The sequence below is a fragment of the Serratia sp. Ser99 genome, from assembly GCF_024519545.1.
Taxonomy (GTDB): Bacteria; Pseudomonadota; Gammaproteobacteria; order Enterobacterales; family Enterobacteriaceae; genus Serratia; species Serratia liquefaciens.
In genome coordinates, this window is record NZ_JALJRT010000004.1 from 283,945 (window position 1) to 340,337 (window position 56,393).

At 55.8% G+C, this 56,393-nt stretch carries 57 protein-coding genes and 1 pseudogene (2 of these 58 only partly in view); 30 read left to right on the plus strand and 28 right to left on the minus strand.

All coding sequences use genetic code 11. The features are described 5' to 3' along the window. Positions 1 to 380: the 3' portion of a LysR family transcriptional regulator gene (locus NR114_RS11110; RefSeq protein ID WP_234530383.1), read on the plus strand. Its footprint begins 550 nt before the window's first position; 380 of the gene's 930 nt are visible here — the last part of the coding sequence; the start codon falls outside the window, past its left edge; its stop codon occupies positions 378 to 380. A gap of 34 nt (positions 381 to 414) precedes the next feature. Here NR114_RS11110 and kynA read toward each other — a convergent pair whose 3' ends face one another. From kynA to NR114_RS11155, 9 genes are all read right to left on the minus strand, one after another. Then, positions 415 to 1,257, minus strand: coding sequence for a tryptophan 2,3-dioxygenase (gene kynA, locus NR114_RS11115; protein ID WP_020827548.1), 843 nt, complete (start codon positions 1,255 to 1,257; stop codon positions 415 to 417). A 253-nt stretch (positions 1,258 to 1,510) separates the two neighbouring features. Next, positions 1,511 to 2,005, minus strand: coding sequence for a MaoC family dehydratase (locus NR114_RS11120; RefSeq protein ID WP_020827549.1), 495 nt, complete (start codon positions 2,003 to 2,005; stop codon positions 1,511 to 1,513). After that, the gene (locus tag NR114_RS11125; RefSeq protein WP_234530410.1) at positions 1,999 to 2,949 is read right to left on the minus strand and encodes an ornithine cyclodeaminase family protein; all 951 of its coding nucleotides are present in this window, start codon (positions 2,947 to 2,949) and stop codon (positions 1,999 to 2,001) included. Before NR114_RS11125 ends, NR114_RS11120 begins: the two co-directional genes overlap by 7 nt. A gap of 2 nt (positions 2,950 to 2,951) precedes the next feature. Beyond that, positions 2,952 to 3,953 carry a 4-hydroxy-2-oxovalerate aldolase gene (dmpG, locus tag NR114_RS11130; RefSeq protein WP_234530384.1) on the minus strand — a complete coding sequence of 334 codons (1,002 nt, stop codon included), beginning with the start codon at positions 3,951 to 3,953 and terminating at the stop codon, positions 2,952 to 2,954. After that, on the minus strand, positions 3,937 to 4,824 hold the full coding sequence (locus tag NR114_RS11135; protein WP_256813543.1) for an acetaldehyde dehydrogenase (acetylating): 888 nt from the start codon (positions 4,822 to 4,824) through the stop codon (positions 3,937 to 3,939). Before NR114_RS11135 ends, dmpG begins: the two co-directional genes overlap by 17 nt. Continuing rightward, the gene (locus NR114_RS11140) at positions 4,821 to 5,684 is read right to left on the minus strand and encodes a CoA ester lyase (protein WP_234530386.1); all 864 of its coding nucleotides are present in this window, start codon (positions 5,682 to 5,684) and stop codon (positions 4,821 to 4,823) included. The genes NR114_RS11135 and NR114_RS11140 overlap by 4 nt, the downstream gene beginning before the upstream one ends. After that, the gene (locus tag NR114_RS11145) at positions 5,681 to 6,904 is read right to left on the minus strand and encodes an aminotransferase class I/II-fold pyridoxal phosphate-dependent enzyme (protein ID WP_234530387.1); all 1,224 of its coding nucleotides are present in this window, start codon (positions 6,902 to 6,904) and stop codon (positions 5,681 to 5,683) included. The genes NR114_RS11140 and NR114_RS11145 overlap by 4 nt, the downstream gene beginning before the upstream one ends. After that, positions 6,891 to 7,757 carry a cupin-like domain-containing protein gene (locus tag NR114_RS11150; RefSeq protein WP_197022773.1) on the minus strand — a complete coding sequence of 289 codons (867 nt, stop codon included), beginning with the start codon at positions 7,755 to 7,757 and terminating at the stop codon, positions 6,891 to 6,893. The genes NR114_RS11145 and NR114_RS11150 overlap by 14 nt, the downstream gene beginning before the upstream one ends. A 62-nt stretch (positions 7,758 to 7,819) precedes the next feature. Next, the gene (locus tag NR114_RS11155; RefSeq protein WP_041414717.1) at positions 7,820 to 9,028 is read right to left on the minus strand and encodes an MFS transporter; all 1,209 of its coding nucleotides are present in this window, start codon (positions 9,026 to 9,028) and stop codon (positions 7,820 to 7,822) included. Positions 9,029 to 9,628: 600 nt separating this feature from the next. On the opposite strand from NR114_RS11155, the gene NR114_RS11160 reads away from it, so the two are divergent. The 4 genes and pseudogenes from NR114_RS11160 to NR114_RS11175 form a co-directional block, all read left to right on the plus strand. Then, a complete protein-coding gene (locus NR114_RS11160; RefSeq protein ID WP_234530388.1) occupies positions 9,629 to 10,855 on the plus strand; it encodes a Xaa-Pro peptidase family protein in 1,227 nt (408 codons plus the stop codon). A 245-nt stretch (positions 10,856 to 11,100) separates the two neighbouring features. Further along, positions 11,101 to 11,451 carry a hypothetical protein gene (locus tag NR114_RS11165; RefSeq protein ID WP_020827558.1) on the plus strand — a complete coding sequence of 117 codons (351 nt, stop codon included), beginning with the start codon at positions 11,101 to 11,103 and terminating at the stop codon, positions 11,449 to 11,451. 633 nt (positions 11,452 to 12,084) lie between these two features. Next, the gene (locus NR114_RS11170) at positions 12,085 to 13,041 is read left to right on the plus strand and encodes a Dyp-type peroxidase (protein ID WP_234530389.1); all 957 of its coding nucleotides are present in this window, start codon (positions 12,085 to 12,087) and stop codon (positions 13,039 to 13,041) included. 75 nt (positions 13,042 to 13,116) lie between these two features. Beyond that, positions 13,117 to 13,380: pseudogene (locus tag NR114_RS11175) on the plus strand (NADPH-dependent FMN reductase); the annotation flags it as partial. 38 nt (positions 13,381 to 13,418) lie between these two features. On the opposite strand, the gene arsC reads toward NR114_RS11175, so the two are convergent. The 3 genes from arsC to NR114_RS11190 all read right to left on the minus strand — a co-directional run bounded on the left by arsC (position 13,419) and on the right by NR114_RS11190 (position 15,550). After that, positions 13,419 to 13,850: a glutaredoxin-dependent arsenate reductase gene (arsC, locus tag NR114_RS11180; protein WP_234530390.1), complete on the minus strand. Its 432-nt coding sequence runs from the start codon at positions 13,848 to 13,850 to the stop codon at positions 13,419 to 13,421. A 21-nt stretch (positions 13,851 to 13,871) separates the two neighbouring features. Next, positions 13,872 to 15,155 (minus strand): arsenic transporter, encoded by a 1,284-nt coding sequence (locus NR114_RS11185; protein ID WP_234530392.1) that lies wholly within the window; start codon positions 15,153 to 15,155, stop codon positions 13,872 to 13,874. A 65-nt stretch (positions 15,156 to 15,220) separates the two neighbouring features. Then, positions 15,221 to 15,550, minus strand: a complete 330-nt coding sequence (locus NR114_RS11190; RefSeq protein ID WP_234530394.1) for a metalloregulator ArsR/SmtB family transcription factor — start codon at positions 15,548 to 15,550, stop codon at positions 15,221 to 15,223. 252 nt (positions 15,551 to 15,802) lie between these two features. Here NR114_RS11190 and NR114_RS11195 point away from each other — a divergent pair, with 252 nt between their 5' ends. Next, positions 15,803 to 15,982 (plus strand): hypothetical protein, encoded by a 180-nt coding sequence (locus NR114_RS11195; RefSeq protein ID WP_020827564.1) that lies wholly within the window; start codon positions 15,803 to 15,805, stop codon positions 15,980 to 15,982. A gap of 80 nt (positions 15,983 to 16,062) precedes the next feature. Here NR114_RS11195 and NR114_RS11200 read toward each other — a convergent pair whose 3' ends face one another. Then, the gene (locus NR114_RS11200) at positions 16,063 to 16,980 is read right to left on the minus strand and encodes a LysR family transcriptional regulator (protein ID WP_020827565.1); all 918 of its coding nucleotides are present in this window, start codon (positions 16,978 to 16,980) and stop codon (positions 16,063 to 16,065) included. A 106-nt stretch (positions 16,981 to 17,086) separates the two neighbouring features. On the opposite strand from NR114_RS11200, the gene NR114_RS11205 reads away from it, so the two are divergent. From NR114_RS11205 to NR114_RS11220, 4 genes are all read left to right on the plus strand, one after another. Further along, positions 17,087 to 17,542 (plus strand): DMT family transporter, encoded by a 456-nt coding sequence (locus tag NR114_RS11205; protein WP_130016354.1) that lies wholly within the window; start codon positions 17,087 to 17,089, stop codon positions 17,540 to 17,542. Positions 17,543 to 17,547: 5 nt separating this feature from the next. Continuing rightward, a complete protein-coding gene (locus tag NR114_RS11210; RefSeq protein ID WP_234530398.1) occupies positions 17,548 to 18,012 on the plus strand; it encodes a DMT family transporter in 465 nt (154 codons plus the stop codon). Between the two features lie 114 nt (positions 18,013 to 18,126). Beyond that, on the plus strand, positions 18,127 to 18,723 hold the full coding sequence (locus NR114_RS11215; protein ID WP_116690243.1) for a SatD family protein: 597 nt from the start codon (positions 18,127 to 18,129) through the stop codon (positions 18,721 to 18,723). Between the two features lie 2 nt (positions 18,724 to 18,725). After that, a complete protein-coding gene (locus NR114_RS11220) occupies positions 18,726 to 19,499 on the plus strand; it encodes a DUF3307 domain-containing protein (protein ID WP_234530400.1) in 774 nt (257 codons plus the stop codon). A gap of 36 nt (positions 19,500 to 19,535) precedes the next feature. On the opposite strand, the gene mgtA is transcribed toward NR114_RS11220, so the two are convergent. Then, positions 19,536 to 22,235, minus strand: a complete 2,700-nt coding sequence (gene mgtA / locus NR114_RS11225; protein WP_234530402.1) for a magnesium-translocating P-type ATPase — start codon at positions 22,233 to 22,235, stop codon at positions 19,536 to 19,538. A 199-nt stretch (positions 22,236 to 22,434) separates the two neighbouring features. Beyond that, positions 22,435 to 23,133 (minus strand): MgtC family protein, encoded by a 699-nt coding sequence (locus NR114_RS11230; protein WP_044552178.1) that lies wholly within the window; start codon positions 23,131 to 23,133, stop codon positions 22,435 to 22,437. Between the two features lie 513 nt (positions 23,134 to 23,646). Here NR114_RS11230 and NR114_RS11235 point away from each other — a divergent pair. Further along, complete coding sequence (locus NR114_RS11235; protein ID WP_234530404.1) at positions 23,647 to 25,830, plus strand: glycoside hydrolase; 2,184 nt, start codon at positions 23,647 to 23,649, stop codon at positions 25,828 to 25,830. Between the two features lie 63 nt (positions 25,831 to 25,893). Then, positions 25,894 to 27,279 (plus strand): CoA transferase, encoded by a 1,386-nt coding sequence (locus tag NR114_RS11240; protein WP_256813534.1) that lies wholly within the window; start codon positions 25,894 to 25,896, stop codon positions 27,277 to 27,279. Positions 27,280 to 27,281: 2 nt separating this feature from the next. Here the strand turns inward: NR114_RS11240 and NR114_RS11245 are convergent, their stop codons facing one another. Continuing rightward, positions 27,282 to 28,154, minus strand: a complete 873-nt coding sequence (locus NR114_RS11245) for a LysR substrate-binding domain-containing protein (protein WP_234530408.1) — start codon at positions 28,152 to 28,154, stop codon at positions 27,282 to 27,284. A gap of 100 nt (positions 28,155 to 28,254) precedes the next feature. Here NR114_RS11245 and NR114_RS11250 point away from each other — a divergent pair, with 100 nt between their 5' ends. Beyond that, the gene (locus NR114_RS11250; RefSeq protein ID WP_234530409.1) at positions 28,255 to 29,670 is read left to right on the plus strand and encodes a pyridoxal-dependent decarboxylase; all 1,416 of its coding nucleotides are present in this window, start codon (positions 28,255 to 28,257) and stop codon (positions 29,668 to 29,670) included. Between the two features lie 747 nt (positions 29,671 to 30,417). Continuing rightward, a complete protein-coding gene (gene rcsA / locus NR114_RS11255; protein WP_044552189.1) occupies positions 30,418 to 31,047 on the plus strand; it encodes a transcriptional regulator RcsA in 630 nt (209 codons plus the stop codon). Positions 31,048 to 31,280: 233 nt separating this feature from the next. Here rcsA and dsrB read toward each other — a convergent pair whose 3' ends face one another. The 3 genes from dsrB to NR114_RS11270 all read right to left on the minus strand — a co-directional run bounded on the left by dsrB (position 31,281) and on the right by NR114_RS11270 (position 33,179). Continuing rightward, positions 31,281 to 31,481, minus strand: a complete 201-nt coding sequence (gene dsrB, locus NR114_RS11260; protein ID WP_020827577.1) for a protein DsrB — start codon at positions 31,479 to 31,481, stop codon at positions 31,281 to 31,283. A 334-nt stretch (positions 31,482 to 31,815) separates the two neighbouring features. After that, a complete protein-coding gene (gene cspE / locus NR114_RS11265) occupies positions 31,816 to 32,028 on the minus strand; it encodes a transcription antiterminator/RNA stability regulator CspE (RefSeq protein ID WP_004946278.1) in 213 nt (70 codons plus the stop codon). 284 nt (positions 32,029 to 32,312) lie between these two features. Then, entirely contained in the window at positions 32,313 to 33,179 is an 867-nt protein-coding gene (locus NR114_RS11270; RefSeq protein WP_234530351.1) for an ion transporter, read from the minus strand. 153 nt (positions 33,180 to 33,332) lie between these two features. On the opposite strand from NR114_RS11270, the gene NR114_RS11275 reads away from it, so the two are divergent. From NR114_RS11275 to NR114_RS11285, 3 genes are all read left to right on the plus strand, one after another. Next, the gene (locus tag NR114_RS11275) at positions 33,333 to 33,701 is read left to right on the plus strand and encodes a hypothetical protein (protein WP_234530350.1); all 369 of its coding nucleotides are present in this window, start codon (positions 33,333 to 33,335) and stop codon (positions 33,699 to 33,701) included. Between the two features lie 512 nt (positions 33,702 to 34,213). Then, a complete protein-coding gene (locus NR114_RS11280; protein ID WP_041415483.1) occupies positions 34,214 to 34,426 on the plus strand; it encodes a hypothetical protein in 213 nt (70 codons plus the stop codon). A gap of 157 nt (positions 34,427 to 34,583) precedes the next feature. After that, on the plus strand, positions 34,584 to 35,591 hold the full coding sequence (locus tag NR114_RS11285) for an NAD(P)H-quinone oxidoreductase (RefSeq protein WP_048760352.1): 1,008 nt from the start codon (positions 34,584 to 34,586) through the stop codon (positions 35,589 to 35,591). Positions 35,592 to 35,625: 34 nt separating this feature from the next. Here NR114_RS11285 and NR114_RS11290 read toward each other — a convergent pair whose 3' ends face one another. Beyond that, positions 35,626 to 36,705, minus strand: a complete 1,080-nt coding sequence (locus NR114_RS11290) for an endonuclease/exonuclease/phosphatase family protein (RefSeq protein WP_128865353.1) — start codon at positions 36,703 to 36,705, stop codon at positions 35,626 to 35,628. Between the two features lie 112 nt (positions 36,706 to 36,817). Beyond that, positions 36,818 to 37,870, minus strand: coding sequence for an SDR family oxidoreductase (locus tag NR114_RS11295; RefSeq protein WP_234530348.1), 1,053 nt, complete (start codon positions 37,868 to 37,870; stop codon positions 36,818 to 36,820). A gap of 113 nt (positions 37,871 to 37,983) precedes the next feature. Between NR114_RS11295 and NR114_RS11300 the strand changes: the two genes are divergently transcribed. Continuing rightward, positions 37,984 to 38,916: a LysR family transcriptional regulator gene (locus NR114_RS11300; protein ID WP_234530347.1), complete on the plus strand. Its 933-nt coding sequence runs from the start codon at positions 37,984 to 37,986 to the stop codon at positions 38,914 to 38,916. 3 nt (positions 38,917 to 38,919) lie between these two features. Here NR114_RS11300 and NR114_RS11305 read toward each other — a convergent pair whose 3' ends face one another. From NR114_RS11305 to NR114_RS11320, 4 genes are all read right to left on the minus strand, one after another. Then, complete coding sequence (locus NR114_RS11305) at positions 38,920 to 39,306, minus strand: YidB family protein (RefSeq protein WP_020827585.1); 387 nt, start codon at positions 39,304 to 39,306, stop codon at positions 38,920 to 38,922. Between the two features lie 92 nt (positions 39,307 to 39,398). Then, on the minus strand, positions 39,399 to 39,647 hold the full coding sequence (locus NR114_RS11310; RefSeq protein WP_012145782.1) for a GlsB/YeaQ/YmgE family stress response membrane protein: 249 nt from the start codon (positions 39,645 to 39,647) through the stop codon (positions 39,399 to 39,401). Positions 39,648 to 40,170: 523 nt separating this feature from the next. After that, positions 40,171 to 41,073 carry a LysR family transcriptional regulator gene (locus NR114_RS11315; protein WP_116690233.1) on the minus strand — a complete coding sequence of 301 codons (903 nt, stop codon included), beginning with the start codon at positions 41,071 to 41,073 and terminating at the stop codon, positions 40,171 to 40,173. Positions 41,074 to 41,126: 53 nt separating this feature from the next. After that, positions 41,127 to 41,900 (minus strand): SDR family oxidoreductase, encoded by a 774-nt coding sequence (locus tag NR114_RS11320; RefSeq protein WP_116690232.1) that lies wholly within the window; start codon positions 41,898 to 41,900, stop codon positions 41,127 to 41,129. Between the two features lie 267 nt (positions 41,901 to 42,167). Here NR114_RS11320 and yjdN point away from each other — a divergent pair, with 267 nt between their 5' ends. Continuing rightward, positions 42,168 to 42,584, plus strand: a complete 417-nt coding sequence (gene yjdN, locus NR114_RS11325; protein ID WP_020827589.1) for a VOC family metalloprotein YjdN — start codon at positions 42,168 to 42,170, stop codon at positions 42,582 to 42,584. Positions 42,585 to 42,638: 54 nt separating this feature from the next. On the opposite strand, the gene NR114_RS11330 is transcribed toward yjdN, so the two are convergent. Further along, complete coding sequence (locus NR114_RS11330; protein ID WP_020827590.1) at positions 42,639 to 42,833, minus strand: hypothetical protein; 195 nt, start codon at positions 42,831 to 42,833, stop codon at positions 42,639 to 42,641. Positions 42,834 to 42,998: 165 nt separating this feature from the next. On the opposite strand from NR114_RS11330, the gene NR114_RS11335 reads away from it, so the two are divergent. Then, on the plus strand, positions 42,999 to 44,549 hold the full coding sequence (locus NR114_RS11335; protein WP_020827591.1) for a GGDEF domain-containing protein: 1,551 nt from the start codon (positions 42,999 to 43,001) through the stop codon (positions 44,547 to 44,549). Positions 44,550 to 44,889: 340 nt separating this feature from the next. After that, positions 44,890 to 45,792, plus strand: a complete 903-nt coding sequence (locus tag NR114_RS11340) for a Kdo hydroxylase family protein (RefSeq protein ID WP_130016368.1) — start codon at positions 44,890 to 44,892, stop codon at positions 45,790 to 45,792. Here NR114_RS11340 and NR114_RS11345 read toward each other — a convergent pair. Both NR114_RS11345 and paaZ read right to left on the minus strand, forming a co-directional pair. Continuing rightward, positions 45,789 to 46,883, minus strand: coding sequence for an AAA family ATPase (locus tag NR114_RS11345; RefSeq protein WP_046373209.1), 1,095 nt, complete (start codon positions 46,881 to 46,883; stop codon positions 45,789 to 45,791). The two genes, NR114_RS11340 and NR114_RS11345, sit on opposite strands and share 4 nt — an antisense overlap. 62 nt (positions 46,884 to 46,945) lie before the next feature. Then, positions 46,946 to 49,018, minus strand: coding sequence for a phenylacetic acid degradation bifunctional protein PaaZ (gene paaZ / locus NR114_RS11350; RefSeq protein WP_234530346.1), 2,073 nt, complete (start codon positions 49,016 to 49,018; stop codon positions 46,946 to 46,948). 318 nt (positions 49,019 to 49,336) lie between these two features. Here paaZ and paaA point away from each other — a divergent pair, with 318 nt between their 5' ends. The 9 genes in view from paaA to paaI are tightly spaced (at most 14 nt apart) and all read left to right on the plus strand, a layout consistent with a single transcriptional unit that may run on beyond the window. Further along, positions 49,337 to 50,275: a 1,2-phenylacetyl-CoA epoxidase subunit PaaA gene (gene paaA / locus NR114_RS11355; RefSeq protein ID WP_020827595.1), complete on the plus strand. Its 939-nt coding sequence runs from the start codon at positions 49,337 to 49,339 to the stop codon at positions 50,273 to 50,275. Positions 50,276 to 50,285: 10 nt separating this feature from the next. Then, positions 50,286 to 50,573, plus strand: coding sequence for a 1,2-phenylacetyl-CoA epoxidase subunit PaaB (gene paaB / locus NR114_RS11360; protein WP_020827596.1), 288 nt, complete (start codon positions 50,286 to 50,288; stop codon positions 50,571 to 50,573). An 8-nt stretch (positions 50,574 to 50,581) separates the two neighbouring features. Then, complete coding sequence (paaC, locus tag NR114_RS11365; protein WP_020827597.1) at positions 50,582 to 51,343, plus strand: 1,2-phenylacetyl-CoA epoxidase subunit PaaC; 762 nt, start codon at positions 50,582 to 50,584, stop codon at positions 51,341 to 51,343. 9 nt (positions 51,344 to 51,352) lie between these two features. Continuing rightward, complete coding sequence (paaD, locus tag NR114_RS11370; RefSeq protein ID WP_020827598.1) at positions 51,353 to 51,850, plus strand: 1,2-phenylacetyl-CoA epoxidase subunit PaaD; 498 nt, start codon at positions 51,353 to 51,355, stop codon at positions 51,848 to 51,850. Positions 51,851 to 51,864: 14 nt separating this feature from the next. Beyond that, on the plus strand, positions 51,865 to 52,923 hold the full coding sequence (paaE, locus tag NR114_RS11375; RefSeq protein ID WP_116690227.1) for a 1,2-phenylacetyl-CoA epoxidase subunit PaaE: 1,059 nt from the start codon (positions 51,865 to 51,867) through the stop codon (positions 52,921 to 52,923). A 9-nt stretch (positions 52,924 to 52,932) separates the two neighbouring features. Then, positions 52,933 to 53,706 carry a 2,3-dehydroadipyl-CoA hydratase PaaF gene (gene paaF, locus NR114_RS11380; protein WP_020827600.1) on the plus strand — a complete coding sequence of 258 codons (774 nt, stop codon included), beginning with the start codon at positions 52,933 to 52,935 and terminating at the stop codon, positions 53,704 to 53,706. A gap of 3 nt (positions 53,707 to 53,709) precedes the next feature. After that, complete coding sequence (paaG, locus tag NR114_RS11385) at positions 53,710 to 54,501, plus strand: 2-(1,2-epoxy-1,2-dihydrophenyl)acetyl-CoA isomerase PaaG (protein WP_020827601.1); 792 nt, start codon at positions 53,710 to 53,712, stop codon at positions 54,499 to 54,501. A 2-nt stretch (positions 54,502 to 54,503) separates the two neighbouring features. Then, entirely contained in the window at positions 54,504 to 56,024 is a 1,521-nt protein-coding gene (locus NR114_RS11390; protein ID WP_234530345.1) for a 3-hydroxyacyl-CoA dehydrogenase, read from the plus strand. Beyond that, positions 56,024 to 56,393 carry the 5' portion of a hydroxyphenylacetyl-CoA thioesterase PaaI gene (gene paaI / locus NR114_RS11395; protein WP_020827603.1) on the plus strand. The gene runs 71 nt beyond the window's last position, so only the first 370 of its 441 coding nucleotides appear in the window; it begins with the start codon at positions 56,024 to 56,026; its stop codon lies beyond the right edge, outside the window. Before NR114_RS11390 ends, paaI begins: the two co-directional genes overlap by 1 nt.

Consider the following 56,393-nt stretch of genomic DNA (forward strand, 5'->3'; position numbering starts at 1 on the left):
CTGCCGAAAGTTGGGGCTTGGCGCAATACGTCGGCCTGCCCCATGCCCTTTACGCGCCCTCGGACGACGGCTCCGCCCGCGGGATTATCGATCGTCGACTGGCGGAACTGGGGCTGGAGCGACGCGTGGCCGCAACATTTTCGCATATCGTGGCGCTGCCTGCGGTCGTCGCCGGCAGCGATCTGATTGCAACCCTGGCACTCAGCGTCGCCAGCCAGTTTGCCGATCCGGCGAAGGTACGCTTTCTGCCGCTACCGGCAGAACTGGCGGTGAGTACGTTTTCTATCGATCTGGTTGCCGGTCGCCAGGCCCGGCGCGATCCGGCGCTGACCTGGCTGTGCGACACCCTTACCCAACTGAACTGGGGGAAGAGTGAATGAGAAGCGCCCCTCCTGCTACGATTAAGGCCCTAAGCTAGGCGCCGATTTCGGTGCGCACATCCAACAGTTCAGGGAAGAAAGTCAGCTCCAGCGCCTTTTTCAGGAAGCTGACGCCGCTCGAACCGCCGGTGCCCGTTTTAAAGCCGATAATCCGCTCTACCGTTTTCATATGCCGGAAACGCCACAGGTGGAAACTTTCCTCTATATCCACCAGCTTTTCGGCCATTTCATAGGCTTCCCAATACTTTTGTGGATGGTCATAGATCTCTTTAAAGGCCGGCAGCAGGTTTGGATTACGTTGGTAAGGTTGCGTCCAGTCACGTTCGATACACTCCTGCGGGATCGGCAGACCGTGGCGGGACAGGTAAAGCAGGTATTCATCGTACAGGCTGGGCGCTTCAAGAATGGCCTTCAGCGCCGCGTGTTTTTCCGCATCGTTGCTGAACACCGCCAGCATGGCCGCATTCTTGTTGCCGAGCAAAAACTCAATCGAGCGATATTGATGGGACTGGAAGCCCGACGAACTGCCCAGCACGTCGCGAAACTCGACGTATTCCGACGGCGTCAGGGTTTCCAGCACCGCCCATTGCTCGAACAGCAGCCGCTGGATCTGTTTGACCCGCGCCAGGATCTTGAAGCAATGACTGAGCTTATCTTGTTGCACCAGCATCCGCGCCGCCTGCAGTTCATGCAGCATCAACTTCATCCACAGCTCCGACGTCTGGTGCTGCACCACAAACAGCATTTCATCATGGTGTTGCGGGTTGGACAGCGGGTGCTGGCAGTCCAGCAGTTGATCCAGGCACAGATAGTCGCCATAGCTCATGCGTTTGGAAAAATCGGTGACAATCGCGCTTTCTAATTCCCGTTTGTTCATCTGTTATCTCCGCTGCGCCCACGACCGGAAGCGGTGTGTAGCGTGCTGCAAACAGAAAACAATAGTTCATATCGCCCCAACCCGAAGGACTATAAACGAGAGTTGCCTCGCAGATTTCAGGGTTGGTCATGTCAGGTTGATTCCCTCCTTATGTCTGCCTGGATTGAACATCCCCGCAGTGATTATCCGCGGGGATGGGATCAGCGACTCCTGAGCATCAACATTGCTCTGCCGATCCCCGAACCGCTGAAAATCAAGGCTCTCTGTAATCTCGTCGTCGAACCATAAAGGATCGTTCGAAGGTGATCACCGTTTCGCCCGTGGATTTGATGCCCCGCGTTTCCACCGTAATGATGCCGTTGTTCGGTTGGGATTTTGACGGCCGTTTAGCCAGGATCTTACTGATGGCGTAAAGCGTATCACCGACAAAAAGCGGCTCTTTCAGGCGCACCGTTTCCCAGCCCAGATTGGCCACCGCCCTGGCAGACAATGCCTGCACGGTCATCCCGCTGACCAACGCCAGCGTGATGCTGCTGTTGACCAAAACGCGGCCATATTCCGCTTGGGCGCCATAGGCCTTGTCGAAATGCAAAGGGTGCTGATTCATCGTCAACAGGGTGAGCCAGGTGTTGTCGGCTTCGGAAAGCGTGCGCCCCGGCCAATGTTTGATCGTCATGCCGGTTTCGAAGTCTTCATAGTCCCCGCCGTGCTCTTCCTGATACTCATTTTCGCCGACTTTTCTTAACATGGTTTTTTCTCCCTGAATGGGTATAGCGCCAGCGCGGCAGCGGTGTCTTCGATGGCCAGCCCCACGCTGCGAAATACCGTGGTCTGCCCCGCCGTTGCAGCGGACTCACCCAACACGAGAGCGCCCAGCTCATTCAGTCCTTCAGGCTGAATGTATCCTTCCGCCATAGCGCTTCGAATCTCCCCCGCATCCTCCCTGGCAGCCGCGCCGGTTTCCACCACGACAAAGGCGGTTTTCAATAACGCGGGGTCGACCTCAATGGCGTCCTCGTGGGTGCCGCCGATAATGTTCAGGTGGGCCCCTGGCGCTACCCAATCGGCATACACCAAAGGTTCACGGGCACGGGTTGAGGTAGTGGTGCAAATAAGATCCGCCCCCTGCACGGCCTCGAATGCGCTACTGCAAACGCTGACCGGTGCGGTAGTCAGCGTACGAGCCCAGCGCGCAAACTCTTGCGTTCTGAGCGCCGAACGGGAAAAAATGCGCACCCTGCGGATCTGTCGCACCGCCAGCATCGCCAACAGCGTGGCCCGTGCCTGAACCCCTGCCCCGAGGATAGCAAGATCGCCAGCCTGCTCCGGAGCACACAGCTGGGTCGCCAGTCCGGCCACCGCACCGGTTCGCAACGCGGTCAGACTAGCGCCATCGAACAAGGCCAGCATCTGGCCCGTATCGATGTCGGTGAGCAGCACCACCCCATGGATCAATGGCAACCCTCTCTCAGCATTGCCGGGCGTGAGCGTAGTGATTTTAACGCTGGCGACACCGCGTCTGTTCCAGGCCGCCGGGCTGATCAACGTCTCTGAAGGACCATGCTGGAGTAAGGTCCTCGTCGGTGATTGTTCGTCACCGCGACGTAAATCCCCGAACGCCTCACTCAGCATCGCCATGACCTGCCGCAGTCGGATCTCTCCGGACATTTCAGCTGCATTGATGATTTGCATCGTCACAGGGCGATCCTCTTCAACTGCGCGGCCACTTCTACGATAAGGTCTTCTTGCCCGGCCACGGCCTGACGTTTTCCCAATTCGAAGAAGACGTCACGCGGATCGACCCCCGCAGAAGCAGAATGGCTTAACACCGGATTTTTAAAGCCGGAAAAAACGCCAGCCAGGCCACTGACAATGCCCACGGAGTCGATCATCGGTGGAGTGACCATCAGTTCCCGGGCGGCGAGCTCGGCGGCGTCGAGAAAATGATAAAGGTCGATGCCGGTGTTGAACCCCAAACGTTCCAGTACCGGTACCAGAACTTCAAGTTGGGTGTTCCCTGCCCCAGCCCCGAATCCGCGGGCGCAGCCATCAATCACGCTAGCGCCGGCCTGAGCGGCGGCAACCGAGTTGGCCACCGCCATGCCCAAATTATTGTGGGCGTGGAAAATAAGCGGCACATCCACCTGCCACCGCATCGCGGTGATGCGTTCGGTCACATCCTGCGGCAACAGGTTGCCGGCAGAATCCATGATGCCGACGGCCTGCGCACCGTACTCCACCAGCAGTTGAGCCTGATCGGCTAACTGTTGGGGAGTGGCCATATGGCTCATCATCAGTACCGCATGCGCTTCTGCCCCGTGATCTCGCAGCCATCCCAGATGACGTTCAGCCAAGGTTGCCTCAGTGCAATGGGTACCGATGCGCACCACATCCGCACCGCAGGATAACGCCTTCGACAGATCGACGATGGTTCCCCAACCGGGCAGCATAAACACGCCCATCTTGCTGTTTTGCAAACACTCGCGCACGGTGTTCAACATGGTTTCATCACTCAACGCCGCGCGCCCGACCTGATACGAGGAGGCGCCAAGCCCGTTGCCATGGCCAACCTCGACAATCGCCACCCCCGTTTTATCTACCGCCGTCGCGTAGTCTCGTAACTGAGCCACCGTGAGCTGATGCTTCACGGCGTGTTGACCATCACGCAGGGTTGAGTCGTTAATCAGAATGGCCATTAGCCCCCTCCGTTTTATTTCGATAGCTCGCATACTGTTCGGCAACCAGGATGGCGGCAGAATTAATCAGATCCAGATTCCCGGCGTATTCAGGCATCACCTTGCTGCTGGCAACCACCTCCAGCGAGATCGAAACGCGTCCTTCGCTGACGTTAAGAGCCGTAAGCGAATAGCCCGCCGAGAATCCCCGCACCGCCTCAACGGCCCCAGCAAGCACCGGAGTGATCTGTTCCTTTGTGACCCCTGGAATACCGGCGAAAATGGTGACCCTGAACATGGCGGGTGGCGCGGCCGGGCTGATATTAAGGATCGCCTTGGTGTTGGCTACGCCGGTAAAAGCGCTGAGCGCTCGCTGCGTGGTGTCCACATATTCGTCGATGTTGATCCGGGTGGCCCGCCCCAGAATATTGCTGGCGACGGTCGCCACCACCTCGATATCGTTGATGCGAAAATGTCGGCTCAGGGCATGCAAAATGGGTATCGACGCCTGTCCACCGCAGCTGATCAGGCTGACATTGCGCTCGGCCAGCGCATCGGTTCCCGTCACCGTAGGCACGATCATTTTGCCCAGGTGGCTGGGGGTTAAGTCGATCAGTAAGGTGCCCAGCGGACGCAGCAGCGCCCAATGCCTGACATGCGACATCGCGTTGGTGGCGTCGAAAACCACATCAAAAGGCGTTGGCGACGCCAACACAGCGTCAATGCCACCGGCGCTGGTCGGGCAACCCAAGCGGGCTGCGACCTCAAGACCGGCGGAGTCCTTGTTGCGCCCCGCCAGCAACCCGCAATGCAGCAGCGGGGAACGCTGGATCTTATTGACCAGATCCATGCCGATGGCGCCGGTTCCAATGACAGCGACGGAGAGCGTCATGAGTTGCTCCTGCCGAAACGGTCGGCCCAGGCCTTGCCGGATTGCAAGGTATTACGTGCCATGCGGGCAAAAGGCGGCCCCACCATGTGCCCGTCCAACAAGGCAATTCCCCCCTGCGCCGCTTTCACAGCATCGGTAATGCGGCTTGCCGCCAAGAGTGCGCTCTCGCAGGGCCGTAACGTCGAGTTGATCAGTTCGAGCTCGCTGGGATGAACGGTGGCTTTGCCATGGAAACCCAGATCTTTGACGCACTGAATTTCATTGGCCAACACGTCGGGTTCGGAAAGCCGATAATTGGCGGTATCGATACAGCCAATACCGTGTCTGGCACTCGCCAACACCATCGCCTGACGAGCGGCCAGCATCCCGGACCAGGTGATCGGCACCCCCAACGTGGCCGCCAAATCTGCAGAACCAAAAATCAGCCCATCCGCCACCGCCGCGACATTGTCCAGATCGGTAATGGCCTCGACGGTCTCTATCGTCAGGTAAATTTCTGGGAACCTTCCGGCAGAGGCAAAGGTTTCGCGCAGGAAAACCACCTCGGCAGGGGTTCGAACCATCGACATTACGATAAAGCCAGGCGTGGTTTGGCCGGAGCACAACATCACCAGATCATGCACCGCATCAAGAGTGCCCAACGCGTTGATCCGAACAGCAATATTGGCGGACAGCGGCGCATTTTCGAGAGCCGTACGGCAGATGTTTCTGGCCTCTGCCTTGGCCGGGCCAGGAACAGAGTCCTCCAGATCCATCAAATGCACATCAGCGTCATAAGACAGAGCCTTGACCACACGGTTTAGTGACAAGGCCGGCGTGTACAGAATGCTGCGGGGCACAGCCCGGGCGATATCCGTCATTGCGGCCCCCTGACAGCAGAGATCACCTGGCACAGGCCGCGGATCTGCTCTTGCGTTTGTCCGGCTCGCATCATGACTCGCAGGCCGGCGGTGCCTTTGGCGACGATAGGGAAAAACACCGGCGAGACATAGAAGCCAGCCTCGATCACCTGGCGCCCCGCCTCGATCACCCGGTCATCGCTCATCGGCACCAGGCGGATCGGATAGGTATTGCCGCTTTGCTCCGTCGGGATCAGGGAATCGAACAGCGCGATGTTGTCGTACAGTTTCTTTTGTAACCGGGGCAATTCGGCCGTTCGGTGAATTTCCGCCGACGCAAGGCTGGCGCCGATGGCCGCCGTATTCAGGTTTTGCGAGTAGTTGAGCCCGCCGCCAAAGCGTTCGACCAGGCGTAGCATCTGCTGCGAATAACCGTTGAGCAATATCGCCGCCCCGCTGGTGCCGAAAGCTTTGTTGAGCGTGACCACCATAATGGTGTTTTCATCCAACGCCGGACTATGGGAACGAACATAGCCAATACCGCGTTCGCCATAAGCGGAGATCGAATGCGAATCGTCGTAAAATACCATCAGGCCGTATTTGTCCTGCAGTTCAGCCAGGGCTTTGACCGGGGCATAGCCCCCCAGGCTATCGCTGCCGTCGACCACGTAACAGACCCGTTGATATTGATTGCAGCAGTCTTCAATGAAATTCAAATCATGATAATTGCAGGTGACGACTTCGGTTTCATCGGCACAGGCGGGTTTGGCAGCTGCCAGCGATACGTGGGCGTGCTTATCGAAAATCATCAAAGGCCGCACACCGTTGCCTAAATGGCCCGAAGCTATAAGAGGAAGCAAGCCGCCGCTGACGCTGCTCGCTGACACGCCGCTGAGTACATCAGCCTGGAACAGCTCACCCAGCGACGCTTCCAACTCCTTCATGGCAGGGAGCTGGACCCGACTGCGGGCGATGCAGTGATCCAACACGCCGTAGCGGCGCACCGCGTCGATAGCACCTTCGACCACCTTGCTGTGGGAGTCCAGGTTCAGGTACGAGCAGCAGCTGAAATTGACAAACTGATGGCCACTTTGGGTGGACAACAGGTCGTTATCGAGCCCGGCAACGATACCCGCAAGGCCGTTTTGCTCTGACATATCCCAGAAAGGATTGCCTATGCCGATGGCCTTATCGTTGTTGCGGAATGTGTTCGTGGGAATGATCTGCTTACGGCTGCTCATCAAGTGCCTTCCTCTTGGTGGGTTCTGGTTGATAGTTGTAGATGCCTTTAAACTTGCGGTAAGCCGCCGTGTAGAGCGCGGAGTAGAAAACATAAGGGCGGCGCAGGATTTTCAGATCCCACAGCCAAAAATTAACGTTGATATTCAGGTCGTCTAAAGATTCGGCCTGGTGCCACCACCCCAGTGGCAAATACAGCATTTCGCCGGGTTCTAAAATAAAGTCGCGGCGCTGCGGTATTTTTGCCGCCAAGCGGGGAAAACGCTGCGGGTCGATATTGTCAAAATCAAAGGCCTGCGATTTATCGCCGAAACCCTGCAGGATAGATCGCGGATAGTAATCTCTGCGGCCCGGAGGAAAAAGAATGAACCGTTTTCTGCCCTGCAAAGAAATATTAAAGTTTTCCAACTCATCGAAATGGCTTTGGGTAAATACCCCGTGGTAGCTGACCCATAAATTGGCGGCGTTCAACCCACGACGTGAGGCCAACAGGGAAAAAGCATCAAAGCCAAGGATATTATTGACGTCCTCAGGGCGGTGCATAATATTGGACACCACGCGATACCAGGTATTGTTGTCGCTTTGGTACTCTTTATTTTCCAAAAAACCACGCAGCTGAATTTTCATGGTTTGCCAGCGTTCGGTATTTTCTTTATTACTGGCCTCTCGGAACAAGGTGACATTGTCATCGCCCAAGCGTTGTGAGATCAGATCACTCGCCCCTATGCTGGTATCAATGGGTAAATCGGTAATAATGACCGGAACGTCGGCTCGGAAAATAGCTTCAACACCAAAGGCGACGAACTCTTTAAAGGTCATGCGCGGAACGGGAACCCCCGTCGTTAACTGTTTCACGATTGCCGTTTTCCTGTTTCGAAAATAATAATGTGAGGCCCCGATATTCTGGGGCGTAGTTTTTATTTATTGCTGAGTAATTTCTGGCTAAACAGGCTGGATAATAAAGCGAGTGTTCCGGCGGCCATGGCTACCCAGGCCACCTGACCCGCTCCGCTTTGATCAGAAAGCTGTCCACCCACCGAGACGCCCAGTGAAAAGCCCAGCCAGCCGGCGCTGGACAACCAGGAGAAGCCTTCGGATAAACACCCTTTCGGCGTCAAGGACTCCAGCAGGTTGCTGCAGGTGATCAATAACGGCGCCACCGACAGCCCGGCGACGAAAGCGGAAATGCCCATGACAACGGGAACGCTGGTGAAAATCAGCGGAAGCGTGCCGGCACACAGGGTGGCGGAGGTGATCAGCAGCAGGCGGGGTTGCGATAAGGACCAGTTCATGGCGCCGTAGCAGGTGCCACCCACCAGGCTGCCCGCGGCGCAAATGGATAACAGCACACCGGCGAGGGTTGGATTGCCTACTTCTTTGGCGTAGGCGATCATCATGACGTCGATTGAGCCAAGAAACAGGCCTACCGCCGCATAGGAGATCATTAACGCCCGTACCCAGACCATGCTGATTGCCCGACGGTCGCTTTCTGCGCTCTTGTGCACAATAACCGGCTCAGAACGCCGATGTAACACCAGGGCCAGAGAACCACTGAAGGTGAGCGCGGCGCATAACGCCAGCCCCGCTGCGGGGTGCCATGCCGTGGCCAAAACAATGGCGATTAACGGCCCCAATAAGAAAATGATCTCATCAAGCACGGTTTCTAACGCGTACGCGGTTCGTAGCGCTTCATCGGTCACCATGGAGGCCCAGCGAGTACGAATAAATCCATCCACCGGCACCGACGAACAACCGGTAGCAATGGCCGCCGCCATAATTGCCCATAAGTGCATATTCAGCAGCACCAAGCCAATTAACGAAAGGATCGCAATGACGTGGCAGCAGCAGGTAATAATAAGCACCTTTCGCTGGCTGAATTTATCGGCAAATCGGCCTAAAACCGGGCTGGCTATCGCCTGCGTAATCATTAATGTTCCCGCCACGGTTCCGGCAATCCATAACGAGTCCATAGTGGCGGAAATCAACATTATGCAACTGATGGACCGCATCGCCACCGGGAACCTGACCAGCAGGCCAAACAATGAAAGCGTCGCATGTCCGGGATCAGACAATAATCGGGTATAAGAACCAAAACTGAACTTGGACTCAACGGCCTCTGTTTCCATAAGGTGCTCTCAATAGATATTCGCTAAAAGAACGAATGAATATATCAATCGAACATACCCACTCATTTATTTGATCGGGCACACTCAATGAAATAAATAACTTAACTATTTATTTATGCGCAACAATAAAACGAAGGTAACGCGCTCAGGCATTAATCCCTCCCGAATGGAATTCAGGTCATAGAATATTGTTCGCGTTGAAATCATCTTGGTTAATAATTATTAATTCGCCATCTTAAAAAGTCCCCGAAATTTATCATAAACAATTTTAATGCATGGGCATTAAGAATTAGCAACGCTAATCATTATTTACAAGAGCGTTTTTGCATCACATTGATGCGTTATTGCATTCATATTTAATTACAGTGAGTTAAGTGTTAATTATGGTGAAAATAATAATTTTCAGTCTGCGAATGACGCCCTTTGAACCAAACTCTCAGGGCCCTCTGGCGCTATAGCGGCTCAGAAAACAGAAACTGTGCCGTAATCGTCATTTTTACTCCCTATTGGAGCCAAGTATTCCTGCCGCGCTTTATTTATGATGAAGGTTTGACGCGCGGGGACATTGGCCCTGACATTAACATCACGCGAGGAGAACACATGGCTACAGGCATTGGCGGTAGTACGCCACAACAGGCCCTGGAACAGCTGCAACCGCTCACGGACAACCCGCCTGAAATCGCCGCGGTGGAATACCGGCAACGCATTCAGCACGCGCAGCGCCTGATGCGCGACAACGGCATTGACGCCTGCTATCTCAATGCCGGCAGCAACCTGCTCTATTTTACCGGTACCGCCTGGTCGCCCAGCGAACGTATGGTGGGCGCGGTGATCCCGGCCGAGGGGGAAATCGCCTATATTGCGCCCTGGTTTGAGATCGGCACGTTCAAGGACGCGCAGGTGATTGAGGGGGAGATATTTAGCTGGCATGAGGAAGAAGATCCCTACCGGTTGTTCTTCACCGTACTGGCCGCGCGTGGGCTGACAGGTTCGGGCCGCCAACTCAAAGTGGCCATTTGCGAAACCGCGTCGGTCACGCTGTTCCTCGGCCTGCAACAGCATGCCGGTGAAATAAAGTTGGTCAGCGCCCTGCCGATCACCGGGTACTGCCGCAGCCGCAAATCGGCGGCCGAAATTGCGCTGATGCAAACCGCGAATAACATTACCCTGCGGGTCCAACAGGCGGCGGCAAGCATATTGCGCCCAGGGATCACCGCCAGAGAGCTGGTCGAGTTTGTCGATCAGGCCCATCGCAAAATGGGCACCACCGGTTCTTACTTCTGCATTGCACTGTTCGGATCCGATAGCGCGTTTCCTCATGGCGTAAAAGCCCCCAACCCGCTGCAACATAACGATGTCGTGCTGCTGGATACCGGCTGTCGCTACAAGGGCTACCTGTCCGATATCACCCGAACTTATGTCTACGGCGAAGCCAACCCGCGCCAACGCTTTGCCTGGCAGGCTGAACATGATGCGCAGGCTGCGGCATTTGCTGTAATCGCGCCCGGCGTGCCCTGCCATAAAGTGGATGATGCCGCGCGCGAAGCGCTGGTTTCTCATGGTTTTGGGCCGGATTATCAGCTGCCGGGGCTGCCGCACCGTACCGGTCACGGTATCGGGCTGGACATTCATGAAGCGCCGTATCTGATCCGCAAGCAGCAGGAGCCGCTCGACGTGGGCATGTGCGCCAGCATCGAACCCATGCTATGCCTGCCAGGCGAGTTCGGCATTCGTCTTGAGGATCATTTCTACGTCACCGAAGACGGAGCGCGCTGGTTTACCGCGCCGGCGAAATCTATTGATGACCCTTTCAATTTGATGTCCTGATCCCCTGCCGGGCGGCGTCGCCGCTCGGATTTAAAAACAACTCTCCCCATAATAATAAGAAACATTAATATCGATTATATTTACTCACCTCATTTAACACTTCATATTAATGTAATCATTAATTAATTCCATTTTATACATTCCGGATAAAATAGTTGTTGATATGCAAAATGACTTAGGTTAATAATCAATCCACCATCAAGGTGAGGTATAATAAAAAATCATAAACTCAAAAGGAGTTGGTTATGAAAACGATTGATCATTCTTTATTAGACTCTATCGCCGGCGGCCGTGGTAATAATGGCGGAGACCGTGCGGACAATAGTCGTAAGAATAAAGGAAAAAACAATGGCGGTAACAAAAGCGGCTCAAGTGACTACTATACTAAAAATACGTCGGAAGACTGTATCAATGGCATGGTGGCAGGTACAGCTTTAGGTGCGTTTGGTGGGCTACCTGGCGCCGCTATGGGATTGGTTGGCGGCGCAGTTACCGGCGGTTGTTTCAAGGATGGCAACAAGGGTGGCGGTAACGTAGGCATGGGCAAAGGCGGGAATAAATGCGGGTCAAGTTCCGGTGGCAAATGTTCTTGGTAGACGGTAACGTTAAAGAAAATAACTACGGGCAGGATACTCGCCGTTTTTAGGTGATTACATGAATGATAAAGTTATAAAAATAATATCAGTTATTCTGGGTATATTTCTTTCTTCATCCTTGCTAAGCGGGGCTGGGGTAGGCTTTTCAACATGGTATCCCGCACCGAGAGGCATTTCCGTTCTGTTGGTTTCAATTAGCTGCGGTATTGTCTTAGTAAGACTTATATACTTAATAATTAAATTCTCTTTAGGCAAGCCGCAGAAAGGGAGCTAAATTCCCTAGTTTTAACGACCATGCTTTCGTTCATAAATTTGTTAATTAAAGGCGTCAGTAAATCGCTGTCGCCTTGCTCTCCCCCACGTTTCCTGTGCGGCATTACTGACTACTTTACATTCAAGCGTTAACCAACCGATACCGGTTGCTGCCATCCAGCTTCAATTTACGTGCTGCGACGACCCAGTTCATGCCTGTGTCATCCTGACGATACCCTATGCCAGTGCATCTTCGCTGATAGAGATGTTTTTATTCACGCTCCGCGTTGAGCTTTCCACACGCCAACTGGGGTTAATCAGTTGGCGTAACCGCTAAAATAGATTAGTTTTAAGCTCTGACTTTCCTCGGCACTGGATGCTATGACTACCCAAAATCAACAACCTCAGGCTGTCTTCAGCCCCATTACACGTCATGCCATATTTTTGGTCGCCACCTTGTCGCCCAACCCCGCTCAGCTTGCTGCGGTGCGTGGCTGGTGTGCGGATATCAGCGGCGTAATCCGTTCCGTCGGCAAAAGATCTCCGGCGGGCAATCTGTCCTGCGTCTGCGGATTTGGCTCTACGGCCTGGGATCGGCTGTTCGGCCAGCCCCGTCCGGCGCTGCTTCATCCTTTTCGTGAGATAGGCACCGGCGACCGCGTTGCCGTTTCGACCCCTGGCGATATCCTGCTGCACATTCGCGCCGACGAGATGGATTTGTGCTTCGAACTCGCCACACAGTTGATGAACAAGCTTGGCGATGCCGTGACGGTAATAGAGGAAGTGCACGGTTTCCGCTACTTCGATCAGCGGGCAATGATTGGTTTTGTCGATGGTACAGAAAACCCCGAAGGGCACGAAGCCTTCGACTATACGGTGATTGGCGAGGAAGACGCTGAGTTTTCAGGCGGCAGCTACGTGCTGGTACAAAAATACCTGCATGACATGAAAGGCTGGAATTCACTGAGCGTTGAAACGCAAGAACGCATTATTGGTCGCCACAAGCAATCCAATATTGAACTGGATGAAGACGTCAAACCCTCATCATCTCACAGCTCCCTGACGACGCTGACCGATGAAAAAGGCAATGAAGTCAAAATATTGCGTGACAATATGCCGTTCGGCAAACCCGGCATGGGGGAGTTCGGCACTTACTTCATCGGCTACGCGCGTTCCCCTCAGCCCATCGAGCAAATGCTGGAGAACATGTTTGTTGGTCGGCCAGCCGGCAATTATGATCGCCTGTTGGATTTCAGCCGCGCGGTCACCGGCAGCCTGTTCTTTACGCCATCGGCAACCCTGCTGGAAGCCTTGGTTGAGCGTGACGCCCCACAATAATCCCCGATGAGCAATGACTGCCCCGGTCGGTTGGGGGGCAGTTCTGCCAACGGCAACATCGGCTGTCGACGCCCGCATCAGATACGTATTTTAGGGCGCTGGATACGAATGCTCACTATCCCCAACCCCTCTTCTATTGCCAAGACGTGGCAAGAGTTTGAAGAAGATGGCCGCATGAAACCTTCCGCCTACGATGATCGAATCGTTGACGTGATGGAAGAACTGATGAAGTTTACCCTTCTGACGCGAGGCAATGCCAGGTATCTGGTCGACCGTTACAGCAAGAGAAAAGAGCGCGCGGCTGAACTGTCTGCACGAGTCAATCAACGCAGCATCTAAAAAGTCAGGCCCGCAATCCAATCGCGGGCCTTTAATGCTCATTTCACCGAAATTCGCCGCCCTTGCGCATCGATCACAGGCTCGCCGTCTTCCTTGGTGAAAGGGCCTTGCTGCGGATCCGGCAGGATATCCAGCACGGCTTCCGACGGTCGACACAGACGGGTGCCCAAGGGTGTCACCACAATAGGTCGATTAATCAATATCGGTTGTTGCAACATAAAGTCGATCAATTGTTTGTCACTCCAGCCTGCATCTGCCAGCCCCAACGATTCATAAGGCTCGACGTTTTTACGCAGTAAGGCTCGCGCAGATATTCCCATATCGGCGATCAGCCTGATCAATTGCTCGCGGTCGGGCGGTGTCTCCAGATACAAAATCACCGTCGGTTCCACACCACTGTTGCGGATCAGTGCCAACGTATTGCGCGATGTGCCGCAAGCCGGGTTGTGGTAAATCTTGATGTTACTCATGGCGTTCTCTCTGAGTTATGGCTAAAGCGACAGGCGCAGGGCCAGGGCGGTCAGCGCAACCAACAGCACCGGCAGGGTCATTACTACCCCGACCCGGAAATAGTATCCCCAGCTTATGACGATGCTTTTCTTCGACAATACGTGCAGCCACAACAGCGTGGCCAGGCTACCGATCGGCGTAATTTTCGGCCCAAGATCGCTGCCTATGACATTGGCATAAATCATTGCCTGTTTAATTACGCCTTCGGCATTGCTGCCGTCAATCGACAAGGCCCCCACCAACACCGTCGGCATGTTGTTCATCACCGAGGACAAAAATGCCGTCAGGAAACCGGTGCCCAGCGTAGCTGCCCAAATTCCGCGCTCGGACAGAAAATCCAGCACACCGGCCAGGGTATCGGTCAGCCCTGCATTACGCAGCCCGTAGACCACCAGATACATCCCGAGAGAGAAGACCACGATCTGCCAGGGGGCGCCCCGCAACACTTTAGCAGTGTCGATGGCCTGCCCCTTTTTCGCCACCAGCAGCAGGATCAACGCCCCAACGGCGGCGACCAGGCTAACCGGCACGCCCAGCGGCTCAAGCCCAAAAAACCCCACCAGCAGCAGCACCAATACACCCCAACCGGCTCTAAACGTCGGCAAATCGCGAATGGCCTCACGCGGTGGCCGCAGCAACCTCAGGTCATAGCTGCGCGGAATGTCCTTGCGGAAGAACAGGTGCAACATCACCAGCGTGGCGACAATGGCGGCAAGGTTCACCGGCACCATCACCGCCGCATACTGCGTGAAACCCAGTTGAAAGAAATCAGCGGAGACGATATTCACCAAATTGGACACCACCAGCGGCAGGCTGGCGGTATCGGCGATAAATCCCGCCGCCATCACGAAGGCCAGCGTTGCCCCTGAACTGAACCCCAACGCCAGCAGCATCGCAATCACTATCGGCGTCAGGATCAGCGCCGCCCCGTCATTGGCAAACAACGCCGCCACCGCGGCGCCCAGCAGTACAATATAGGTGAACAACCAGCGCCCTTTGCCCTTGCCCCAGCGCGCAACATGCAGCGCTGCCCATTCAAAGAAGCCGGACTCGTCCAGCAGCAGGCTGATAATGATCACCGCGATAAAGGTCGCGGTGGCGTTCCAGACAATCTGCCAGACCAGCGGAATATCTCCGACATGTACCACACCGGTCAGCAATGCCAAGAGCGCGCCGAAACAGGCACTCCAGCCTATGCCCAAACCTTTCGGCTGCCAGATCACCAAAACGATCGTCAGGATAAATATTGCCCCGGCCAACACCATCACAACTCCTTAGTCTCTTATTATATATATGATATTTCGAATGTGTTTGTTTAAATTTTTTAGCGTTACCGGCAGACCGCCCCTAACGCGCGCTGCGCCAGCTCGGTCACCTGCTGTTGCCGGCTAAGGTAAGCCTGTTCGATGATTGCCGCCGCCCAGGCCGGCATATGCGGCGACAGGCGGTAGTAAATCCACTTGCCCTCGCGACGATCGATCAGCAGACCACTTTCACGTAACATCGCGAGGTGACGAGAAACTTTGGGTTGCGATTTCTCCAATGCGCTGACCAATTCGCACACGCACAGCTCACCCGCCTGGCGCAGCAAAAGCACCAGCGTGAGGCGAGTTTCCTCCGACAGATTTTTAAACAATGCCAGTGGCGTCAGTGATGTCATGGGGATCCTCCTTTTACGATAACCGCCATCATAAGCCGAAGGAGGAAAAATGCCAAGAAACATATATGAATTAGTGAATATTAAGATTTGCGAAGATTGCGCAGAATGGCTCACTTTCGCGATGGCCCGGTGAAAACGCTCACTCAGCCTGAGTTAAGTTTCAGCTATTGATTCCATACGCCAAAGCGACTGTTCATTATGTGCTCTTTCGTTACAATCTCTAGCGTGAAATCCACCGTTTAGAGGGCTCTTATGTACAACTTCTCACGTTATCAGGCAAAAGAACTGGCGCTGGCTTATATGAGCGGCAAAAAACACGACCTGTCACCGCAGGAATTTCTGCAGCAGCTGAAAAGTAGCGAGAAATCTTTCGACTATCTGTTGAAGCACGGCAACGAACAGCCGCGCGAAGTGCTGGTGAAAAGTTTCTAACACCCCGCACCTTAATCTCCCTTCGCCGGTGGCGTACCTATAGGCACGCGTATTCCCGGTCGAATGGCGACGGGGTGTTATCAGCGATCCGGGGTATCCCAATAAGGCCGCTCTCCTCCGAGCTGAGCCAGCAAAAAATCGACAAAGGCCGATACCTTAGCCGGTAAGTATTTACGCTGTGGATAGACCGCATAAATGGCATGCTCGGGCAGCCGATAGTCCGGCATCAACTCAAGCAGTCGCCCCTGCGCAATATCGTCTCCAACGATGAAAGTCGGCATCTGACAAATCCCCAAACCGGCGATCAACGCTTCACGCAACGCCTCGCTGTTATTCACCTGGTAATTGCCTCTGGGTTGGAAACGTACAGCCCCCGCAGGCCCGTCGAACTGCCATTCGCTCCCCCCGCGGAAATAACTGTAAAACAAACAGTTATGCTTCGCTAATTGCTCCATGTCCGTCGGTGTTCCACAGCGCGCCAGATAAGACGGCGCTGCGCACAAGACGCTGTTGCACGGTGCAATACGCCGGGCTATCAGGCTCGAGTCGGCCAGTCGACCGATGCGGATCGCCAGGTCATAGCCCCCTTCGACCAAATCGACCAGTTGGTCGTCCATCATCATATTGATCTCCACCGCCGGATAAGCCGCCAGGAAACGGGGGATCAACGGGGCAATATGCAAACGACCAAACACCATGGGTACGCTGATCCTTAGGCAGCCCTGCGGCTGTCCCTGCAAACGGGTGACCGCATCCTCTCCCTCTTGCGCTACGGCGCAGGCATTGCGTGCATAGCCAAAATACTGCTCACCGGCCTCGGTCAGGCTCAAACTGCGGGTGGTTCGCTGCAATAATTGCACGCCCAGCGAGCGTTCCAGCTGGGTGATGCGTTTGCTTACTGCCGATTTGGTGATGCCCAGTCGCTCGGCGGCGGCAGAAAAGCTTTCGCATTCCACCACCGCCACAAATACCGGGATTGCTGCAAAGCGATCGTTCATTATCAGTCAACTTTTTCTCAACAATGAGTTTCCATTTTAGTGGATTAAGCTTTAAACAAAAACAATATAGGCTGCTCTTCAAATTAATTTTGAAGTTGAAACCCTGATGCGTGAACGTTTTTCCGATCCTCTGCTGGCGCTGGGCGCCGGTGCCCTATTAGCCCTGATGATTGCCATCAACAGCCTGCTGGCCAGCTATAACTCCCCCTTGCTGGCCTCGTGGTTGGCTCACGGTATGGGCGCCATCACCGCCTGGTTGCTGCTGCTCCTGCTGAACCGTCGTACTCCGCGCCGCGCGGCCTCATCGGCCAGGACGCCTCGCTGGGCTTATTTGGGCGGTCTGCCCGGTGCCCTGACGGTGGTGCTGGCCGCCATTACGGTCAACAGCCCGCTGGCGCTTTCCGGCAGCCTGGCGCTGATGCTCACCGGTCAGGTTTTGTTCGGCATGCTCGCCGACAGCTGCGGCTGGTTTGGCTCGCTTAAACGCCGTTTGAGTCTCAACGATATCGTCGCCACGCTGCTGATCCTCTGCGGCTGCGCTCTGCTCATTTTCCTGAGGTAACGCCCATGTTTACCCTGATAGTCCTTGCTCTACTCAACGGCGTCTGTATCGGCCTCAGCCGCGCAATCAACGGGCGTCTGGCGCTGGATCGTGGCGCTTTTCAGGCCTCACTTTGCAATCATATCGTCGGTTTTTTGTTCCTCAGCCTGCTGCTGGTGGCAACCGGCAGCGTCAACGGTGCAACCTTCGGCCAGGCCCCGTGGGGTGCCTACCTTGGCGGTGTCATCGGGGCGTTGTTTGTCGCGCTGAATAGCTATGTTCTGCCGCGTCTCGGCACCCTGCGCGCCGCACTACTGATTATCAGTGGCCAAATGCTGGCAGGCGTGGTTATCGACCGCCTGCGCGACAGTGGCGATACCATCAGCGCGCAGATCTTGGGCGTGGGGCTGATCCTGCTGGGCGTCTATGTCGCCCGGATGGAGAAATCGCTGCTTAAGCTGATGCTTGAGCCTATTCAGCGGCGGAGTTGATTTCGCCTTGAGAGACGAATATTTACCATATTCGCACTCAGATACGAATTATTGACATATTCGCCTTGAGGTGCGAAATTTACCGATAACTCCCGCTTCAGAGTAGAAAAAGAGATGCCAGCACAAGTTAGCGTGATCACCGGCGATCTGGTCAATTCACGGCAATTAGACACCACTCACTACATTACCGGGTTAAATGCCCTGCTGAGTCAATTGCAACGGGCTACGCTTATTGAGCGATTCGAGATTTTCCGTGGCGATGCTTTTCAAGCGGTGGCCGAACCGCAATCCGGTTTGCTGCTGGCGGTGTATATCCGTATTGCGCTTAGAGCGATGGACTCACGCCATTGGGATGCCCGCATCGCCGTTGGCCTCGGCAGCGACCAGGGACAAACCGCCGGTTATGGCAGCGCCTTTGTGAATTCTGGCCAGGCCCTGGACGCTTTGATGAAAAATTGCCGACTGGCTCTGAAAAATGACAATGAGCAGACAAATGCCATTGTCAGCGATCTATTGCCGATGTTAGATCATGTGATTAGCCGCCTTTCACAGACCGAAGCGCAGGTCGTCCAGGCACGTTTCTTCGCCGACACCAGCCAAGAGGTAGCGGAAAAGCTGCAAAAGGCCGCCTCCACCGTTTCTGCAACGCTGAAACGCGCGGCCTACGAGGAAATGATGCGATTTATTCACGCGATTAACAGGATCACCTGAATATGGATTTGAGCTACGCGCCGTTGCTGACCTGGTTGCTGGTGGTTCACCTGCTTGCCGACTTCCCGCTGCAGCCGCGCAGTTGGGTCGAGGATAAGGCTCGTCACCGCGCACGTTCTCGTTTCCTGTTGCTGCATGCCTTACTGCACGGCGTGCTGGCCGCCTGGGTGGTGGCCGGTTTTGCGTTGCTGCATGGCGGACTCTCTTCCGGCCAGGTGCTGACCGCCCTGCTGGTTATCGCCATCAGCCACTGGCTGATTGACCTGTTGAAGGTCACGTTATTGACGCGCATCAGTCAAGCGGGCGGTTTTCTGCTCGATCAAGGCCTGCATCTTACGGTGATTGCACTGCTGTGGCTGTCGCTGACGCCCAATGCCCATGGCCTGCTTAGCGCGCTGGGAGCGGCCATTGTCGGTTGGCAGGTTGGGCTGATTGTGGTGACGTATTTGGTGATTTACATGCCGATGGGCGTGCTTATCGGCCAGCTTTTGGCTCACTGGGCACCGCAGATGCCTCCTTCAGCCAAAGCCGATAACGACTCGTTATTACGTGCGGGCAAGCAAATTGGCTATCTGGAAAGAACGCTGATCCTGACCTTTGTGCTGATCGGCCAAATCCCGGCGGTCGGTTTTTTGCTGGCAGCCAAGTCAATCTTTCGCTTTGGCGATTTGCGCCAGAGCGATGACAAAATGCGTACCGAGTATGTGCTACTGGGTACGCTGTTTTCCTTTACCCTGACCATCATGCTGGGTCTGCTGGTGAAAAAAATGCTGTAGAGGCGGATAATATTTCGCCCCTACAGCCGGCACTTATTACAACCACTCACCGAAGCGGCGAATATAGAAACGCTTCATCAGCTGTGCCACCACGCAGTAGCTGACCAAGGTACCTGCCAGCCACGGGAAGTATTCCCACGGCAGTGGCTGCAACCCGACCAGTGCGCCCAGCGGCGAGAACGGCAGGTAGATACCCAGCCCCATCACCAGCGCCGTGGTCAGCAACACCGGCAGCGCGGCGGTGCTCTGAATAAACGGGATCTTCTGGGTGCGCAGCATGTGCACCACCAGGGTTTGCGACAGCAAGCCTTCAATAAACCAGCCGGACTGGAACAACGCCTGATGCTCTACGCTGTTGGCGGCGAAAACAAACCACATCAGCGCATAGGTAGTGATATCAAAGATGGACGACGTTGGCCCAATCCACAGCATAAAGCGGCCAATGTTTTTCGCATCCCACTTGCGCGGCTTGCGCAGGAACTCTTTGTCCATCTTGTCCCACGGCAGCGACAGCTGAGAGATATCGTACATCAGGTTCTGGATCAGCAAGTGGATCGCCAGCATCGGCAAAAACGGAATAAAGGCGCTGGCCACCAGCACCGAAAACACGTTGCCGAAGTTGGAGCTGGCGGTCATGTTCAGGTACTTGATGATATTGCCGAAAGTCTCCCGTCCCTTGATCACCCCCTCTTCCAGCACCATCAGATTTTTTTCCAGCAAAATGATGTCTGCCGACTCTTTGGCGATGTCCGTACCGGTGTCGACCGAAATGCCCACGTCGGCATCGCGCAGCGCCGGCGCATCGTTAATGCCGTCGCCGAGGAACCCGACGGTATGGCCATTCGCCTGCAGCATTTTCAACACGCGCGACTTCTGCAGCGGCGTCAGTTTGGTGAAGACCGTGCGCTGTTCCACTTCTTGCGCCAGCGTGGCGTCGTCCATCAGTTCAATTTGCGGACCGGAAAGCGGTTCACCCGGCTCCAGGCCAACATCGCGGCAGATTTTGCAGGTGATCACCGGGTTATCGCCGGTCAAAACCTTAATCGCTACGCCGTTTTCCTGCAGGGCGGCGATCGCTTCCTGTGCGCTCTCCTTCGGTGGATCGAGGAAGGTCAGAACGCCCTGGATCACCATATCGCGTTCATCGATAATACTCAGCGGCAGAGCATTTTTCTGTTCGCCCAGATCTCGCGTTGCCAGTACCAGCACGCGGAATCCCTCTTCGTTATATTGAGCGGCAAGCGCCTGCAACGCCTCACGCCGAGCCTGATCCAGCGGTAAAATCTGCTGCCCGTCGCGCACATGGGTGGCAATTTCGAGCATTTCCTCCACCGCCCCTTTGCAAATCAGGCGTTGTTGGCCATTTTCATCCGCCACCACGATCGATAAACGGCGGCGTATAAAATCAAAGGGCAGCTCATCGACCTTGCTGTAGCGGCCCAACGCCTCGATGCCCGGCTTGCCGCGACCAAACCGGATCACCGCCTGGTCCATCAGGTTTTTCATTCCGCTCTGGTGGAAGCTGTTCAACCAGGCCAGGTGCAGCACCTCATTGTCTTTGGTCCCGCTGGCATCCAGATGGTGCTCAAGGATGATGCGATCCTGCGTCAGGGTGCCGGTTTTGTCGGTGCACAACACGTCCATCGCACCGAAGTTCTGAATGGCGTTCAAACGCTTGACCACCACTTTGCGTCGCGACATGGCGATAGCGCCCTTCGCCAGGTTGGAACTGACGATCATCGGCAGCATTTCTGGCGTCAACCCAACCGCTACCGCCAGGGCAAACAGCGCGGCTTCGCTCCAGTCGCCTTTGGTGAACCCGTTGATCAGCAACACAATGGGCACCATCACCAACATAAAGCGGATCAGCAGCCAACTGACGCTGTTAACCCCACGATCAAACGCGGTTTGCGAACGAGTGCCGACAATCGACTTCGCCAGCGACCCGAAATAGGTGCGTCCGCCGGTTGCCACCACCACCGCAGTGGCGGTACCACTGGCGACGTTAGTGCCCATCAGGCAGATGTTCGACAGCTCCAACAGCGCATGTTCGCTGGAGACTTCGTCCTCACTCGATTTTTGGCTGACGTTGCCCATAACGTCGTATTTCTCAATCGGGATCGCCTCGCCGGTCAGAATGGCCTGGCTGATAAACAGATCGCGCGACGCCAGCAGGCGAACGTCCGCCGGTACCATATCCCCGGCAGAGAGCTGAATAATATCGCCCGGCACCAGTTCGCGGATCGGGACCTCCAGCGTCAGCGGATGTGCGCTGTAGCTGCTGCGGCGCATTACCGTTGCGGTGGTTCGCACCATCGACTTCAGCGTCTCCGCCGCCTTGTTGGTGCGGTATTCCTGCCAGAAGCGCAGCAGCCCGCTGAGTGACACCATCACCAGAATGATGATGACACCGGTGAGATCGGTTTCTTCACCGCGCCGGGCAGGCAGCCAGTAATCGGTAAAGAAACTGATCGCAGCCAGCACCATCAGTACATAGATAAACGGGTTATTAAAGGCGCTGAACAACTGCACCAACGCGTGCGGAGCCTTCTCATGAGCTACCTGATTAATACCAAACTGCGTCAGGCGTTCATCAACATCCTCCTGGGTTAATCCATTACGGTTGCATTTTAAATTTGCCAGCGTCTGGTCAACGCTGTTTTTCGCCTCTTGTGCGATGGCGTATGGCGTCGATTTTTTATCCCGGCGACGTACGGTTTCATTAATATAGGTCATAATGCAATTCTCTTATCTTACTCTGCGCACAGGGATACCCCGCCTGATTAACAGGTGAATAAGCACAGAATGGAATTTATTTAGTTGGCGTGATTAGCGCGAATTATTGCCGCGTCGTGCACGCTGAATAATTAAGCTTTCGGGGTCACCGTCCATGACGCCTCCTTATCACTGAGTACAGTGAAACATTAATGACTTATTAGACAGGCAATTCAGAAGCGATACGCCAACGTACAGCACTGACGCTTTTTTCCAGACTGACGCGACAGACAATACCCTCAATCTCTTTTTGCACCGAAGGGTTAGCGGTTATTTCCGCGCAAACCTCCAGCTGGCCGGGAATAGCAATATCGGCACTGCGCAATGATTGTAATCTTAATGCCACGCCATTTAGCGCCTGTAATATCAGGGTGCGTACCAGTATTTCGTCCTGCTCGCCGCAGGTGACCTGTATGCGGTAGCACACCTCCAGATCGGTCGCCTGTTGTTGCGGCTGCAGATTGATGCGCTGCGCCGCTTCGCGCAGCAGAATATTGGCGCACAGGATCACCAGCGTCGCCAGCACCGCGTTCCAATACTGCCCCAGGCCGCACAGCACGCCTATTGCGGCTGAGCACCAGAGCGTGGCCGCCGTATTAAGGCCGCGGATATTCAGGCCTTCACGCATGATCACCCCGGCTCCCAAAAAGCCGATGCCAGAGACAATTTGTGCCGCAACCCGGCCGGCGCTGGAAGGGTCGGTAGACATGGAGCTGAGGATAAATACCGCCGCCCCGGTCGCCACCAGTGCATTGGTACGCAGGCCGGCCATACGCTGGCGCCATTGCCGTTCTGCGCCAATAACGGCGCCCAGGCTCATCGCCAGTAATAAATTTAAAACAAAAGGAGTCATAGCCATGACTTTCCCCTTAAATAACCACAGGAGATAAAATCATGTGCTTTTTAGCACACGCGAAATCGCGCCGATAATAAATCAGCGATTGAGCGTATAAGTGCCAGGAGGGAATAGGCTGTGGCTGCAAATAACCATAATTACGTCCAAATCAATTCACCCGATGCCATTTGGCCTCAGGAATAACAGTCAGATTCGGGTTTGCACAGCTCGGAATAACCAGAGAGGGGTGCTGCCCGCCGTTTTCGGCAAGCAACAAATCAGAAGAGGATTGGTCAGCTTGCCTTATTTATATCACTGCAACTAAAACTGTCCAATTGTGTTTCCTCTTTGAAATTTTGGCTGAGTATAGTGACGCAGAGTGACGATGTAAAGGCGAATTTATTAAACGGAAATTAAACTCAATAACCCCAATATTTGATGAGTCACACGATTATAACTTATTGGCATTGGGCAATTGGCTAATTACCGATAAGCTTGAGCTTCAACAGGACAATCATCCTCAAGGACACGCATTCAATGAACCTGCTTCGCCTTTCCATCAGCCTCGCCCTGCTTGCCGGTTTTCCCGCTCAGGCCCTGCTCTTGCAACAGGGCGAAACCCGTTTTGATATCGATCCTGCCACGCTGCAAATCGTTGCGGGAAAAAGCCAGGTTAACCAGGCACTGGCTGGGCAAACCGTGGCTGAACTGCAAAGCACATCGACGCAGGCAAGCTGGCAATGGCCCAACCGCGCCATGCAGGTTACCGCCAGATTGGAGGGTGGCGATCTGCGTTTGAGTTTCAGCAGCAAGCGGGCACAAACCCTGAATTGGTTCAGGCTGCCGCCGCAGGCAACGACCCTGCTGCTGCCGATTGGCGAAGGGAGCCGCATCCCGCTGGACAATCCCGTCTGGCGGAATTATCTGGTCAAGGAAATGACGCCGCTGGATACCAACTGGGATCTGAAACTGCCGCTGTGGAGCCAGCAACAGCAAGGCAAGGTCTACAGTTGGTTACTGCTAACCCCATTCAGCAACCAGGTAACCTTCGCCAGCGCAGGAAAAGGACTCGCCATGCGCAGTAGTCATGAGTTCAACCGCTTTAATCAGCAGCAGGCTTTCGAGGTGCTGCTGCACGTGGGAGACTCGCCGCTGTCCGGCGCGCGCCGTTACCGTGAATACCTGCAACAAAGCGGTCAGTTCAGCAGCCTGCGAGATAAAATCCGCATCGCGCCGGAAGGCGAAAAGCTGATTGGTGCTACGCACATTTATCTGTGGGGCGACAAACTGCTGGCGGCGAACGACGTGAAAGATTGGCCGGGTCTGTTGGCCTGGCTTATCACCTCCAAGGGTGAAGTTCTGTGGCGGAAAATGGATGCCGATAGCCAAAAAACCGTGCGCACGCTGGCGGGAAAAACGCCGCAGGGCTGGCAACAGCAAGCGCTGATTGATGCCCTTAATCAGGCGCTGGTGACACTGACACCGCTCAAGGCGACGCCGGATGACGCCGACTTCTTATCGGCGCAACGCCAACAGGCCGCGGATATCCGGGCATTGGCGCAACGGCAACTCGGGCCCTATCTGACTGCGCCGCAGAGCTGGGGACAGGGGCTGGCTAGCCCCCTGGTCGAGTCGCTGCAGCAGGCCGGCCTGCCTCGGCTGTGGTTGGGTACCGACAACTGGACCGCCGAGTTTCTGCACCCGCATGCGGTAGAAAGCGCCAAAAAGGCGGGATACCTGATCGCCAGCTACGATTCTTACGACACCGCCATTCCACGTGGAGTCAATGACAGCTGGTTAACCGCCCAACTGCCGACGTCCCTGCGAGAAAAGTGCGCCATCGTGCGTGCCGACGGCAGCAAGAAACCCGGCTTCGGCAAACAAGGCTACTACCTGAATCCAGGCTGCGTACTGCCTTACTCTCAACAGCGCATGACCGAACTGGTACGAATGGCCGGGCTGAACAGCCTATTCCTCGACGTTGACGGTACCGGGATGGTCTCTGACGATTATCAGCCCAACCACCCGACCGGTGCCGAGCAAATGGCGCAGGCTCGCAATGCGCGGCTGGCCTGGTTCAGCAATACCCTTCGCCTGCCGCTCGGTTCCGAAGATGGCAATGCGGTGACCGCACGCCACATCATGTTTGCCCACGGCATGGAAACCTGGGGATTTGGCTGGGGCGATAAGCAGATGAATCACGATAAGTCCTCCCCTTATTACCTGGGTGCCTGGTGGCCCAATGCCCAACCGGCCTTCTTTTTCAGCCCGGCCAAGGTGAAGGAACCCTACCGTACGGTGGAATTCGATCCGCGCTATCGTCTGCCCATGTATCAGGCGGTGTTCCACGACGCGGTGATCAGCAGCCACCACTGGAACTACGACAACCTGAAATTCAGCGATGTCAAAACCACCCGCAGCCTGCTGAGCCAGCTCTACAATACCGCGCCGATGTTCCATCTCAGCCGTGCCACGCTGCAGGCGCGCCTGCCGCAGATCAAACAGGCCGACGCCGCCTTCCGTCCGCTGCATCAGGCCCTTTGGGATAAAGCGCTGATCGATTTCCGCTGGCTGGATAAAGCCGGGTGGGTGCAGCAAACCACCTTCAGCGACGGCACCACGCTGACCGCCAATTTTAGCGAGCAGCCGTTCGACGGCATAGCCGCCCAGAGTCTGCGTGCAAAACTGGCGGATGGTCGCACCCTGAACGTTACGCCATAGCAACACCGGTCGGGGTGAACTACGCTAGGTTCAGTCCCCTGACCGTCACCGCTGGAGTTGATAATGGATAGCCTTACTCAAACGCTGCTCGCAGAGATCGGGCAAAGCTTCGGTCACGACGCCTTTTCGACGGGGTCGGTGACGGTCAGCGGTGAAGGTGTGCTGAGCAGCGCATTCCCAGTCAGCGAATTGGCGACCGCCTGCTGGGCCGCCGCCGGGCTGGCATGCGCCGGACTGCTGCAACAGAATCGCAGCGCAGCACCGCAAGTGTTTGTCGATCGACGGTTGGCGTCCTTATGGTTCGGCTGGACGCTACGTCCGCTAGGTTGGTCATTGCCAGCAGCCTGGGACGCGTTGGCGGGCGATTATGCCACCAGCGACGGTTGGATCCGCCTGCATACCAATGCACCGCATCACCGTAAAGCCGTAGAGCAAGTGCTCGGTCCGAATCAGGATAAAAATGGGTTGGCACAAAAGGTGCTGGCATGGAAAAAAAACGAGCTGGAGCAGGCGGTGATAGAGGCCGGTGGCTGCGCGGCGCAAATGCTTTCTGTCGAAGCGTGGCGGCAGCATACCCAGGGTAAAAGCGTTGCCCTGGAACCGCTGATCCATCAGACGCAACTTCAGGAAGCTGCGACGCCAGTCTGGACGCTGCCCAGCGCCAGGCCGCTGCACGGCGTACGGGTGCTGGATCTGACGCGGATTATCGCCGGCCCGGTAGCCACCCGTTTTCTCGCCGGTTTAGGGGCGGACGTATTACGTATCGATCCCTACGGCTGGGACGAACCGGCTGTTGAGCATGAGGTGATGCTCGGCAAACGCAGTGCACGATTGAACCTGACCAACGCCCACGATCGCCATACCTTTGAACATCTGCTGAAAAACGCCGATGTTATCGTGCACGGATATCGCGCCGGAGCCTTGGAAAAACTGGGTTATGGCGCGGAACAACGACAGGCTTTATCTCCGGGATTGATCGACGTTTGCCTGAATGCCTATGGCTGGAGCGGCCCGTGGCGTGGGCGGCGCGGTTTCGACAGTCTGGTACAGATGAGCTGTGGTCTGGCAGAGGCGGGCATGAAATGGAAAGACGCCGCGATACCGGTACCCTTGCCGGTTCAGGCGCTGGATCACGCCACCGGTTACCTGATGGCCACGGCGGTGCTGCAGGGCATCCGCCAACGTCTGCAAAATGGCACCGGCTACAGCGCCCGGCTGTCGCTGGCCCGAACGGCAGAGCTGCTGTTGCGTCATCCTTACCCGCCACAACATTCGGGAGAACCACTGGCGCCGTCGGTTGATGCAGATGAAAACCCGGAAACCGAACTGACCTGCTGGGGCCCGGCGCAACGTCTTAACCCCGCGTTATGGTTCAATGGCACCGCGCTACTTTGGGCACTGCCGGCCACCCCGCTCGGCCGCTCGCAACCGGCCTGGCGACGACGCTGAACTCAGGCCAATTGACGCTGCAACCAATGTAACAAGGCTTCGACCCCCGGCGTCAACCCGGAGTTTTGCGGCCAGACCAGATAAAAATCAACCGGTTCGAGTTGCCGAGCCGCAGCCAACGACACCAGCCGGCCCTCGGTTAGCGCATCGCTCACCAAAAGTCTTTTCACCAGCGCGATACCAAATCCCTGTTCGGCCGCGCGGATCAACAAGCCAGCGTCATTGAACGACGCCAGAGGCCTGCCATACTCCCTCTGCTGATGCACCAAAAACCAACTGCGCCATGGCGTAACATCATGCTCCAGCAGCGGTATGCCTGGCGTACCTTCGTCGAAGGCCGCCTGCCATTGGCGCGCCAACGCAGGGGTTGCGACCGGCACCACCTCTCCCCTGGCAATAAGTTGCGCCTGCATATCCGCCCATTGCCCATTGCCGAGACGAATAGCCGCATCAAAACCTTTGCGCGTCAGATCCTGCACCGCCAGCGAGGCATCGATATCCAACGTAATATCGGCACAGGCCGCGTGAAAAGACGACAGCCGCGGCATTAACCAGTAATGAGCGAAAGAAGGCAAGACGCTGATACGCAGAGCCTGACTTTGCGCAACGCGCCTGACCCGGCCAATCCCCTGTTGCAATGCTTCCAGCGTTGGTTCGGCCACCGCCAACAGCTCGCGCCCGGCAGCGTTCAGACGCAGCCCCCGCCCCTGCCGTTCAAACAACGGACAGCCCATCGCCTGTTCAAGCTGCTGGATCTGCTGGCTGACGGCACCGTGGGTAAGGTGCACCTGCTGGGCGGTGGCGCGCAGGTTCTCTAGCCGGGCGGCAATTACAAAGGTCGGCAGAAAGTGTAAAGGAATACGCTCATCGAACATTGGTTAGCCCTGCTATCCAAAAAGGGTATTTTTCATCGATTTTCGCGCCAAAGTAAAGAGTTTAGGGTGTCACTATTCCCCCTTACGTCCGGAGTTATCGATGCACCCACGTTTGCAGCAAGACCTTGACCAGTTTCCACAGATCCTCGATCACACCCGTCAGTTGGCCGAAACGTTTCTGAGCGGCATAAAACAGCGCCCGGTTTGCCCGCCCTTGGATGCACAGCAACTTCAGCCGGGTGATGACCAACTGGCCGAAGGTGGCAAGGGCGCGATCGCGGCACTGGACCACTTCTGGCAACGTTATGCCGAGGGGATCTCCGCCAGCGCCGGGCCACGTTACTTTGGCTTTGTGACCGGTGGAGCAACCCCGGCGGCACTGGCGGCGGATTGGCTGGTTAGCGCTATCGACCAAAATAGTCAATTGAGCCAGGATACCGTTGCCGCAGCGATTGAATTGGCGACGGTAGACCAGCTAAAAACCTTGCTGGGGCTGCCGGAAACCTTCAATGGCAGTTTTGTCAGCGGGGCGACCATGGCCAACTTTGTCGGTATCGCCATTGGCCGCCAGTGGCTCGGGCAGCAACGCGGCATCGACGTCGCCGCGCAGGGGGTTGCGGCCCTGGGCCCCGTACAGGTGCTGTCGGCGAATCCGCATGCCAGCAGCGTGAAAGCGCTCAGCATGCTGGGGATCGGTCGTGATGCGCTGAAAATTATCGACTGTCTTCCCGGCTCCGAAGCTATAGATCCGGCGGCGCTGGAACGGCATCTGGCTAGCAGCGTCGGCATACCGACTCTCGTCCTGGCCAGTGCCGGCACGGTGAATACGGTGGCCTTCGACGACCTTCAGCACCTGCTGGCGCTGCGGGAACGTTACCCGTTCTGGCTACATGTCGACGCGGCCTTTGGCGGCGTGGCGGCCTGTTCGCCGCTTTATGCAGCGCGCCTGGCAGGCTGGCAGCAGGCGGATTCCATCACCGTTGACGCGCATAAATGGTTGAACGTGCCCTATGACAGCGCTATTCAATTCAGTCGTCATCTGGCATTGCAGATGCAGGTGTTCCAAAACCATTCGGCCTATCTGGAAGCCCCCACGTTACGGCCGGACAACTATCTGCATCTGACCCCTGAAAACTCGCGGCGCTTCCGGGCACTCCCTTTATGGATGGCGCTGAAAGCCTATGGTCGCAGCGGCATGCAGGATATGGTGGAACGTAATGTCCGACTGGCAAAACTATTGGGCCAAGAGCTGACGGCCAGCGAGGGTTTCCACCTGCTGGCACCGGTCAATTTAAACGTAGTGTGCTTTGCCCTTAAAAATACCGAAGGCGATGCCGTTGCGGCACGCGATCGTTTTATCGCCCACCTGGATCGGCATGGCATCGTGCGTTGTACCCCTACTCGCTACAATGGGCAGCCGGGGATCCGTGCTGCGCTGGTCAATTGGATGACGCAGGAAAGCGATATTCATTTGACCCTGGAATCGATGAAGTTCTGTTTGCCGGACCTTGGCTAATCGGGAAAAGTGAAGGCTATTCCTTGCGTGGGACGCTCTATTATTACGGCCGGGAGTCAACGGCCGTAAACCTTTATCAATAATTTATAATTGACAGCCCGTAACTACGAAGAAATAGTTCAGCAAAACCAATTAATCACTTACTGACATTTTTCACATTTGTCGAAATAGCACGATTGGTCACATCAACTCGTTGTTATACCACCGGTTTTTTTAACAAAAAAACGCATTAATGTTAACTCTATGTGATTATTGATTATCACAAGTGATAAGGACTGGAAGAATAATCATTATCAAAAACAAAAGAATAAAACATAACACTATGATAATATTATTAAATATTAAGTCATACAAATAAAACAACATTCTCTGTGATCAATAAATAAGCTAAAAAATGTTAAAAAAACAACACATGAATTTTTTTTAAGAATTTTCCTAGCAATCTAAAATTTCGTTTCGTGACATGATGGGTTGAATCAATGATAAAAAGACCAGCAGGCACGCGGTTCAAGCACAAATTGGCGTTACCTCACGGCAATTCCTACGCCAGCAGATTATTCTGACTTAAGCTAAACTTATAGATTCACAGTGTTAATTAGTTTAGTAATAAAATATCGTTGAGTACAGCCGTGTTTATTGATAGAACACTGCTTCTACGTGAATTTTTTGTTCCTTTTTTTTGCCTTTTAGGCTTCAGGCTTTTTCTTTTTGTTACCGCGGTAAAACGGATTTAAGTGGGGGTGCGATATGCCAACGATCATTATGGATTCATGCAGCTATACCAGATTAGGTTTGACAGACTACCTGACAACACACGGAGTAAAAAAACGCCAGATTAATGCCATCAACGATATCGACGATCTGCACGAAAAGTGCAGCAAGCTGAAACCCAGCCTGGTTTTTATTAATGAAGACTGCTTTATACACGAAGCGAACGCTACGGAACGTATAAAAGGGGTGATTTCACTACACCCTGACACCTTATTCTTCATCTTTATGGCCATCACCAACGTACATTTCGACGATTATTTATATGTTCGTAAAAATGTCATCATCTCGTCAAAATCAATCAAACCAGAGACTATGAATCAACTACTTAGTCACTATCTGGAGAGAAAAGCGCCCCGCACGGAAAAAACCTCATTTGATCAGACTCCCGTTACGCTGAGCCAAACCGAGTCAAACATGCTGCGCATGTGGATGTCGGGTCAGGGTACTATCCAGATCTCCGACCAGATGCAAATTAAGGCCAAAACCGTGTCTTCCCATAAGGGAAATATCAAAAGAAAAATTAAAACGCACAACAAGCAGATTATTTACCATGTTGTTCGTTTGACCGACACCCTGACCAGTGGAATATTTGTCAATAGCCGCTAGATAAAGGTTTGTCGTTTAGTCTGCCAAACGTTGGTTTTAAATGTCTTTCAGAGTGTCCTGCTGGAAACCGCGCATTTAAATAACCTAAATACCTGCTCGCGACGATACTCTCGGCCGCGACGGGTATTCCCGTTTTAAAAACAGAGCTTTCCTCCCTTTCCGGGATAATTACCTAACGGAAATTTTGCGAATTAAATTAATGCGCCAGTGAAGTAACGGCCATTGTCAGGCTATTACTTGGGATCCGCCTGCCGGAGTTCAACAAAGGTACCATCACGGCTGTCAATCTCGTTAAAGAACCAAACACCGGCTGGGTAGTCCGGCAAAGAAACCAGGTACATGATCCCTTCGTTAAACTCTTCTACCGCCAGGATCACCCCTTCACGCCGTTGTTTGCCATCCGTCTTTACCGTGACCAGATCGTTAACTTTCATGCCGTACCCCATCATTTATCAGTGATGTCAGTGTATTACAAAATGAGGTGAGAAAAATACCGCGCCGGTAGTTAATCCGGCATCAACCTGTATGGATCCTGCTAAAGCGTAGCAGCCCAACGGCTTTTCACTTTCTTAACGTTTTGTCCGCAGAATCTTAAGCGCACAACGGTTAGTCTGTTTCCTGGTGCTTCCCCCCAGAGAAGTATCAGCAAATGAAGAAGTAACAAGGAACTTTTGCCCGCAGACTTGCGGGCTTTTTTTTGCCTGCGCCAAATTACAGACACAAAAAAACCCGCCTTGGCGGGTTTTTGTTAATCAGCAGAAGAGCCGATTAGATAGCGGTAACGTTAGCCGCTGACGGACCTTTAGCACCGTTCTCGATAGAGAACTGTACGTTCTGGCCTTCAGCCAGGGTCTTGAAGCCTTGATCCTGGATAGCAGAGAAGTGTACGAACACGTCTTTGCTGCCGTCTGCTGGAGTGATGAAACCAAAACCTTTAGACTCGTTGAACCACTTCACTTGACCTTTGATCATGTTAGACATGTCTAATTCCTTCAATATTAAATGTAAGCCACCATGGGCAAGATATAGCCGGTCATCAGTTACTTATGGAGGCACTAGAAAGGAAATTCGTCAGTGAAGAGCTATCTAGGATAACGCTTTAAATTTGAACTACTTTACTCAAAATGTCGTGCATAAATAGGTCTGTACCACAGGCCGAGAAGCATTAACTCATGATGGGACTTTAATAGCAACTCTTTTTGTTAGCCCCTCGGTGGAAACGGGGCTAAACGCACAGGATTTAACCCATTTTGCTTGTTTTTTGGTCATTTCTGGTTCTGTTTACCCGATAATGGGGGCAATCGGCTGCCGCAATATTTGCAAAATATTGCCTCCGTCTCGTGGCCACCTCGTTGACATTGTTCACAATTTCGCCTTTCACGACTGCGTTGCAGTTCTTGCGACATGTAAGCTGTCAGAATACCGGTCGGTACCGCAATGATCGAATAGCCCACCAGGATTAGGACCGCGGTCAATAATCGGCCCAACGGAGTATGGGGAACGATATCGCCGTAGCCCACGGTGGTCAGCGTGACGACCGCCCAATAGATAGCCGCCGCCAGGCTGGTAAACCCGCCGCTGCCGCCCTCTATCGCATACATCAAACCGCCAAAGACGCACAACACCACGGCGACAAAACCAAAAAACATTGCCAGCTTATGGCGCGCTAGCTTGATGCTGCGCCAAATCATGCCCATTTCGCTCATGTAACGCAGTAGTTTCAATACCCGCAACACCCGCAATATCCTCAGGACACGCAGCAGCATGACGAATTCCATCGTCATCTGCGGGAACAACCAGATGATGTACAGCGGCAGCACCGTCAACAAATCGACCATGCCGAAAAAACTTAATGCATAGTGTTGCTCAGGTGGCGTACTCCACAGGCGTAACAGATACTCAAGGGTGAAAATGCCGGTAAAAATCACCTCGGCCCAGAAGAACAGATAAATGGCCTGCCGTCCGGGCGAATATAAGGCACTGCCCCCCGGCTCGAGGAACAGCAGTATCACGCTGAGCAGCGCGGCACCTATCCAAAAGGTTTCCATTCTGCGCCCAATGCGCGAATGGTTATCGAACAACAGCCGATAGCTGCGCTGGCGCCAACTGAGCGCCGCGGTGTCAGTAGTCATAGTCCAATGTCTTATAACGGGAAGTTGCTCATATACTAGACCTGAACCTTTACGCCGCCAACTCTCCGCCCCTTCTTCAGCGGCTACAAATGATAGTAATTCTCGCCTGAGTAATTTATAGTTGCGCTGCGTAACTATAAAGGGAGGTTGATCATGCTTAGAGGGCATACGCTGGCAGCATTTTGCTGCACCACACTATTAATATTGAGCGCCCCAGCCCAGGCGCTGGACCTGTCCTACAAGGCACCCGAGCCCAGCATCAAACCCACACCCGCACCCAAAACCGCGCTCGGCCCTGCGGAAAAAACTGCCAAGGCGCCCGTGGTCTGGTCGGAGTCAGAAGATAAAACCGGTTTTCGCGTCGATCTGGAATGCGATCACCCCGGGTGTAGCCAGAAGCGCACCAAACCGTATTCGTCGCTGAACAGCCCGGTGAAAAAAACCGACCGCCGTCGCCAGTCTGATCCCTATTCCACCAATCAGGATCCTGAGTACAGCGTGAATATGGGTTATCAATGGTGACCGTGCTTTAAGAGTTATCCCTATATCGGCAGCAACGCACACTTCATACAATGGCTTCCTGTTCACCACTCCTCCTGGTGCTGGACACAACAAGCTGTGTTGCAATTTTTTATGCGCCTCCTTATAGGCGCTTTTTTTATGTCTGAATATCAGCCAGTTACAACCTTACAGAATGGTCTCATTGCAGCTCAATGTGATAGCTGTCACAAATAACGCCTCTTAAGCCACGCTTTATCGGAGGTTAGTCAGATGGCGACTGAATATTTATCTTTGCTGGTCGTATTAACTGGCATTGCAGGGTTTGCATTGTATAAACACTTTAAATCACTGAAGAAAAGTACCCTGCTGCGTCCGCACGACCGTTGATGCAACGGTGGTTTGGGGAATGGCATCAATGCTGTGCCCCAAACCACACAACCGCACTTTGTCATTTTTTTATCACAAAATTGTCACAATATAGCCATATCATGGTCGGCGATTATCCGCACTGGCTCAACACCAAGGATTTCGTTATGACCACCATGATTAAAGCAACAAACCACCAGGAAGCCGAAAAGCTGATCCGCTACGGCACGGCGAAAAAAATCGAACTGGCCTATGACATCGACAGCGATGATTTTTTCCAGCTCGCCAGCCTGTGGTGTGATAGAGGTGCCAAAATTTCCAAAGGGAAAGAACACTTTATCGTCTCGCTAAAAGGTTTTCGCATCCCGCCAAATGATTGATGTTATGCCGCCCTTGCGGCGGCGCCCCCTTCCCCCGAAAAAATCGCCCTGTGAGCTACACTCTCTCCTTAGCATTTCAGTAAGATAAATCATCAATTACTGCAGCTGGTTACCTAGATGGGTCACTGCGCCTGAATGCCAACCGAGGAGAATCGTCATGTCTGCGAACCCGCAACTGCCCAGCACCATGAAAGCCATTGAGATCAGCCAGCCCGGCGAACCGGAAGTTTTGGTTGTCGCACAGCGGCCGCTGCCGTCCCTGCAACAAGGGGAGATCCTGGTGAAGGTCGCCGCCGCCGGGGTTAACCGCCCTGACGTGTTGCAACGCCGCGGCCAATACGCACCGCCTCCCGGCGCATCGGATATCCCAGGCCTGGAGATCGCTGGCGTGGTGGTCGCCACCGGCGTCGGCGTGCAAAATTATGCCGTTGGCGATAGCGTATGCGCCCTGATTGCCGGTGGCGGCTATGCCGAATACTGCAAGGTGCATGAAAGCAATGCGCTGCCGGTCCCCAAAGGATTTAGCCTGGTCGAGGCAGCAGCCATTCCGGAAACCTTCTTTACCGTGTGGGTCAATGTGTTCCAGCGCGGCAACCTGAAAGCTGGCGAAACCGTTTTGATCCACGGCGGCACTTCCGGCATTGGTACCGTCGCCACCCTGCTGGCGAAAGCTTTCTGTGCTCATGTGATTACCACCGTTGGCTCGGAAGAGAAGCGTCAGGCCAGCCTGGCCTTGGGGGCCGATGTGTCGATCAACTATCGCGACGAGGATTTTGTCGAGCAGACCCGGCACGCAACTAACGGCAAAGGGGCTGACGTGATTGTCGATTTGATCGCCGGCGACTACCTGGCGAAAAACTACCAGGCGGCAGCGATGGATGGCCGCATTGTGCAAATTGGCACCCAGAATGGCGTGGTGAAGGAGTTGAACCTGATGCCGTTGCTGCTCAAACGTCTGACCCACACCGGTTCCACGCTGCGTTCGCGAAGCGTTGAAGACAAAGCGGGTATTGCCGCCGATTTGCTGCAAAAGGTTTGGCCATTGCTGGATCGCGGTGCGTTAAAACCGCAAATCTTCAAAACCTACCCGCTGGAACAAGCAGCCGAAGCCCATGCGTTGATGGAGTCGAGCCAGCACATCGGCAAGATCATGCTGACCCTCTAATCTGTGCCCCGCAGCCTAGGCTGCGGGGCCTGTTTCATCTGCCTGGCGTATGTACGTCTTCAGGCGTTGAGTCGGTACTGTCTAACTTTTCCTGCGCCAGCGCTTCATCTTCGCTGTCTTTCTCCAGGCTTTCCTGCTGCGCCCCCTGCTTCGGCGAATACACCAACTCCACCATAATCGGGAAGTGATCTGAACCGACGCTGGTCAACCGACGCAGCGATCCGAGCACGAAATCATCGCTGTGGAACACGTGATCCAATGGCCAACGCAGGAACGGATAACCGGCATGAAAGGTGCTGAACATGCCCCGACCACGGCGCGGATCCAACAAACCGCTGACTTTAAGGAACAAACGGGTGGTGGTCGACCAAGCCACGTCATTCAGATCGCCGGTCACAATCACCGGAAACTCCGATTTGGCCGCACTTTTCCCGACCATCACCAGTTCGGCGTCGCGGTCTTCCGATTCCTCGTTTTCAGTCGGGCTCGGCGGCATCGGGTGAACGCAGTGCAGGCGCACCTGCGGCCCATGCGGCAAATGCACCATCATGTGCATCGACGGGATCTGATCATCCACCAGATATTGGATCTGCGCATCGCTGAGTTTCAACCGCGAATAAACGTGCATGCCATACAGATTATCCAACGGGCATTTCAACGTGTACGGATAATCCTGCTCCAGTACCGAGAGCTGCTGTTCCCACCAGCGGTCGGTTTCCACCGCCACCAGCACGTCCGGACGCTCGGTCGCCACCAACGCCAGCAGCTTATCCGCCTGGCGATTGGGTGTTAACACATTGGACACCAGAATGCGGATACGCGGCTTTTTTTGATAGCCGGTAAAGTCCAGCACCTGCGGTTTGCTCAGCCGGGTGTAAGGGTAAATCCAGGCCGCCTGGTAAACCACACAGGCCAGGTTCAGCGCCATCATGCCCCACACCCAAGGCGACAGCGGCACAAACAGCAGATTCAGCAACAACACCAGTAGCGAAAGCGCCAGTATCTGCAGGCGGGGAAAATCCCACACCCGAATCCACCAGGCTGCATGCTTTGAAAGCGGCGCAATAGTCACCAGCGCCAGCAAAAGCGTCAGTATGGCGGTAATCCCTGTCACGTTTATTTCCTCATTCTCATCGGCCTGGGCCTGTCGGGATGACGGCCTCTTGGCTGCCGTATCTGGCGGCAGCCAAAGATTGCCATAAAAAACCTATCCCCCGCCAGCGGGCTTAAGGAATAATCTTGCGACGACGGAATTCGTCAAACAGTGCGAACAGCATCGCTTCGGTGTCGACAAACTGATGAAAGCCAAAGCGGCGCGCCTTGCTGCCGTCGGCAAACATGTCGTAATTCCACGAGAAAACAAAGTCGGCGAAGCGCCAGCTCGCCACAGCGCGATAATCCGCTTCGGCCAGGCCATGCTGCTGCGCCAGCGCCTGCCACAACTCGCTTTTGTCTGCCATCACCGACGTCAGCGGCATAGGCAGCGGCGGCGCCACTTCCAGACCAAAGTAGCCGGCAATTTTCGGCCACATCTCACTCCAACGAAACAGATCGCCATTGTTGATATTAAACGCCTGATTGGCCGCCGCCGGTTCCGTCGCAGCCCATAGCGTGGCGCGCGCCAGCAGACCCGCATCGGTCATTTCCAGCAGGCTGTGATAGGCCCCCGGATTGCCGGGGAATCGCAGCGGCAACCCCAGAGACTTGCTGATGGAGGCATAGACCGCAATAGTCAGGGCCAGATTCATCGGATTGCCGAGCGAGAAGCCCCCCACCACGCTGGGCCGGATCGCGCTCCAGCGCCAATTTTTGCCCTGCTGACGCCGTTCAAGATAGCTCTGCTGCTCAAGATTAAACTCCGGCGGCATGTGCCCGGCATCGCTTTCCCGCGCCGGCGTCTTGAACGGCCCCAGATGCGCGCCGTAAACTTTATAACCCTGCATCAGGCTGATGTGCTCCAACCCTTGCGCTATCGGCTCCAGCGCCTCCACCACATTGGCCAACATCGCCAGATTCGGTGCAACCAGCCCAGCCCAGTCCGGCGCATCCTGATAAGCGGCATAGAAAATATGGCTGACCTCGGTTAGCGGGCGCAAGGCATTGCGCGTCGCCTGAGCATCCAACAGATCGACCGCCACATAGCGCACTTGCGGCCGATTGACGCCCCCGCGTCGTGACAGGCCAACCACCTGCCAACCTTGCCGTTCCAGTTCTTCAATCAGCTTGCCGCCAATCACGCCGTTAGCCCCGACTACCAACGCCAGTTTTTCATTTTGCATAGGTCACCCCGCTCGCTTTTGTTTGAGGCCCTCACTGTGAGTGATTAGCAAAGCTTGCGGTAGAGGCGTAGTGTTACTAACACTTATAAGTAAAATCTATAACTGGAGCGCTGATGGACAAGATGAACGCCATGAAGACTTTCATGCGGGTCGCGGAACTGGGCAGCCTCTCGGCAGCCGCCCGCGACTTGGGCCTGACGCAGCCGGCGGTCAGCCAGCAGATTACCGGTCTGGAACAACAACTGGGCGTGCAGTTGCTGTTTCGCAGCACCCGCTCCGTCACGCTGACCGACGCTGGCGGCGGCTATTATCGACAAATCAAACCGATTCTGGCGGCGGTGAGTGAAGCAGAGGAAGCGCTGCACGGCATGCAGCAGCGGCTGCAGGGCCCCTTGCGCATCCACGCCCCGACCGGCTTCGGTCAACAGCACCTGACGCCGCTGGCGATAGCTTTTCAGCAACAGCATCCGGAATTGAATATCGAACTGTTGCTCGACGATCGCCGGGCTGACGTGATCGGTGAAGGTATCGACGTGGCAATCCGCTTTGGCGAATTAAATACGCCGGGCACGGTGGCGCGCCGGCTGGGGGAATTACAGCGTATTTTAGTGGCTTCCCCGGCCTATCTGGCAGCGCAGGGCGAGCCGCAAACTCCCGCAGAGCTGGCGAGACATCCGCATATCCGCTATAGCGGCTTGAGCGACGGCGATGCGCTGACCTTAATTGGCCCTCAAGGTGCCGAGGTAGTGAACCTGCGCCCGGTCTTTCGCGCCAACAATACGTTTTCGCTGCTGGCGGCCATCGAATCAGGATTGGGTATTGGCGGAGCACAGCGCCCGCTGATTGGTCGGCAACTGGCCAACGGCAGCCTGGTACCGGTGTTAACGGCCTGGCATTATCCGCCGATGGCACTGCATGCGGTTTACCCCGCAGCGCGGTTTATTCCCGGTAAAGTCCGGGCCTGGGTAGATTATTTGCTGGCGGCGTTGGGGAGTATTGAGGGAATTAGGGTGAACAAAGCCCCCGACAAGGTGCCAGGGGCATAAAGATTATTTGAACAGTTTACCGACCATGTCACCCAGTTCGTTGCTGTTCGACTGCACTTCGCCATTTGGCGAGGCCGCGTCAGCGACCGTTGGCAGGAACTGTGCAATGGTGGCTGAAGCCTGAGCCGGATCGATCCCCAGCTTTTCCGCCAGTTGGTTGATGGCATCGCTGCCCAGCGCTTGCTGTACGTGATCGCCGCTAATCTGCTGGTTTTCACCGTTGCCCAGCCACGAGCCGACCACATCGCCGAATTGACCCTGGCGGAACTTGTCCAGAATCGCCTGCAGGCCACCCTGCTGCTCAACCCATTGCATAATGGCGACGTAATCAATGCCCTTACCGTTGGCACCGCCCAGAATGTTGCCCAATACGCTATCAAACAGACCCATGGTATTCCCCTTCCGATCGTCGGCTCTGCCGCTCGACCGCAGTGATTTAACGAAAAAGGGCCGCCGCAGCGACCCTGTTGATCAGCAACTGATTAGCTTCTGATCTTTCTGTAGACAAAAAGCACCACCAGGGCACCGATGACCGCGACAACAAAGCTGCCCAGGTTGAAGCCATCAACACGGCCCATACCGAAGAAGGTACTGATATAGCCGCCGACAACCGCACCGATGATCCCCAGAATAACGGTTACGATAAAGCCGCCGCCGTCTTTGCCCGGCATAATCCATTTAGCCAAGATACCGGCGATTAACCCAAAAATGATCCAGGAAATGATGCCCATTTTTACTCTCCCTATTACTTTTTGCCCAAAGAAACTCTGTTTTCAGGCCCGCGTCGGCGCCTGATCCAACCCTGACGATACTTTCACAACCACAATCCTGTTGCCCTGTGCTGACCGTTAACGGCAGCGCGATGCAGGGTGAATCTTGATAAACACGCATATTCACACTGTTACTATAGACAAATATCAGCAGTTTACCCATTTCCGTGTGTCTGAATTTAGCTGTGCAAAAATCAACCGCATTCATCAAGCTGTCATTACTCCGCGCTATAACAACAGGTGAATATTGCTGCAGGGGACAGACCATGACCAACACACCGTTTCTGCTGATACTGGCTGCAATCTATGCGCTGGCCGCCGCCTGGGACGGTTCTGCCGCCTTGTTGTTCCAGTGATGTTACACGCGCTTTGTCACTTTTCGAGTGGTTTTAAATGTGTCTTGTTTTGTCTGCAAATTTAATCAGTTGAAAACGAATGACAAATAGCGAGCCGTTTGGATAAAAATCCCATTGGCTACCGGGCCTCAATTTTCGCAAAAGGGCTTGATGAGGTGGCTGAACCACTCGGCAAAGGCGGTTAAACGCGCCGAACGTTGGCGGCGGTGAGGATAAAGCAACGCAATGCCCATTGCCGGTGGCCGGGCCTGCGGCAAAACCTCACATAAGCTCCCGTTGTCCAGGTAGTGCTGAACATCAAAGCGCGGTATCTGAATCATCCCCAACCCTGCCAGACAGCACCCAATATAATTTTCCGCATTGTTTACCGTGACCCGGCTACGCAAGATTTTTTCCATGTGCTGATCGCCCCGTTGCCAAACCCAGGTATCAGCCCCGGCCAAAGTCGGCTGCGCGTAGCCTACACCCCAATGTCCCGCCAACTGCTCGGGATGCTCCGGCGTGCCGTAACGTTGCAAATAGTCCGGGCTGGCGCAGTTGATCATGCTTAATCGCCCCAGCGGCTGGCTGACCAGGCTACTGTCGCTGAGACTGCCGACGCGCACCACGCAGTCGATCCCTTCCTGGATCAAATCGATCGAACGGTCGCTGGCGCTGAGAAACAGTTGAATGTCGGGGTACTGCACAAAAAAGTCCGGCAGCGCAGGCACTATCATTCGCCGGGCTATGCGACTGGGCACATCGACCGTCAAACGACCGTCGATCGGGCCGTTTTGCCGATGAAACAGGCCTTCCAGTGTTTGAACGTCGAACAACAGGCTGCGCGCTTTTTCGAGCAACAGCTCACCGTCGCTGGTCAATTGCACCCGGCGAGTGGTGCGGTGAAACAGGCGGGCACCCATTTCGTGTTCCAGTTGTTGTATCGCCGCCGAAACCGTGGTTTTTGGCATCAACAGGATTTGCGAAGCGCGGATGAAACTGCCCACCTCAGCAACCTGGATAAAAACCCGTAATCTCCCTATTTTATCCACCGGCTGTGCGTCCTGATTAACAGGCTGCGGCCCGGGCCGCAGCAGAATTAAGGTTAACGGGTAGTATAGCCACCGTTGGCGAACAGCGTCTGCCCGGTGATCCACCAGCCGTCAGTGACCAAAAATTTAACGATCGGCGCAATGTCCTCGATATCGGTCAGACCGGTTTTCGAGAACTTGCTCAGCGCGGCGGCACTGCTGTGGTACTCCACCGCCTCCTTGCTTTCCTGGCCATAGAAGAACGGCGTATCCATTGGTCCCGGACCAATGGCGTTCACGCTGATGCCGCGTTCGCCAAACTCCTTGGAAGCCGCGCGGGTAAAGTGCTCCACCGGCGCCTTGCTGCCCGGATAGACCGCATAAAATGGCGTATAGGCCGCCAACAGCGAGCTGACAATGGTCACAATTCGGCCGTTATCGGCCAAATGTTTACCGGCCTGCTGGATAAAGAAAAATGCCGCTTTGGCATTGATGTCGAAACTGCTGTCGTAATCGGCTTCGGTCACTTCGGCAATCGGTTTTTTAATCACCAGACCGGCGGTATTGATGGCGATGTCCACCTTGCCAAACGCCTTGACGGCCTCCTCAAACAGCAGCGCCACGTTAGCCGGCTGGGTGAGATCGCCCTGCACCGCAATCGCCTGGGCACCTGCCGCCTTAACCGCCTGCAACGTTTCCTCCGCGGCGGCACGAGTGGCGTCGCTGTTGTAGTGCACCACCACGGCCGTCGCGCCGTTGGCGGCCAAATCACGCGCCACCAGGCCACCCAGGTTCTTGGCGCCGCCAGCGATCAACACCACTTTTCCATTCAAAGATTGCTTGCTCATTACAGTGACTCCGTTAGTGAAGGTTGCAACGAGTATAGAAACTGTGACCGCTCAGATAATCTGTCCAAATTGGGATGAACCATCCCGCTTTTTCGGCCAATAACAACGATCAGGCCGTTAATTTCCACAGCGTGATCGCCCGCCGGGCATTCGGCGTAAATCGCACTACACTTGTAAGTTCCCGGCAGCAATAGTCACAACCAGAAACTATTGTCCCTCGCCCGTGGGATGCAAAACGCCTGACGGGCCACAACAGAGGTCAATGTCATGTTGATTCAACCCTATCTTTTTTTTAACGGTAACTGTGAACAGGCGATCAACTTCTACCAGCAGCAGCTGGGCGCCAGAATCGAAATGATTATGCGCTACAAAGATATGCCCGAGGAGGCCAAGCAAGGCGGTCCTCAGGACGTCAATCCAGAGTCCATCATGCATGCCCGTCTACTGATTGGCGAAACGGCGCTGATGGCCTCCGATGGGTGTCCGCAGGACGGCGGCGAAGCTTCGCATAAAGGATTTGCCCTGTCGCTGGATCCGAGCGACGTGGAACAAGGCCGAGCATTATTCGAGAAGCTGGCGCAGGGCGGCCAGGTCACCATGCCATACCAGGCCACCTTCTGGGCCAAGGGTTTTGGCATGCTGACCGACCAGTTCGGGGTCAATTGGATGATTAACGTTGAATAACCCGTCATCCCGCCAGGGTGTCCGCCACCGACAGCGGATACCCTGGTGCCATGGTCAACGGTAGTGATACCAGTCATAAGCCGCCATCGCGAACAGCACAAACAGCACCGTCAACAGCACCAGTCCCAAACGCCAATAGGGCGATTTACGCTGCCGCCAGGCAAAAATCATCATTAGCGCCAGCACACCCAAGGTCAGCGGGTAATAAACCACCAGCGTCAGCAAAGTAATAATGATGTAGTCAGACATATGCGTGAACCCTGTATTTTCTATGCCGGTTTTGCGGCGAATTGTAACACTCCGCTTGAGTGGCTCATGCATTTTTGATGTTAAGGGAGTAGTGGTCGGCGTGATTAACGAATAAGATGTAAGATTGTTCTTAACACGATTTAAAGACTTTATAACAAGGGTGACATGACACAGCAGCAACCGCAGGATGCCGAACGGCCACGCAACGGTAAAAATTCCCCGTTACTTTTTCAGGCCGGCGTATTTGTCGTCATCGTTGCCGTCACGCTGATTCTGTTTAACGGCTGGCAGATTTGGAATGCGCACCAGCGCGACTTGCAAAGTGCCGAAAATGAATCGGCCAACCTGGCCCGCTCTCTGGCACAGCATGCCGATGACACCTTTATGCAGACCGACACTACGCTGTCCGATCTGACCGAACGCATTCAGACCGACGGCCTGGGCCAACCGCAACAGCTGCGACTACAGAAAGTGATGCAAACGCAGGTTGGCAACCTGCCCCAGTTGCATGGCCTGTTTGTTTACGATGCTCAGGGGAACTGGATCGTCACCTCATCGGGCCGGTTCATACAAAATGCCAACAATGCCGATCGTGAGTATTTCAAATTCCACCTGAGCCACAACAGCAACGCGATATTTATCGGCAAAGTGGTACGCAGCCGCTCTACCGGTGATTTGATCATTCCGGTCTCACGTCGGATCAACAACCCGGACGGCAGCTTTAATGGGGTGGTGCTGGCCACGCTGTATGTCGATTATTTCCGCCAATTTTACGACACCTTCGCACTGAACAGTGACGCCTCGCTCAACCTGCTGTTGGCGGACGGCACCATTCTCTACCGCCGCCCCTACTCCATTGCCGCGATTGGCAAAAATATTTCGGAAGGCGTGTTGTTCCGCGAAATTCTACCCCACTCTGAGTTCGGCAATGCCACCATCACTTCGCGGTACGACAAGGTGGAACGGATCTACGGTTATTCGCGGGTTAATCGCTATCCGCTGGTGATAGCTGCCGGACTGTCGAAGGAAGATGCGCTGTCCGACTGGCGTAATGATACCGGCGTGTTTGCCCTGGGTGGCGCGACGCTGTTAATCATTTTACTGGCGATGGGTCTGGTACTGATGCGCCAGATTAACCACAGCGTACGCACCGAAGCTGAACTGATGCGCACCCGCGATCAGCTCACTACCATCAACCGAACGTTGGAAGAGTTGGCGTTGCTGGACGGGTTAACCGGCCTGGCCAACCGCCGTCAGTTTGATATCGCCATGAAGAACGAACTGATGCGCGCTTCGCGCAATTACCGCAGCGTGGCGTTGCTGATGCTGGATATCGACTGTTTCAAACAATATAACGACATCTACGGTCACGTAGCCGGCGATCAGTGTCTGCAACAGATTGGTCAAACGTTGAAAGGGCTGGCGTGCCGCAGCAACGATATTATGGCCCGCTATGGCGGTGAGGAAATGGCCATTATTCTGCCGGATACCGACACTCAGGGCGCACTGATTTTCGCCGAACGGGTGATTGAATCGGTGCGTGAGCTGAAAATACCGCATACGGGCAACCCTCACGGTATTGTCACCATCAGTATTGGCATCTTCGCCAAAGTGCCGCATATGTATAACGACACGCCAATCGGCTTTATTAATCAGGCCGACAGCGCCCTGTATCAAGCCAAAGCCCAGGGGAAAAACCGCATTTATCCCGCCTGACCCATTGGGCCGTCTCCCCCAGAGGCGGCCCCTGAATTTGTTTTTTTTCGGCTCGGAAAATCAAAATCAACCCGCTGATCATAAAACTAAATTTAATTTAAATCGTTAACCTACTTTCGCTGATAAATTAATTAATGCCCATTAAATCTATTTTTATCCATTCGTGCCATTAGCCGCATCGTTTAATATCTGTTTACTTTTGGGCGCATTTTAATAGTGCTAGGATAATTTAATCCAGCCATTAGCATCAACTAGTTCAATTCAACAATAATTCCCGCTGGTTATAAATCCCTTTCAAATAAAAAACAATTAAAGTATCCCCCCATCGCAAGGAGATATTATGCGCGCGGATAATCTTACGCCTGAACAGGTGTTAATAACGTTGCCACAGCAACAGTGGGATAGCGCCCCAGCGCCCTTTTCCCCCTCTGCCGTCGAGGCTCTCGAGCAAGGTAAAATCGTGTTTTTGCCTGAACTGGCGTTTCCTATGTTAGCCGGTGAAATGGCGCTGCTGGATCCCGCGTTGGTCGATACAAAACGTAAAAACATCAGCTACTGGCCAGAAACGAGCAAATTATCCGGCGTAGCAATAGCCGCGCAGCAGCCACAGGTCGAGACGTTGCTGTCACGCTATTATCAAACCTGCCTGCAACTGGTTGCCACCCTGCTCCCCCACTACCAACAAGCCCTGCATTCGCCGGTCAACACCCTGCGCCTGCATCCGGTTGCGGCCTGGCGCAAGACCAGCTCATGGCGCAAGGATGATAGCCGGCTGCACGTCGATGCCTTCCCGTCGCGCCCGAACTATGGTGAGCGCATTCTGCGCATCTTCACCAACATCAACCCCAATGGCGAACTTCGCCAATGGCGCATCGGCGAACCCTTTCCTCAACTGGCGCAACGCTTTATGCCGCGCCTGGGCCGCTATTCACCGCTGAACAGCTGGCTGCAGCACAAGGTCGGCATCACCAAACGGCGCCGCAGTCATTACGACCACCTGATGCTACAACTGCATGATGCCATGAAAGCCGACCAGCACTATCAGCAACAGGGCCCGCAGCTGGCGCTCGACTTGCCGCCGGGCAGCAGTTGGATCTGTTTCTCCGATCAGACGCCACACGCGGCGATGGCGGGTCAGTTTATGCTGGAGCAAACTTTCCTGTTGCCCGTCACCGCAATGAAAAATCCACAGCAATCACCGCTCAAGGTACTGGAAACCCTGCTACACCAGCCCTTGATCTAATCCGGTTCCGCCAGCAGGGTTTCACCCTGCTGCTGTGCCAGTTGATAGTGGGTAACCTCGCTATGGCGGCCAATCAGTTCGGCAAGCTGCGGTGAGTGGCTGGTGATCCACAATTGGCTATAACGGCTGGCTTCTGCGATCAGCATGGCCAATGCCGGCAACAGTTGCGGATGCAGACTGTTTTCAGGTTCATTGAATGCCATAAATGCCGGCGGACGCGGGCTGAGCATCGCTACCGCCAAACAGAGGAAACGCAGCGTGCCGTCGGAAAGTTCGGCACTCTCCAAGGGGCGTAAAATGCCGGCACGGTGCATCAATAGCTGGAAGCGTCCCTGAGGGGCCTGAATTTCAAATTCGCTGTCGGGAAACGCCTGCGCCAGAATGTCGCGCAGCAACTCGCCGTTGCCGATCTCGCAGATGGTTTCAAAAGCGGCCGCCAGATTACTGCCGTCATGCGCCAGCACCGGTGCGCGAATACCCACCTGAGGCGCTCGCAACGGTGAACCGGGCCACACGGCAAACTCGTGGTAAAAACGCCACTGCCGCAGATTCTCTCGTACCTGGGACACTTCAGGATACAGATGCGGATCGGCAAGCTGACCAAATACCGATTCCTCCGCATGGAGACTGGCAGGATAAGTGGCGCGATCGCCCTGGATATTCGTCAGGAATGCACTCTGGTTGCGCCTTTCGAGTACCCGGGTTGAAGGTCGACGACCGTGGCCCGAGATCCACAGTGACTCCTCTTTGACCAGCGGGTCGAGTTGAAACAGGCTGCCGGTCGGCTCAGGGAAGCCTAGCTGCAGCTGATAGTCGAAATCATCCAGAGTGGCTGACAACAGCATCCGTTTCGGATCGCCCCGGCGATCACCCGGTCGCAATCCGCCGGCCCACATCGCCTTCTGAATGCCCCCCTCTTCAGCCAACGCAGCAGAAAGCCGCCCACAGGCGGCCTCGTGGATCAATCGCACCGCTTTATACAGGTTAGATTTTCCGCAACCGTTCGGGCCGCTGATCACATTCAGACGGCCCAATTGCAGCTGCAAATTACGTATAGAGCGAAAACCGCTCAGTTGGAGTTGTTGGATCATCGTCGCCACAAACTCTGTGTCAGGAGATGGTGCATCTTACCATGGCACCATCTCACCGGCCTTTAGCTTGTCGGACCGAAGTCCCCTTCCTGCCGCGCCACCAACGTCAGGATACTGTACAGCGCCACCGCCTGCTGATGTTGGTTGAGTACCTGAACATCCCATACCACCACGCCGTGTGGACGATCCTCCGCCGTTTTCTGCGGCTTACGGATTTTCTTTTTGCAGGTCAGCCGTACTTGAAGGGTATCGCCAATCTTCACCGGCTCGATAAAGCGCAGGTTTTCCATACCGTAGTTGGCAATCACCGGCCCGACACCCGGATCAACAAACAGCCCGGCGGCGGCAGAAACCACAAAGTAGCCGTGCGCGACCCGCTCGCCAAACAGCGATTCGGCCGCACCGATCTTGTCCATATGGGCATAGAAGTGGTCGCCACTCAGGCAGGCAAAATTGACGATATCGGCCTCGGTCACGGTACGCCGCGCCGTCAGCAGGCTTTCGCCCAGGCGCAGTTGCTCGAAGTATTTGCGGAACGGATGTACCGGCTCTTCAATCACCGTCGCGCCGCGCACCCACTCACGGCCGATTGCCGCCAGCATAGCCGGACTGCCCTGAATGGCCGTGCGTTGCATATAGTGTTTTACCGCGCGTAGCCCACCCAATTCTTCACCGCCACCGGCTCGCCCTGGCCCGCCGTGCACCAGCATCGGCAACGGAGAACCGTGGCCGGTGGACTCCACCGCTGCCTGTTGATCCAGGATCAGCATTCGGCCATGCGCGCAGGCGGTGGCGCGAATAAAGCGCGTCGCCAGCGCCTCATCGGCGGTCACCAGTGAGCCAGCCAAACTCCCCTGGCCCATTAACGCCAGCTCAATCGCCTGTTCGGTATGCTGATAGGGCATCAGCGTCGCTACCGGGCCGAATGCTTCGGTGCCGTGCACCGCCTGATGGCTAAAGGGATCGGCACAGTACAACAGCGTGGCCGGATAAAATGCCCCCTGCTGCACGCCTGCCCCGCTCACCTCCAGGTTATCCGTTCTCGCGCCGCACAACGGTTCGCAACCGTTATGCAGCAGGAAATCCACCTTCTGTTGCACATCGTCGCGCTGTTCGCGGCTGACCAAGGCCCCCATCCGCACCTGTTCCAGTTTAGGATCGCCCACCGTGACGCCACTCAGCCGCTGCAACAGCGCCTGCTGTACCTCTGCCACCCGTTTCGCCGGCACGATAATCCGCCGAATTGCGGTACATTTTTGCCCGGCCTTGGCGGTCATCTCGCGGCACACTTCTTTGATAAACAGCGCAAACTCCGGCATCTGCGGCGTAACGTCCTCGCCCAGCACGCAGCAGTTGAGCGAGTCTGCCTCCATGGTGAAAGCAATCGACTTTTGCAACAGGCGCGGGTGCGCACGCAGCTGCTGACCGGTCTGCGCCGAGCCGGTAAAGGTCACCGCATCCTGATAATCCAGATGTTCAAACATATCGCCAACGCCACCGCATACCAGTTGCAACGCGCCCTCTGGCACCAGACCGCTGTCGATAATCAGTCTGACCATCGCCTGCGTCAGCTGCGCCGTGGCGGTCGCCGGTTTGATGATCGCCGGCATGCCGGCCAACCAGGTGGGCGCCAGTTTTTCCAGCATCCCCCAGCAGGGAAAGTTAAAAGCATTAATATGCAACGCCACGCCAGGGCGTGAAGTCAGCACGTGTCGGGCGGCAAACTGCGCCTGTTTGGACAGCGGGATCAGTTCGTCTTCCGGCCACAGGGTATCGTCCGGCAGTTCGCGCCCTGCCAGCCCGGCATAGGCAAACAGCGTGGCGATACCGCCTTCGATATCCACCCAGCCGTCACTGCGAGTCGCGCCGGTCTGGTACGAAATCTCATACAGCGTTTCTTTGTTGGCCAGCAGGTGCTTAGCCACCGCTTTCATCATTTGCGCGCGCTGCTGGAAGGTCATCTGTGCCAGCGCCTTGCCGCCCTTGCTGCGCGCATACTCCAGACTGGCGGCCAGCGGTAGCCCGTCGGAACAAACCTGATACAGCGGTTGGCCGGTGACGGCATGGTGGATTTCACGGGCTTTGCCCTGGCCGTACACCCAGGCGCCAGAAAGATAACTGTGTAGCTGCTGCATTTGCTCCTCCGGAATTCATAAATTTACACCACAAGGATTAATTACGTATCACATATTGTCCAGTTTTCACCAGAATGAAATTTAACAAAATAAAAACAACCAGACATTGAAAGCGCTCAGACAGGCGTTTTACCCTCATGAATTAATTTTTAATCTCATTTAAAAACAACATTATAACAACAATCCTTGTGAGCACCCTCGCAAAACCACACAAATGCCGTTTGATCTTTTTGTTATCAGTTTGTAGCCTTATGGTTAGTTAATGTGATTCACATTTTTATATTTAATGTGAAAAATACGAATCACCAAGAGGCACGCATGACAACTGACGCGCAACATCAGCAGCACTTCGACGACAAAATTGCGGCGGATACCTCGATTGAGGCCAAAGACTGGATGCCGGACGCCTACCGCCAAAACCTGATCCGCCAGATTGGCCAGCATGCCCATTCCGAAGTGGTCGGCATGTTACCGGAAGCCAACTGGTTGACGCGCGCCCCTACCCTGCGCCGCAAAGCGGTGTTGTTGGCCAAGGTGCAGGACGAAGCGGGGCACGGCCTGTACCTGTACAGCGCCGCGGAAACCCTGGGCTGCTCTCGTCAGGATATCTACCAGAAGATGCTCGACGGCAAGATGAAATACTCCTCGATCTTCAATTACCCGACGCTCAACTGGGCGGATATCGGGGTGATCGGCTGGTTGGTGGACGGCGCGGCCATCGTTAACCAGGTGGCGCTGTGTCGTGCGTCCTACGGCCCCTATGCGCGAGCAATGGTGAAAATTTGCAAGGAAGAGAGCTTCCACCAGCGCCAGGGTTACGAAGCGGTCATGGCGATGGCTAACGGCAGCGAACAACAGAAGGCCATGCTGCAAGATGCGATTAACCGCTTCTGGTGGCCGGTACTGATGATGTTTGGCCCCAGCGATACCGATTCACCGCACAGCGCGCAGAGCATGGCCTGGAAAATCAAACGCCACAGCAACGATGAGTTACGGCAGAAATTTGTCGACAACACCGTCCCCCAGTTGGAAGCCCTGGGCATGGTCGCACCAGACGCCGATTTGGCCTGGGACGAAGCCACCGGCCACTACCGCTTTGGCGAAATCGACTGGAGTGAACTGCATGAGGTGATCAAGGGGCGCGGCCAATGTAACCACGAACGGCTGCAAGCCAAACGCCGCGCCTGGGAGGACGGTGCCTGGGTACGCGATGGCGCTCTGGCCCACGCGTCAAAAAACACCTCAACCGCCGCATAAGGAACCGATGATGACACATGCCCAATGGCCACTGTATGAAGTGTTTATCCGCAGCAAACAAGGGCTGGCGCACCGTCACGTCGGCAGCCTGCACGCCGCCGACGACCAGATGGCGCTGGAAAACGCCCGCGATGCCTATACCCGCCGCAACGAAGGCTGCTCAATCTGGGTGGTGCAATCCAGCCATCTGATCGCCTCGCAGCCGGAAGATCGTGAAGCCTTTTTCGATCCGTCGGATGACAAGATCTACCGTCATCCGACGTTCTACACCATTCCCGACGGCATCAAGAACATGTAGGGGCGACCATGACCTTCAATAACGATCCACTCGTCACCTATGTCCTGCGTCAGGGCGATACGCCACTGATCCTTGCCCAGCGCTTGTGCGCCTGGTGCGGCCACGCGCCGGAACTGGAGATCGACCTGGCGCTGGCCAACATCGGCCTGGACCTACTCGGCCAGGCACGCAACTTTCTCGGTTATGCCGCCGAACTGGCCGGGCCGCAATTCAGCGAAGACCGACTGGCCTTCGGCCGTGACGAACGTGAGTTCCATAACCTGCTGCTGGCGGAACAGCCCAACGGCGGCTTCAACGACACTCTGGTGCGGCAGTTCCTGATGGACGCCTACCACGTGCAGTTGCATCTGGCCTTGAGCCAAAGTCGCGATGCGCAACTCGCCGCCATCGCCGCCAAGTCACTGAAAGAGGCGCATTACCACCTGCGTTTCAGCCGTGGCTGGATGATCCGTCTGGGTGACGGCAGTCCCGTCAGCCACCAAAAAATGCAGCAGTCGCTGGATGGCCTGTGGCGTTTTACCGCCGAGCTGTTCCATGCCGACGAGCTTGAACTTCAGTTGGCAGAACAGGGTATCGCCGCCGATCCGCGCCAGCTTGAGGCTCCGTGGCTGGCGCTGGTTGAAGAAACGCTGCAACAGGCCACCCTGACGCTGCCGGCAGAGCAGGCGTTCCGCCACGGCGGTAAACAGGGTCGGCACAGCGAACATCTCGGTCCGCTGCTGGCCGAGATGCAGTTCCTGCAACGCGCCTATCCCAACGCAAACTGGTAAGGGGCCGCTATGAACATTACCCGGCTGCAGGCCGCGGAAATTCCGCAAATCTGGCACTGCCTGCAACAGATCAGCGATCCGGAACTGCCGGTGCTGTCGATTACCGATCTGGGCATGGTTCGCGACGTTGAAGCCGACGGCGACGGCTGGCGCATTACCTTTACGCCAACCTACTCCGGCTGCCCCGCCACCGAGTTCCTGCTCGAAGCCATCGAGCAGCGGCTGGCCGAGGCCGGCTTTGCCCCGGTCAAAGTGGACATTCGCCTCAGCCCGGCGTGGACCACCGACTGGATGAACGCCTCGGCGCGTGAACGGCTGCGTGAATACGGCGTCGCACCGCCACAGGGCCATACCTGCGACAAACCGCAGGCTGCAGGCCCGGTGCCCTGCCCGCGCTGCGGCAGCACCCACAGCGAAAAAATCAGCGAATTCGGCTCCACCGCCTGCAAAGCGCTGTATCGCTGCTGCGATTGCCGCGAACCCTTCGACTATTTCAAATGCATTTAGGAGCGCAGAAAACCATGACGGTCTTCCATCGCCTGAACGTCGCCGCCATCGAGCGCGAAACGCCGGACGCCGTAGCTATCACTCTGCGCGTGCCCGAAGAGCTGAAAAGTCATTACTGCTACACCCCCGGCCAACATCTGACGCTAAAGGCGCAGGTGGATGGCGAAGAGCTGCGCCGCTGCTACTCCATCTGCAGCGCTCCTCAGGAAGGGCTGCTGCAGATCGGCGTTAAAGCCATCCATCAGGGGCGCTTTTCCTCGTTCGTTAATCGGCTACTGAAAGTCGGCGACGCGCTGGAGGTGATGGTGCCGCAGGGCCGTTTCGGCTACCAGCCACAGGCGGAAAACAGCGGCAACTATCTGGCGATTGCCGCCGGTTCCGGCATCACGCCGATGCTGTCGATCATCAAAGCCACCCTGCAACTTGAACCAAACAGCAGCTTCACGCTGATTTATGGCAACCGCAGCAGCCGTTCGGTGATGTTCAAGGAGACGCTGTCCGATCTGAAAAACCGCTATCCACAACGTTTTCAGCCGCTGTATCTGTTCAGCCAGGAGAGCCTCGACAGCCCGCTGCTCAGTGGGCGCATCGACCGCGAGCGCCTGTTGGCGATCGGCGGCGCGCTGCTGGATTACCGCGACTATGACCATGCCTTTATCTGCGGCCCGCAAACCATGATGGACGACGCCCAAAGCGTGCTGGAACAGGCTGGCGTAGCCGCCGAGCGTATCCACAGCGAGCGCTTTAACACCAGCGGCGTGGTCGCCCGCCCGGTCAACGACACCCCGCGCAACGCCACGCGAGTGGCGATTTTACTCGACGGCCGCCGGTTGGATATCGAGGTTGGTTCGCAGGACGACAGCATTCTGGACGCGGCGCTGCGTCAGGGTGCCGATCTTCCCTATGCCTGCAAAGGCGGCGTGTGCGCCACCTGCAAGTGCCGGTTAAAAGCCGGTCAGGTGGACATGGCCGTCAACTACAGCCTGGAGCCGGATCAACTCGCGGCAGGCTACGTATTGAGCTGCCAGTCGTGGCCACGCGGTGACGGTGTGGTGCTGGACTTTGACGTATAGGAGCCGCCAATGGAAACCCCTTTGATCCTGCAACATCGCCAGGCGCGCGTGCTGACGCTGGAACTGCACCGTCCACAAGCGCGCAATGCCCTGAACACACCCTGTCTGGAGCAGCTGGTGTATTTACTGGAACAGGCCGATGCCGATACCGCCATTGGCGCAGTAGTGATCACCGGCACAACGCGTTTCTTTGCCGCCGGTGCCGATCTGCACGAACTGCAACGGCAGGACCTGCCCGCTACGCTGACGGATCGCCGCCCGCTGTTGTGGCAACGGCTGGCGCAGTTCAGTAAACCGCTGCTGGCGGCAGTGAACGGCTATGCGCTCGGCGCTGGCTGCGAGCTGGCGCTGGCCTGCGACATTGTCATTTGCGGCGAAAGCGCCCGCTTTGGCCTGCCGGAAATCACCCTCGGCCTGATGCCAGGGGCCGGCGGCACTCAGCGCTTGATTCGCTGCGTCGGCAAGTCCTTCGCCAGTCAGATGGTGCTGAGTGGCGAAGCCATTAACGCCTCGCGCGCATTGCAGTGCGGGTTGGTCAGTGAAGTGTGCGTCGACGCCCTGACGCTGGAACGCGCACAGCAGATCGCCGAGCACATCAGCAGGCAGGCCCCGCTGGCACTACGCGCCGCCAAACAGGCGCTGAAACAGGCTGAGGAAACCGGCCTTAGCCAAGGGCTGCTCATCGAACGCCAGCAGTTTGCCACCCTGGCCGCCACCGACGATCGCCGCGAGGGCATCGCCGCCTTCTTCGAAAAACGTACGCCAAACTATCAGGGGCGCTGATTTATGGAAAACGCATTGATTCTCACCCACCTTGAAGCCGGGGTGCTGACGCTGACCCTCAATCGGCCAGACCGGCTCAATAGCTTCAACGACGAAATGCACCGCCAACTGAGCGAAGCCTTGACCCTCGCCGAGCGGGACGAAACCGTACGCTGCCTGCTGATCACCGGTGCGGGACGTGGCTTTTGCGCCGGGCAGGATCTGAACGATCGCAACGTCAGCGTCGAACAGCAGGCGCCGGATCTCGGCCTGTCGGTAGAGCGTTTTTACAATCCGCTGATCCGTCGTCTGACCGCCCTGCCAAAGCCGGTGGTGTGCGCCGTCAACGGTGTCGCGGCGGGGGCCGGCGCTGCGCTGGCGCTGGCCTGCGATATCGTGATCGCCGCCGATAACGCCAATTTTATTCAGTCTTTCTGCCGTCTGGGGCTGGTGCCGGACTCCGGCGGCAGCTGGTTCCTGCCCCGTTTGGCAGGCCACGCCCGCGCCATGGGCATGGCGCTGCTGGGAGATAAAGTCAGCGCACAACAGGCGCTGGCATGGGGCATGATCTGGCAGGTGGTAGCGGCGGACCAACTGGCCGCCACCAGCCAAACGCTGGCACAACACCTGGCCACCCAACCCACTTACGGGCTGGGGCTGATTAAAAAAGCCCTCTACAGCTCGGCGAACAATACCCTCGATCAGCAGCTCGATCTGGAACGCGACCTGCAGCGCCTCGGCGGCCGCAGCGACGACTACCGCGAAGGCGTCAGCGCCTTCTTCGCCAAACGCCCCCCTAATTTCAGTGGGAAATAATCATGAACCTGCCGAACGTCAACGCAAGGGTCGCCGTGATTGGTGCCGGCACCATGGGCATCGGTATCGCCCAGGTGGCGGCCGGGGCCGGGCATCCGGTGTGGCTGTTTGATATCGATGCCGCCGCCGCCCGGCAGGCACTCGATGCGTTAGGCCAACGCCTGCGCCAAAGGGTCCAGTCCGGCAAGGCCGACGCCGATGCCACCGAGGCCCTGCTGGGCCGTATTCAGCCGGTCGAGTCGCTTGACCAGTTGGCCGACAGCGCACTGGTGATAGAAGCAGTGGCGGAAAAACTGGCGATCAAACAGAGCCTGTTTCGTGAGCTGGAAGCGCTGTGTTCCCCCGCCGCACTGTTCGCCAGCAACACTTCATCGCTGTCGATTACCGCCATCGGCGGTGCACTGCACCATCCACAGCGCCTGGCCGGTTTGCACTTCTTCAACCCGGCCCCGGTGATGAAGCTGGTCGAGATCGTCAGCGGGTTGGACACCAGCGCCGAAACCGTTGCCGAACTGCAGGCGCTGACCCGGCAATGGGGCAAACAAAGCGTGCTGTGCCGTTCCACGCCCGGCTTTATCGTTAACCGCGTGGCGCGACCTTTTTACGCCGAAACCCTGCGCGCGCTCGAAGAACAAGTTGCCGACGCCGCCACGCTGGATGCAGTAATGCGCGACGCAGGCGGCTTCGCCATGGGGCCACTGCAACTGACCGATATGATTGGTCAGGACATCAATTACGCCGTCACTGAATCAGTGTTTCAGGCCTTCTTCCAGGATCCGCGCTTCACGCCGTCTTTGGTGCAGCAGGAACGGGTGGCCGCCGGGCGTCTGGGCCGCAAAAGCGGATGCGGCTTTTATCGCTATGACAAACAAGCGCCACCTCAAATTGTCGCCGGGTTACCTGCATCCTCAGCGGAATTGCCGCACAGCATTAAGCTGCACGGCGACGCGGCAGGCGTCACTCTGCTGGCCGAGTTACTGGCAGGAAATGCGGAGGCGATCATACAACCCGGCCAGACCAGTGCTTTTGCCCAGATCGATGAAGTTACATTTATGTTAACAAGTGGTAAAACAGCCAGCCAGGTCGCCGATGAAACCGGAACCCCCGTGGTGCTGTTTGATCTGTCAGCTCAGTATGCCCAGGCCTCCACCGTCGCCATCAGCTGCGCGGCGCAAAACGATGCCCGACACAACGCTACTGTGGTACGTCTGCTGCAATCCCTTGGCAAGAAAGTGATCCTGTTGCCGGACTACCCGGGCCTGCTGGTGATGCGCACCCTCGCCATGTTGGCGAATGAAGCGCTCGACGTGGTGAACAAGGGCGTCGCCAGCGCCGCCGATACCGACCACGCCATGCGCTGCGGGGTTAACTACCCGCGCGGCCCGCTGGAATGGGGTGCGTCATTAGGCTGGCGACACATCCTGACCACGCTGGAAAATCTGCAACGCTTCTACGGCGAACCCCGCTATCGCCCGATGCCGTTGCTGCGCCACTACGCATCCCTTTCTTCAGGAGCCCAATGATGAATGCCAATACGCCCCACGCGCTGGCGCAACGCTGCGCCGAACAGATGTTTCAGCAGGACACCTGCGCCCAGGCGATGGGCATGCGGGTGGATGCCGTCGACGCCGGGTTCGCAAAAGTCAGCATGACCGTCGGGCCGCAGATGCTCAACGGCCACCAGACCTGCCACGGCGGGCAACTGTTCAGCCTGGCGGACACCGCTTTCGCCTACGCCTGCAACAGCCAGGGGCTGGCGGCGGTAGCGTCCGGCTGCAGCATAGACTTTATCCGCCCGGCGCTGGCCGGCGATCGCCTGACGGCCAGCGCTGAGGTGCGCCATCAGGGCAAAACCACCGGTCTGTATGACGTGGAGATTGTCAATCAACTGG

Bases quoted from the DNA above. Each gene is read 5' to 3' on its own strand.
- kynA (WP_020827548.1), bottom strand. From the start codon at position 1,257: ATGAACAAACGGGAATTAGAAAGCGCGATTGTCACCGATTTTTCCAAA.
- NR114_RS11120 (WP_020827549.1), bottom strand. From the start codon at position 2,005: ATGTTAAGAAAAGTCGGCGAAAATGAGTATCAGGAAGAGCACGGCGGG.
- NR114_RS11125 (WP_234530410.1), bottom strand. From the start codon at position 2,949: ATGCAAATCATCAATGCAGCTGAAATGTCCGGAGAGATCCGACTGCGG.
- dmpG (WP_234530384.1), bottom strand. From the start codon at position 3,953: ATGGCCATTCTGATTAACGACTCAACCCTGCGTGATGGTCAACACGCC.
- NR114_RS11135 (WP_256813543.1), bottom strand. From the start codon at position 4,824: ATGACGCTCTCCGTCGCTGTCATTGGAACCGGCGCCATCGGCATGGAT.
- NR114_RS11140 (WP_234530386.1), bottom strand. From the start codon at position 5,684: ATGACGGATATCGCCCGGGCTGTGCCCCGCAGCATTCTGTACACGCCG.
- NR114_RS11145 (WP_234530387.1), bottom strand. From the start codon at position 6,904: ATGAGCAGCCGTAAGCAGATCATTCCCACGAACACATTCCGCAACAAC.
- NR114_RS11155 (WP_041414717.1), bottom strand. From the start codon at position 9,028: ATGGAAACAGAGGCCGTTGAGTCCAAGTTCAGTTTTGGTTCTTATACC.
- NR114_RS11160 (WP_234530388.1), top strand. From the start codon at position 9,629: ATGGCTACAGGCATTGGCGGTAGTACGCCACAACAGGCCCTGGAACAG.
- NR114_RS11165 (WP_020827558.1), top strand. From the start codon at position 11,101: ATGAAAACGATTGATCATTCTTTATTAGACTCTATCGCCGGCGGCCGT.
- NR114_RS11170 (WP_234530389.1), top strand. From the start codon at position 12,085: ATGACTACCCAAAATCAACAACCTCAGGCTGTCTTCAGCCCCATTACA.
- arsC (WP_234530390.1), bottom strand. From the start codon at position 13,850: ATGAGTAACATCAAGATTTACCACAACCCGGCTTGCGGCACATCGCGC.
- NR114_RS11185 (WP_234530392.1), bottom strand. From the start codon at position 15,155: ATGGTGTTGGCCGGGGCAATATTTATCCTGACGATCGTTTTGGTGATC.
- NR114_RS11190 (WP_234530394.1), bottom strand. From the start codon at position 15,550: ATGACATCACTGACGCCACTGGCATTGTTTAAAAATCTGTCGGAGGAA.
- NR114_RS11195 (WP_020827564.1), top strand. From the start codon at position 15,803: ATGTACAACTTCTCACGTTATCAGGCAAAAGAACTGGCGCTGGCTTAT.
- NR114_RS11200 (WP_020827565.1), bottom strand. From the start codon at position 16,980: ATGAACGATCGCTTTGCAGCAATCCCGGTATTTGTGGCGGTGGTGGAA.
- NR114_RS11205 (WP_130016354.1), top strand. From the start codon at position 17,087: ATGCGTGAACGTTTTTCCGATCCTCTGCTGGCGCTGGGCGCCGGTGCC.
- NR114_RS11210 (WP_234530398.1), top strand. From the start codon at position 17,548: ATGTTTACCCTGATAGTCCTTGCTCTACTCAACGGCGTCTGTATCGGC.
- NR114_RS11215 (WP_116690243.1), top strand. From the start codon at position 18,127: ATGCCAGCACAAGTTAGCGTGATCACCGGCGATCTGGTCAATTCACGG.
- NR114_RS11220 (WP_234530400.1), top strand. From the start codon at position 18,726: ATGGATTTGAGCTACGCGCCGTTGCTGACCTGGTTGCTGGTGGTTCAC.
- mgtA (WP_234530402.1), bottom strand. From the start codon at position 22,235: ATGACCTATATTAATGAAACCGTACGTCGCCGGGATAAAAAATCGACG.
- NR114_RS11230 (WP_044552178.1), bottom strand. From the start codon at position 23,133: ATGGCTATGACTCCTTTTGTTTTAAATTTATTACTGGCGATGAGCCTG.
- NR114_RS11235 (WP_234530404.1), top strand. From the start codon at position 23,647: ATGAACCTGCTTCGCCTTTCCATCAGCCTCGCCCTGCTTGCCGGTTTT.
- NR114_RS11240 (WP_256813534.1), top strand. From the start codon at position 25,894: ATGGATAGCCTTACTCAAACGCTGCTCGCAGAGATCGGGCAAAGCTTC.
- NR114_RS11245 (WP_234530408.1), bottom strand. From the start codon at position 28,154: ATGTTCGATGAGCGTATTCCTTTACACTTTCTGCCGACCTTTGTAATT.
- NR114_RS11250 (WP_234530409.1), top strand. From the start codon at position 28,255: ATGCACCCACGTTTGCAGCAAGACCTTGACCAGTTTCCACAGATCCTC.
- rcsA (WP_044552189.1), top strand. From the start codon at position 30,418: ATGCCAACGATCATTATGGATTCATGCAGCTATACCAGATTAGGTTTG.
- dsrB (WP_020827577.1), bottom strand. From the start codon at position 31,481: ATGAAAGTTAACGATCTGGTCACGGTAAAGACGGATGGCAAACAACGG.
- cspE (WP_004946278.1), bottom strand. From the start codon at position 32,028: ATGTCTAACATGATCAAAGGTCAAGTGAAGTGGTTCAACGAGTCTAAA.
- NR114_RS11270 (WP_234530351.1), bottom strand. From the start codon at position 33,179: ATGACTACTGACACCGCGGCGCTCAGTTGGCGCCAGCGCAGCTATCGG.
- NR114_RS11275 (WP_234530350.1), top strand. From the start codon at position 33,333: ATGCTTAGAGGGCATACGCTGGCAGCATTTTGCTGCACCACACTATTA.
- NR114_RS11280 (WP_041415483.1), top strand. From the start codon at position 34,214: ATGACCACCATGATTAAAGCAACAAACCACCAGGAAGCCGAAAAGCTG.
- NR114_RS11285 (WP_048760352.1), top strand. From the start codon at position 34,584: ATGTCTGCGAACCCGCAACTGCCCAGCACCATGAAAGCCATTGAGATC.
- NR114_RS11295 (WP_234530348.1), bottom strand. From the start codon at position 37,870: ATGCAAAATGAAAAACTGGCGTTGGTAGTCGGGGCTAACGGCGTGATT.
- NR114_RS11300 (WP_234530347.1), top strand. From the start codon at position 37,984: ATGGACAAGATGAACGCCATGAAGACTTTCATGCGGGTCGCGGAACTG.
- NR114_RS11305 (WP_020827585.1), bottom strand. From the start codon at position 39,306: ATGGGTCTGTTTGATAGCGTATTGGGCAACATTCTGGGCGGTGCCAAC.
- NR114_RS11310 (WP_012145782.1), bottom strand. From the start codon at position 39,647: ATGGGCATCATTTCCTGGATCATTTTTGGGTTAATCGCCGGTATCTTG.
- NR114_RS11320 (WP_116690232.1), bottom strand. From the start codon at position 41,900: ATGAGCAAGCAATCTTTGAATGGAAAAGTGGTGTTGATCGCTGGCGGC.
- yjdN (WP_020827589.1), top strand. From the start codon at position 42,168: ATGTTGATTCAACCCTATCTTTTTTTTAACGGTAACTGTGAACAGGCG.
- NR114_RS11330 (WP_020827590.1), bottom strand. From the start codon at position 42,833: ATGTCTGACTACATCATTATTACTTTGCTGACGCTGGTGGTTTATTAC.
- NR114_RS11335 (WP_020827591.1), top strand. From the start codon at position 42,999: ATGACACAGCAGCAACCGCAGGATGCCGAACGGCCACGCAACGGTAAA.
- NR114_RS11340 (WP_130016368.1), top strand. From the start codon at position 44,890: ATGCGCGCGGATAATCTTACGCCTGAACAGGTGTTAATAACGTTGCCA.
- NR114_RS11345 (WP_046373209.1), bottom strand. From the start codon at position 46,883: ATGATCCAACAACTCCAACTGAGCGGTTTTCGCTCTATACGTAATTTG.
- paaZ (WP_234530346.1), bottom strand. From the start codon at position 49,018: ATGCAGCAGCTACACAGTTATCTTTCTGGCGCCTGGGTGTACGGCCAG.
- paaA (WP_020827595.1), top strand. From the start codon at position 49,337: ATGACAACTGACGCGCAACATCAGCAGCACTTCGACGACAAAATTGCG.
- paaB (WP_020827596.1), top strand. From the start codon at position 50,286: ATGACACATGCCCAATGGCCACTGTATGAAGTGTTTATCCGCAGCAAA.
- paaC (WP_020827597.1), top strand. From the start codon at position 50,582: ATGACCTTCAATAACGATCCACTCGTCACCTATGTCCTGCGTCAGGGC.
- paaD (WP_020827598.1), top strand. From the start codon at position 51,353: ATGAACATTACCCGGCTGCAGGCCGCGGAAATTCCGCAAATCTGGCAC.
- paaE (WP_116690227.1), top strand. From the start codon at position 51,865: ATGACGGTCTTCCATCGCCTGAACGTCGCCGCCATCGAGCGCGAAACG.
- paaF (WP_020827600.1), top strand. From the start codon at position 52,933: ATGGAAACCCCTTTGATCCTGCAACATCGCCAGGCGCGCGTGCTGACG.
- paaG (WP_020827601.1), top strand. From the start codon at position 53,710: ATGGAAAACGCATTGATTCTCACCCACCTTGAAGCCGGGGTGCTGACG.
- NR114_RS11390 (WP_234530345.1), top strand. From the start codon at position 54,504: ATGAACCTGCCGAACGTCAACGCAAGGGTCGCCGTGATTGGTGCCGGC.